This window comes from uncultured Enterovirga sp. (assembly GCF_964242715.1).
In the GTDB taxonomy this organism is placed as follows: Bacteria; Pseudomonadota; Alphaproteobacteria; order Rhizobiales; family Beijerinckiaceae; genus Enterovirga.
Genome location: NZ_CAXTAZ010000040.1, coordinates 1 through 47,173, shown reverse-complemented (window position 1 = coordinate 47,173; position 47,173 = coordinate 1). Strand labels below are relative to the sequence as shown.

Sequence of the window (47,173 nt, the reverse complement as noted above, 5' to 3'; positions counted from 1 at the left end):
ACGGCCCGACGCCCCGGCAGAAGAGCGGCCGGATATAGGCCGGCACGAAGCCCGGAACATCGAAGGCGTCCGCGAGGCCCTCCTCCTTCGCCATCTGCCGGATGTTGTTGCCGTAATCGAGCGTCGGCACCCCGGCGCGGTGGAAGGCGAGCATCGCCCGCACCTGCTCGACCATCGAGGCTCGCGCCGCCGCCGCGACCGCCTTCGGGTCGCGCTCGCGCCGCTCCTCCCATTCGGCGAGGGTCCAACCGGCCGGCAGGTAGCCGTTGACGGGATCGTGGGCGGAGGTCTGGTCGGTGACGACGTCCGGCCTCACGCCGCGCCGGACGAGTTCCGGAAACACCTCTGCCGCATTGCCGAGCAGCCCGACCGAGACCGGACGCCCGTCCCGCCGCGCCGCCTCCATCATGGCCAGCGCCTCGTCGAGGCTCGCCGCCTGCCTGTCGAGATAGCCGGTCGCGAGCCGCATCTCGATCCGGGAGGGCTGGCACTCGATCGCCAAGAGCGAGGCCCCGGCCATGGTGGCCGCGAGCGGCTGCGCCCCGCCCATCCCGCCGAGCCCGCCGGTCAGGATCCAACGGCCCGTGAGCGAGCCGCCGTAATGCTGCCGCCCGACCTCCCCGAACGTCTCGTAGGTGCCCTGAACGATGCCTTGGCTGCCGATATAGATCCAGGACCCGGCCGTCATCTGGCCGTACATCATCAGCCCGCGCCGATCGAGCTCGTGGAACTGCTCCCAGTTCGCCCAATGCGGCACGAGGTTCGAATTCGCGAGCAGCACCCGCGGCGCGTCCGCGTGGGTGCGGAACACGCCGACGGGCTTGCCGGATTGCACGAGCAGCGTCTCGTCCTCGCCGAGCCGCTTGAGGGCCGTCACGATGCGGTCGTAGCTCTCCCAATCCCGCGCCGCCCGCCCGATCCCGCCATAGACGACGAGCTCATGCGGCCGCTCCGCCACCTCCGGATCGAGATTGTTCATCAGCATCCGGAGCGGCGCCTCCGTCGCCCAGGACCGGGCGGAGAGGTCGAGGCCGCGGGGGGCGCGGATCGTGCGCGTGTTGTCGAGGCGAGGGGGCATGGCAGCAAGATGCGTAATCGAACTTAGCACGAGGCGACTGAGACGGTATAATCCACACCTAACCCGCCCGACAGGCGACTTATCTCTAAGCGGGCAGAGCGATGGAGCCGCCATGACAGAACTGCCACGGCCGATTGCGATAGACTCCCTTCTCGGACTTCCTAAGGAGCGAAAGCTAGTTGCAGTAGTTTCCTGCGGTCGGCAGAAATCACAAGCCGCTGATCAGGCTCAATATCTATATACATCCAGCCTTTTTAGAAACAATCTTCTTCTGGCGAGGGAGTTATCCGCAAAACAGTTCATAATGTCCGCGCACCACGGCCTGTTGTTGCCTAATCAAGTGATCGAACCCTACGATGTAGCGCTTTCGAACCTGCCGCTAGAGGCCCGCATCGAATGGGGCGAGCGGGTTGCGGCACAACTAATCCAGAGAACGGAGGGTAGGATCATCGTCTCACTCGCCGGCATGGGTTACAACCGATTCATAGATCCTGCCCTCCATGCCTGCGGTCGAGAATTAATTTCGCCATTTTCCGGACTCGGACTAGGCCGTAGGCAGGCATTCGCCAAGCGATTGACGAGGATCTATAGGCGGTTCGCGGCCGCAAAAACTTGTATGCTGCCCTGCGACAGGCTGACCGCAACGGAAATAGGTTGCCTCTTCGAGCATATCTAAATCAGGTATCCCTACCGGCGCGCGGAGTATACATCTTCATGGATCCCGACGAGCCTAGTCTCGTCGATCCGTCTCAGCCCCGCGTAGTTCGAATTGGAACTCACGCCGTTTCGCTCGGCTCAAAATCATCATTACGAAGCCGGTTAAGGACGCACTTAGGGAAAGCCGACCTTGGCGGCTCCCACCGGTCATCAGTGTTTCGCCTGCACGTCGGTGCAGCTAAGCTCAACTCGCCTGAATTTCTAGGTCAACTTGCATCCTGGGGCTCCGGATCCACCGCCGTCGTTGATGTCCGGGACGCTGAGCGTAAGCATGAGACTGTAGTCTCGACTTATATAAGTCGGCTGTTAGTGTCCGTGGTTGAGGTCAGTGATGACCCATCCTCTACCAGCTTGAGATCGATCATGGAGCGTGCTCTTATCTCGCTGTTCACAGAGAACGGGGATCTCCTGGAGGGCCCTTCGCCGCTCTGGTTAGGGAGCCGGTCAGGGAAGCCCGAGATCAAGTGCTCAGGTCTATGGAACATACAGCATTTTGGAGCTGAGTGGAACGAGAGCGCGTTGCGCATGGTCATTAATAAGCTTGAGCAATCCTCCGCAGCTGGCCGAAAAATTGTAGGTAAGCTATGACAACGCCAAGGTTTCTACATACCGATCTTGATAACTTAGCTAATATTGCTCGACGAGAGCCTCTTTTCTTGAGGCACCTCGGCCACATGCGCCAAAGGCTTGATGATACACACCTTGGGTTTGTTCTAGGAGCCGGCGTATCGGAACAAGCTCATGTGCCAATGTGGGGCGAGCTGATCCAGCGTCTCTACTGCCATTACGGAACCGACGGTCCTCCTGATAGCTATAAGAAGAATACTCAGCCCGCTACTCTCGTAGCGCAATTCATCTTTAACAGGTTCTTTCGTCAGCAGAAGCAGCAGGATCATCTTAAGGGATTCAACAAGCCACACATCGTGCAGATTGCCATTAAGAATGAGTGGTACAAGCATATTCATGAAGCTATTTATCGGGATGTGCAATCCCTACAGGTCGTTCGAGAGGAGCATCCTTACTTAGTTGAGTTAGCTCGGCTGGTTTATAGCTCGGCGTTTTGTCTGACACTGAATTTTGACGACATCTTGGACAGGATTGCTCAAGAGGCACACATTCCTGGATTGGATCGTCAGAAGCCGAACGTAATTTGGAAGCCGCCGATTGCTGATCGGCCAAATGCTTGCGTCATTTATCACGTAAACGGCTTTCTTCCTTAGCGAATGGGCGCCCGCCGAAGTGAGAACATCGTACTAACCGAAGACTCGTTTGCGTCCTTAATGGCTTCACCGAATTTGATTGAGACAGAATACATAATGAGCAGGGTAGTTTCGAATACTATGATGGTTGTAGGAGCTTCATTTAACGATCCATCCCTTAGAAACCTTTTCTATGCTGCAGCAAGGCGAAATCCGTCAGCGTTCCATTATTGTCTACAGCACGATGAAAGCGTCACTGGGGAGAATGTAAGTTCAGACGAGCGGGAGGACAGGCGCTCGCTAAATCGAGATATGTATAACATTATAACATACTTCACCTCCAAGTCTGAGATCGCCTCAATCGTGCGATCACTTGCGCTCGCTCCCGACGATTTTCAACAAAGGGTTCGCCAGGCCGCCGATCAGGCCGGACGTCCAAACGATCACGTCTCAAGATTCTATGTTGTTGGTTCTGTGAGCAGCGGAAAATCCTCCCTTGTTGAGCGGCTAAGGGCGTTCAAGACCTTTGAAGAGTGGCCCGAACCTCCGCTCGAGTTGATGTTTAAGGATCCAAAAACTCTGGGTAACGAGGAAGAAAAGCAGGTCGACGGATGGGTATTGCGTCAGTTGGCTAAGAAAAACGAGTCAATGAGGTCGGCGAGTTACGGAATATACATCATGGACCGCGCTCCTTTGGATTTGTTCGCGTTTTCGAAGCAGCCCAGCGACAACGTTAAAAAGGCCCGGGAATTAAAAGTCCTAATCAAAGAATCCGGCATCGAAAGCGGACAAATTATTTTTCTGAGGGCAGACAAGGAGACGCTCTTTGAGCGACAAGTTCGTCGCGGTCGAGGACCCGAGTGGCTGAAGGCCGCAGCGTACAATGCAGAGGAACTTCAAAAGCAGGCCGATAAACTGCACAAGATTTACAATAATGAGAAGGTTCTAGATACGACGGCGGAAACGATGGAAGATGTTGCGCGCGCGGCCGCGGAAATCATCCTGTTCGGTGAGTTCGAGCCGTCGAATTTGGAGGCTCGGCGGGCCTCGATTGAGACAGGCGAAGTCATCGATGCGTAAGTCTATTTACCTTGCGGCCCCCCTGTTCTCAATGGCAGAGAGAACTTTTAATGGAGAGCTTGCTTTGCGGCTGGAGGAGAACGCAGATGTATTTTTGCCTCAGCGGGACGGCAGGTTGATTATTGACCTTCTCGACGAAGGTTTTGATGTAGAACAGGCTAAAAGGTTAATTTTTGAAAGAGATGTGGATGCCCTGCAGCGATCAGATATCGTTTTGGGGGTATTGGATGGCCGTGTAATAGACGAGGGTGTCGCGGTAGAGCTGGCTTTAGGCTACGCGTTTAAGAAGATCTGCTGGGGACTGAAGACCGATTTCCGCTCTCTTTGTTGGTTTGGCGATAACCCAATGGTCGAGGTTCTTATCGGAAGGCGCTTTGAGACAGTGGATGCCGTCGTGGTTGCCGTTCAGTCTGCCCGCTGGGCGGAAGCCTGAGAGCGCGGCCGAAAGCGCACATCGCGCCTTGACACTTACCCGTACTAGGAATATAACCCGCGCATCCGATCCGCCGAGGGACGCTCTCATGAGGCGTCGTGGAAGTGGGATCGGGTGCGGCGCCTGCGGGCGGGGTTCGCGGCCCCGCACTCGGGACGCCGGGTCCAACTGTCCCCCCGACACTACGGTCGGGTCAACGGAGCGTTGTTAAGTACGTGGACGGGCCTAGCCTTGGGCCACGTGGCGAAGCGCAGAGGACCCGGAGCGAAATCGCTGCCCGGCGGGGTGCCGAGAGGCTCTCCAAAACAATCAAAGATCGAGCGTCCGGCATCCCGCCGCCCCTCGACTGAATTGCGGGAGGCCCGCGCGGCCTTCGGCTGTTTGAACCATCGTTCGGCCCGACCCGGATCCCCGGGCGGGATGACGCGTGGGAGTTGGCCGTGCCCTCGCTGGGAGGGCTATCGCATTTGGGAAAACCGGCCCGGCGCATGCGATAACCCTGACGCGAGGGGGAGGGGAGACGGGGCGCGCAGGTGTCGAAGGTCAGCGTCCCCGAAAAACACGCGCGAAAAGGGGGTTGAAGCCGAGGCGGTAGACGAGTTCGGCCGGGCGTTCGATCTCCCAGATCGCGAGGTCGCACAACTTGCCGGGCTCGAGCGTGCCGACCTGGGCAAGGCGGCCGAGAGCGCGGGCGGCCTCGCGGGTGGTGCCGGCGAGGATCTCGTCGATCGTGAGCCGGAACAGGGTCGCGGCCATGTTCATGGCGAGGAGGGGGGAGGTGAGCGGCGAGGAGCCCGGATTGCAATCGGTCGCGATCGCCATGCGGACGCCGTGGCGGCGGAAGGCCTCGACCGGCGGGGCCCGGGTCTCGCGGAGGGTGTAGAAGGCGCCCGGCAGCAGCAATGCGACGGTGCCGGCCTTCGCCATCGCGGCCGCGCCCAGCTCGCTCGCATATTCGAGATGGTCGGCCGAGAGCGCGCCGAACCGGGCCGCGAGCGCGGCGCCGCCCGTGTCCGAGAGCTGGTCGGCATGGAGCTTGATGGGCACGCCCGCCGCGCGCGCCGCCTCGAAGACCCGGGCCGTCTCCTCGGGCGAAAAGGCGATGCCCTCGCAGAAGGTGTCGACCGCGTCGGCGAGCCCGGCGAGACGCGGGATGGTGGCGCAGACCTCGTCGAGGTAGGCGGCGCGGTCGGTCTCGGGCGGGACGGCGTGGGCGCCGAGATAGCTCGTCGCGACCGCGACCGGCCGCTCCCGGCCGAGGCGGCGCGCGGCGCGCAGCATGCGGGTTTCGGTTGCGGGCTCGAGGCCGTAGCCGGATTTGATCTCGACCGTCGTGACGCCCTCGGCGATGAGGCGGTCGAGCCGGGGGAGGGCGGTCCGGACGAGGTCGTCCTCGCTCGCGGCGCGGGTCGCCCGGACGGTCGACAGGATGCCGCCGCCGGCGCGCGCGATCTCCTCGTAGGAGGCGCCGGCGAGCCGGAGCTCGAATTCCTGCGCCCGGTCGCCGGCATGGACGAGATGGGTGTGCGCATCGACGAGGCCGGGCGTCACCCAGCGGCCGTCGAGGTCGATTCGGGTCTCGGCGTCCCAGCCGGTCGGGAGGTCGCGCTCCGGCCCCGCAAAGGCGATGCGCCCGTCACGGCAGGCGACGGCGCCCCGCTCGACGATACCGAGGCCGGGCAGGCTCTCGGCCAGCGTGGCGAGGCGCGCGCCGCGCCAGACCGTGTCGAAGCGCATGCGGGCCGAGCGCCGCGCGTCAGGTCCCGTGGGGGGTCAGGACATGGATGACGCGGCTCGCGAGCAGGTCCTTCGTCTTGGCGCCGTAGGCCGCCATGTGCGGCGCGGCGGCATGGGCCTTGAGCGCGTCCATGCTCTCCCATTTCTCCACGACGGCGAAGCTGTCAGGCCCGATCTCGGCCTGGACGGGCCCGAACCCCTCCGCATCGATCGTCGGCACGTATTCGACGCAGCCCTGCTCGGCATGAACCGCCGGCATGTTGGCGTGGAAGAGTTCGAGGACCTGGTCCCGCAGACCGGGCTTCGCGGTGATGATGGCGATCACGTGGATCAAGGGCGCTCTCCCGAATGTCGGCTCTTCGGCCTCAGGCCTTCTGTCCGGCCGCGAGCCTCAGTGCCGCATTGATCCGGTCCTGCCAACCCGCACCCTCCGCCTGGAAGAAGTCGAGCACGTCGCGGTCGATCCGGAGCGTCACCTGTTCCTTGGCGCCCGGGATGGCTGCCGCCGCCGCTTTCGCCGGCGACGGTTCCGCGGGCTTGTCGGTCGCGGCCTTGAAGGCGGCCTCCGCCCGCGCCCACGGGTCGGTGCCTCCGCGCCGGTGGCGATCGTTCATCATGGTCGTGCGCTCATCGGAACGGCATCTCCTGCGGAAGCGGGATCAGGTCTCGGGTCGGCCGGCCGACGCAGGCGGGTCGGCTCTCGGCAGGCAGCGCCGGACGATCCGGCCTCGGCCATGCGGCGCCGCGCGCGACGTCTGTCCCTGATCCGACAGGCCTGTCTTCCCTGGCGGACATTGTCAAGCAACCGCTCAGCGACGGAACAGGCCCTCGCAGGCAGCCGCGATCGAGAGGAGCCGCTCGTCCTGCCCGCTGCGCGCCGTGAGCATGAAGCCTGCCGGGCGCGGCGTCCCGGCCATCGGCAGCGTGATGGAGCAGAGGTCGAAGAGATTCCCGACCGCCGTGTTGCGGAGCATCAGCATGTTGGCCGCGTGATACGCATCCTCGTCGGCGAGAAGGGGCGCGATCGCCGGGGCGGTGGTCGCCGTGGCCGGACACGCGAACGCGTCCACGCTCGCGAGCCTCCGGTCCATCGCGGCGATCAACTCGACGCGCCGTTGCATCGTCCGGAGATAGGCCGCGGCCGGGATTTCCGCGCCGCGCAGGATCCGGCTCCGGACGCGCGGGTCGTAATCCCCCGCAGCCGCGTGGAGGAGGGAGACGTGGACCGCCGCGGCTTCGATCGCCGCGATCGAGGCGCCCGGCAGCGCTGCCGACATCGCCTCCAGAAGGTCGTCGATCGCGAGCGCAACGACGTGCGCGCCTGCCCGGGAGAGCGTTTCGAGCGAGCGCTCGAAGGCCTCGGTCACGACCGGTTCCGTGTCGCCGAAGAGAAGCCCGCGCGGGACCCCGATGCGGAGACCGGCGACCTGACACGGTTCGAGCGGCTGCGGCTCCGCACCGGCCATCACGGCATCCGCGGATGCACATTCGGCCACGGTTCGGGCCAGGGGCCCGATGGAATCGAGACTGGGTGAGAGGGGATAGGCGCCGTCGAGCGGCACGCGCCGGGCGGTCGGCTTGAAGCCGACGACCCCGTTCAGCGCGGCCGGGATGCGGACGGAGCCGCCCGTGTCGCTGCCGATCGCGATCTCGCTCGAACCCAGCGCGACGGAAACGCCGGCACCCGAAGAGGATCCGCCCGGGATGAGGGCCGGGTCGACGGCGTTGCCGGGCGTTCCGGTGTGAGGGTTCAGGCCAAGGCCTGAGAAGGCGAATTCCACCATGTTGGTGCGGCCGATGACGACTGCCCCCGCCCGTCGAAGGCGACGCAGCACCGCCGCATCGGTGTCGGCCGGTGGCGAGCCTCGAAGCGCCTGCGAGCCGGCGAGCGTGACCTCGCCTGCGACATCGAACAGGTCCTTGATCGAAACGATCGCGCCGTCGAGCGGACCGAGGCTGATGCCGGCGCGCCGGCGCGCGTCCGCCGCGGCGGCCGCATCGCGGGCCGCCTCCGGGTAGAGCCGCGTGAACACGTGGTCGCGCTGCGTGGCGCGCTCGAATGCCTCCTCCAGCCTCTCGGTGCTCGATCGGGTCATCTGGCGACCTCAGCAGGAGTTCGACGGAGGTGCTTGGAGCCACGCATTGGCCGTGCAACCGACGAGCAGAGACGATCAGGAAGCTTCGGAGGACGGGTCAACGGGACGGTCTGGCTGGGGGACGAGGATTCGAACCTCGACTAGAGGAGTCAGAGTCCACTGTTCTACCGTTAAACTATCCCCCAACGACCCGCCTGCGGGCGGACCAGCGGATTTCGTCCGCGAGACCGCCACATAAGATGGCTCCGTCGGGCGGTCAATCATCGCGCGGCTTCCAGAATCGTCAGGACGGCGCGATTCAGCGCGCCATTCCGGCGTGCAAGATCGTCGATGACGTCGAAATGGTTTCGGCCCGGGACGGAGAGGATGGCGGGTCGAAGGTCGCTCCAGGCGGCCCTCATCGCGGCGGACTGGTCGTGGAAGGCCGCCGTCTCGTCGCCCCCGATCGCGAAAACGGCGCCTCCTCGCGACAGCCAGGGGCGGGTGTCCAGGCTGAGCTGGGCCGCGCTCTCGGCATTCAGACCGATCGCCTCGTTCATGCTGGTCGGGATGAGGGGCGCGAGCGAGAACACGCCCGAGATCGGGACGATGCCTGCGATCGGTTCCGGCGGGAGTCCAAGTTCGGCCCAGTCCGTCGCGAGATGGACCGCGGCCAGGTATCCCCCCGCCGAATGTCCCGTGACCACGATGCGTTCGCGCTCGGGCGGGAGCAGCACCTCCCGATGAAGGTGCGCGAAGGCTCGCCGGGTTGCCTCGACGATGCGAGACAACGGGACGTCCGGGCAGAGCGGGTAATTGAGGATGACGACGGAGAGGCCCTGGCCGAGGAAGGCGTCCGCCACCCAGGACATGTCGTCCTTCGAGAAGGCCCGCCAATACCCGCCGTGGATGAACAGCACGGTTCCACGCGGCTCGCTCGCCCGGAACAGGTCCAGCACCTCGCGCGGGTGGTCGCCGTAGCGGAGATCCGCGATCGGTGGATGACGTGCCCGCGTCCTGGCGGACCGGGCAGGCCATTGGCCGAAGATGTCGGCTGCGTCTGGCACGGCGAGGCGGGGGTTGTAGGCGCGTTCCGCCTTCACAGCGCTCGTCGGAAATCTCGGTCCGGTCATCACATTACCGTTCGCGGGCCATGGGATCGCGCCGCACGGGGCAGCGGATCTTAAGCGTTGCCATTGCGGGACGAAGCTGTGCCCGCAAAGGCACACAGGAACGCCAGTCCAGCTGTTAGGTGAAGTGATCATCCTTCGCGCAAATCGAAACTGATTCTATGACAACACGACGCGCCATTCTCGCTGCCATGGTCGGGGCTCCCGTTGCCGCATGTCAGAACATGCGCTCGGCCGAACTCAACCCGGCAAACCCGAGCGATGCCGATTTTGCGCGCTGGTATATCGGCTCGGTGCGGGACGAGCCCTACGACATGCCGCTCGTCGACCGGTCGCTGATGGATCCGGATCTCGCGCCCAGGATCGTGGCCTATTCGGGCGGACAGCGCGCCGGCAACGTCGTCGTCGATATCGACGAGCGCCGCCTCTACCTCGTCCAGGGCGACGGGACTGCGAAACGCTACGGCGTCGGCGTCGGCAAGCAAGGCTTTTCCTGGCGCGGCACGGCCTTTATCGGCCGCAAGGCGAAGTGGCCGAACTGGTCGCCCACATCCGTGATGGTGAGGATCAATCCGAAGCTGGTCCGATATGCCGCCGGCGGGCTCGAAAATCCGTTGGGTGCCCGCGCCATGTACCTGCACCAGGGCAGCCGCGACACCCTCTTCCGCATCCACGGCACGAACGAGCCGTGGTCCATCGGCAAGCAGGTCTCGTCCGGCTGTATCCGGCTGCTGAACGAGGATGTCGTCGATCTCTACGAGCGGGTTCCCGCGGGTGCGACGGTGTATGTGCGCCGGAGCGGACGCACGAGCGCCTGAGGAGGCGTCGTCGCCGCGCCTGCGCCGGGCGGAGTTTCCGACGAGTGTCTTGCTGTGTGCGTCGCTCCGACATCTCCGGCGGCGGTGCACAGGTAATCGTCGTTGCGGCAGGTGCGCGGCAAACGGAGATATGGCCGGCAGCGACTAAGGTGAGCGTCGGGCGAATGTTGCTGCCGGTCAGGGCGCACTGTCCCGCCTATGCCGACCATTGCCTGCCGAGAGGGTCGAGGGCGATCGAGACGTCCGCCAGCCTCGCATTTCATGAGGACGCGCCACCGATATCGTCTTGAAGGAGCAAGGCTCCTGCCTATATCGGGTTCAGCGCGGTGGCGTCGCGTTCTCGCAACCGTGAGAACGACGCGCGCTTCCAATCTTGAACAATGCCATGGGCCGTGCCGCCTTCCAGGGGCTCGGCGGTCTGCTTGAAGGATGAGGGATCCCGACCATGGGTAAAGTTATTGGTATCGACCTCGGCACCACCAATTCGTGCGTCGCGGTCATGGAAGGCTCGACTCCGAAGGTGATCGAGAATCAGGAGGGGGCCCGCACCACTCCGTCCATCGTTGCTTTCACGGACGACGGCGAGCGGCTCGTCGGCCAGCCGGCCAAGCGCCAGGCGGTCACCAATCCCGAGCGCACCTTCTTCGCCATCAAGCGCCTGATCGGCCGGCCGATCGACGATCCGATGACGCAGAAGGACAAGGGTCTCGTCCCCTACAAGATCGTGAAGGGCGCGAATAACGATGCCTGGGTCGAAGCCGACGGGAAGAGCTATTCCCCGTCGCAGATCTCGGCGTTCACGCTGCAGAAGATGAAGGAGACGGCCGAGGCCTATCTCGGCACCGGCGTGACCCAGGCGGTCATCACTGTCCCGGCCTATTTCAACGACGCCCAGCGCCAGGCTACCAAGGATGCCGGCAAGATCGCTGGGCTCGAGGTGCTGCGCATCATCAACGAACCGACGGCGGCAGCGCTCGCCTACGGGCTCGACAAGAAGAATACCGGCACGATCGCGGTCTACGACCTCGGCGGCGGCACGTTCGACGTCTCGATCCTCGAGATCGGCGACGGCGTGTTCGAGGTGAAGTCGACCAACGGCGACACCTTCCTGGGTGGTGAGGATTTCGACAACCGCGTCGTCGAATACCTGGCCTCCGAATTCAAGCGCGAGCAGGGCATTGACCTGAAGAAGGATAAGCTCGCTCTCCAGCGCCTGAAGGAGGCGGCTGAGAAGGCGAAAATCGAATTGTCCTCGGCGGCCCAGACCGAGATCAACCTGCCCTACATCACGGCGGATGCGAGCGGCCCGAAGCATCTGGCGCTGAAGCTGTCGCGCGCCAAGTTCGAGTCGCTCGTCGACGACTTGATCCAGAAGACGATCGAGCCCTGCCGGAAGGCGATCAAGGATGCGGGCTTGTCGGCGGCCGAGATCGACGAGGTCGTTCTCGTCGGCGGTATGACCCGCATGCCGAAGGTGCAAGAGGTCGTGAAGGCCTTCTTCGGCAAGGAGCCCCACAAGGGCGTGAATCCGGACGAGGTCGTGGCGATCGGCGCCGCTATCCAGGCCGGCGTGCTTCAGGGCGACGTCAAGGACGTCCTGCTGCTCGACGTGACCCCGCTGTCGCTGGGCATCGAGACGCTGGGCGGGGTCTTCACGCGCCTCATCGATCGCAACACGACGATCCCGACCAAGAAATCCCAGGTCTTCTCGACCGCCGAGGACAACCAGAACGCGGTCACGATCCGGGTCTTCCAGGGCGAGCGCGAGATGGCCGCCGACAACAAGATGCTCGGCCAGTTCGACCTGATGGGTATCCCGCCGTCGCCGCGCGGCATGCCGCAGATCGAGGTGACCTTCGACATCGACGCGAACGGCATCGTCAACGTCCAGGCCAAGGATAAGGCGACCGGCAAGGAGCAGGCGATCCGCATCCAGGCTTCGGGCGGTCTGAGCGACGCCGACATCCAGCGCATGGTCAAGGAGGCCGAGGCGAACGCGGCCGACGACAAGAAGCGGCGCGAGTTGGTCGAGGCCCGCAACCAGGGCGAGGCGCTCATCCACGCGACGGAGAAGTCGGTCGCCGAGCATGGCGCCAAGGTCTCCGAGACGGACAAGTCGGCCATCACCTCGGCGATCGAGGCGCTCCGGACGGCGCTTCCGGGCGAGGATGCCGAGGCCGTGAAGAGCCGCACGAACGACCTCATGCAGGCCTCGATGAAGCTTGGTGAGGCGATGTACGCAGCCTCCCAGGCAGAACCCGAGACCGGGGCTGCCGCTAACGAGCCCGGCCAGCCCGGCGCGAAGAAGGACGACGTCGTCGATGCCGACTTCCAGGAGGTCGACGACAAGAAGAAGCGGGCGTAACGGCTTTCGGAACCACTGCGTCGTCGTCCCCGGGCTCGTCCCGGGGATGTTGCGTTCGGGGCCGGCCATTCGAGTCTGCATGGCCGGGACGAACTGGCCACGATGACGATGATTGCGAGGCCGCCGGCGTATGTTGGAACGCAACGACCACAATAGACTCATGGCGGAGAAGCGCGCGCGTCGGTTGCTTTGGGCTCGTGGTCTGGCCGCGCTTCTGAGTTCATTTTTTTGGGCTGCTCCTTCTGCGGTGAACGGGCAGGAGGCCGCCGTCATCTTGCAAGGCGTCGAGCAGGATCGGCGGCGGTTGGCCGAGCGTGCGACGGGAACATGCGACGACGGCCGGGCCATCAAGGAACTCAGCGTATTGCTTGACAGGTTCTTCGAGCTGCGTTGTGCCCCTGGAGGCCAGCTGCTCGTAGCGAAAGCCTCACATTACGTGAGTATCTGCTTCAGGGAGTGTGGTGGGAGCGTGGTATTCTCGTCGGCTGCCGATCGTCCCTTCAAAACGCCCGGCGTCGGTGAGACGCAGCTGGTTTTCGAGAAAGTGCTGTCATCACCGATCAGTTTAGCCGAACGCAATTCATTGAAGATCGCAGGAAGTTCAGAGCCGTTCGTCATGGCACTCGAGAGGATCTTGAGGAAATCGCTTGCGGACGCGCCCTTTCAAACCATCGAGATTTCGATGTCGAATGGCACCACCGCGAAGTGGGTATGGTTCGAGCTGCCGTCCCAGGCCGATTCGATCGTTGCATATCCTCTGGAGAAGTCAGGCGACCTCGTTCCGATAGGCCTGCAAGTCATGCCAATGAGGGACCTTGAGGCGGCGGCTCGCGCAAACCCGCTGAGAGGTGGGTGATGTCGAAGCGCGACTATTACGAGGTGCTCGGCGTCGCCAAGACAGCCACCGACGTCGAGCTCAAGGCCACCTTCCGCAAGCTCGCCATGAAATGGCATCCGGACAAGAATCCCGGAGATGCTAGCGCGGAGGTCCAGTTCAAGGAGATCAACGAGGCCTACCAGGTTCTGTCCGACCCGCAGAAGCGCGGCGCCTATGACCGGTTCGGCCATGCCGCGTTCCAGAACGGCGGCGGTCCTGGCAGCCCCGGATTCGGCAACGAGTTCGGCGACTTCATGTCGGACATCTTCGACACCTTCTTCGGCGATGCGCGCCAGGGTGGCGGGCGCGGGCCGCGAGGTCCGGGCGGCCGCGAGCGCGGCGCCGACATGCGCTACAATCTCGAGATCAGCCTCGAGGAGGCGTATCGCGGCAAGACGGCTTCGATCACGATCCCGACCTCGGTCACCTGCGAGGTCTGTTCGGGGACCGGCGCCAAGGCGGGCTCGAAGCCGAGGACCTGCCCGACCTGCGGAGGCGCCGGCCGGGTTCGGGCGGCCCAGGGCTTCTTCTCGATCGAGCGTGCCTGCCCGAATTGCCACGGGCGAGGCGAGGTCATCGACGATCCCTGCTCGAATTGCGGGGGAGCGGGCCGGGTCACGCGCGAGCGGACCTTGTCGGTCAACGTTCCGGCCGGCGTCGAGGACGGCACGCGAATCCGGATCGCCGGAGAAGGCGAGGCTGGGCTTCGCGGTGGACCGGCCGGCGATCTCTACATCTTCCTGAACCTCAAGGCGCATCCCTTCTTCCAGCGCGACGGCGCCGACCTTTACTGCCAGGTGCCGATCTCGCTCGTCTCGGCCGCACTCGGCGGGGAATTCACGGTGCCGACGCTCGACGGCACCGATGCCCGTGTAAAGGTCCCGGAAGGTACGCAATCGGGCAAGCAGTTCCGGCTTCGCCAGAAGGGGATGTCGGTGCTACGGTCCCGGGATCTTGGCGACCTCTACATCCAGGTTGCTGTGGAGACGCCGCAGAACCTCACCCGGCGGCAGCGCGAGCTTCTGGCCGAGTTCGAAAAAGAATCGTCCGGCGACACGCATCCGGAAAGCAGTGGGTTTTTTGCGCGAGTCCGCGATTTCTTCGACGGGATCAGTGGATCAAGTCGAGCCTGAGGCGTTTATGGTTGCGGCCCGGCTTGGATTGCCGGGTTGGCGGGGGGCAGGGCTTGCTAGAGTTTTCCGAGAGGTCGCGCTCCCGCGAGCGTATCCGCGGCCGTGGCCGTTTCGAGGCCGAGACACGGTTCTTGCGGTCCTGGTTCGAGCGTCCGCTCGTCACGGGTGCGATTGCCCCCTCGGGGCGGCTTCTGGCGCATACAATGGCATCCTATGTCGACCCGCGCCACCCAGGTCCCGTGGTGGAGCTCGGGCCCGGAACAGGGCCGGTTACCGAGGCGCTGCTGCGCCAGGGAATCGAGCAGGAGCGGCTCGTCCTCGTCGAGTACAATCCGGAATTCTGCCAGTTGCTGAAGCGACGCTTTCCGCGCGCCACCATCGTCCAGGGCGATGCCTATGACGCGGGCGAAGTGCTGGCCGATGTGGTCAGGGAGCCCTGCGCCGGCGTCCTGTCTAGCCTGCCGTTGCTGACGAAGCCGCTCGAGCAGCGTCTGTCTCTTCTCGCCGCCGCGCATTCGATGCTGGCGCCATACGCCCCCTTCGTTCAGTTCACTTACGGTGTGAAGCCGCCGATCCCGGCCCGCTCCAGCACCTATACGGCGACCTCGTCCGAGCGGATCTGGCTGAACTTTCCTCCGGCCCGCGTCTGGGTCTATCGGCAGGGCTAGCGAAGTCGGCCGGGGCTAGGCTGGCCGCTAGGAGGGAGTAGCCGAGATGTCCCGGGGTTATTGGATTGCGCGGGTCGATGTCCACGACCCCGAGAGCTACAAGGACTATACCGCCTCGAACGGGATCGCCTTCGCCAAGTATGGCGGGCGTTTCGTGGTGCGGGGCGGCGCCTTCGAGAACCCCGCCGGTTCGAGCCGCGCCCGGAATGTCGTCATCGAGTTTCCGTCCTATCAGGCCGCGCTCGATTGCTGGACCTCGAACGAGTATCAGGCCGCGAAGGCCAAGCAGCGCGGCGGCGCCGAGATGGACGTCATCATCATCGAGGGCTATTCCGGCCCGCAGCCGGAACAGGCTTAGCTGCTCTCAGGCTTCGAGGGACACATGCCTGGGATGCGGCTCGTCATCGTCGGAGCTGCCGGCCGGATGGGCCGCACGCTCGTGCGCACGGTCGTTGAACACCCGGAGACGCGTCTCGCAGCGGCGCTAGAGCGGCCAGGGTCGCCTGTTCTTGGCGAGGATTCAGGAAGGCTCGCCGGTCTCGGTCCCCTCGGCATCCCGGTCGGGGACGATATCGCCGAGGCACTGTCGGAGGCTGACGGCATCCTCGACTTCACCTCTCCGGCCGCAACCCTCGGCTTCGCGCGCCTCGCTGCGGAGCGGGGGCTCGTGCATGTGATCGGCACGACCGGGCTCGACCAAGCTCACCTCGCATCCCTTCGGGAGTTCGGAGCCCGGGCCCGGATCGTCCAGTCGGGAAACATGTCCATGGGGGTCGTTCTGCTGGCCGGTCTGGTCCGCCGAGCCGCCCGGGCGCTGGGTTCCGGTTGGGATATCGAGATCCTCGAAATGCATCACCGGATGAAGGTCGATGCCCCCTCCGGAACGGCGCTTCTCCTCGGCGAAGCGGCGGCTGCCGGCCGGGGCATTTCGCTATCCGACCACGCCGTCCTCTCGCGCGAAGGGAATACGGGGGCCCGCGAGGACGGCGCGATCGGCTTCGCGGCGCTCCGGGGCGGCACGGTCGTCGGGGAACACAGCGTCATCTTTGCGGGAAACGGCGAGCGCATCGAACTCGCGCACCGCGCGGAGGATCGCAGCATTTTCGCGCGCGGTGCCGTTCAGGCCGCAATCTGGGCGGCGGACCGGCCCGCCGGATTCTACGACATGGAAGACGTGCTCGGGCTGAAAGGCAGCTGAGCGGCGCCATGCAGCGGCTGGAGCTCGGACCGGGCCTCATCCATATTCCCGGTTACTTCGATCCTGCCGAGCAGACCGGCCTCAGGGTCGAGCTCGACGCCGTGATGCGCGAGGCGCCACCGTTTCAACCTCGGATGCCCCGCACGGGCGCGCCTTTCTCCATCCGGATGACGAATTGCGGCGAACTCGGCTGGGTCTCGGACGAACGCGGCTACCGGTACCAGCCGGAACATCCCGAAACCGGCCGGCCATGGCCAGAGATGCCCGACCTGCTGCGCCGCGCCTGGCGCGACCTCTCCGGCTACAGGCAGCCGGCCGAGGCCTGTCTCGTCAACCTCTACGGCGAGGGCGCCCGGATGGGTCTGCACCAGGACCGGGACGAGGCCGATTTCGACGCACCCGTCGTGTCGCTTTCACTCGGCGACACGGCGGTGTTCCGGGTCGGAGGGACGCGGCGCGGCGGCCCGACCCGTTCGCTCCGGCTCGCCTCCGGCGACGCCTTCGTCTTCGGCGGCGAGGCCCGCCTTGTTTTCCATGGCATCGATCGGGTGTTGACCGGCAGCTCGACGGTCCTGCCCGGCGGCGGGCGCATCAACTGCACGCTCCGGCGCGTCACGGCTCCGGCCTCAGGCGCCGGGTGGCGTCACGCTTCCGCCGCCTTTCTCGCGCCTCCATGAGGTCACACCAGCCCCCGAGAGACGATGCTCCGTAGATCCCTTGTTATTTTGACCATTCTGGCCGGCGGTCCGGCTCTTGCCGCCGACCCCGTCTTCCCGCCCGGATCGCGGATCGGGCTCGTGCCGCCAGCCGAGATGGTGCCGTCGCGCGGACTGACCGGTTTCAGGAATCCGCGCAGTGGGGCCGCGATCCTGGCGGTCGAGATGCCGGCGGAGGCCTATGCGAACCTGGCCGCCGGCTTCACGGACGAGGCGCTGAAGGCGCAGGGTTTCGCGATCGCGCGTCGTGACACGCCGGAGATCGGCAACGGCAAGGCAATCCTGATCACCGGGGAGCAGACCGATAACGGCCGCTCCGTGCCGAAGAGCGTTCTGCTGGCGGCCCAGCCTAATATGACCGCGCTCGTCATCGGGCAGTTGCCCCAGGGAGCCCCGGCTTCGGACGTGGCCGCGATCGAGGCGGCTCTCAAGACGGTCGCCTTCCGGGCCCCGCTCGGGATCGAGGAGCAACTGGCTGCGCTGCCCTTCAAGATCGGCGACACCTCGGGCTTCCGTGTCGTCCGGGCCATGGCCGGGAACGCCGTCCTGTTGACCGACGGGCCGAACGATACGATCCGGGAGGCCTCGCAGCCGGTCCTGATCGTCGCGCAGTCCTTCGGACCTGCGCCCGGCCCGGAGCAGCGCGAGGCCTTCGCTCGTTCGGCGCTCGTGTCGAACAACTTCGTCAAGGACGCCGTGCTGGAACGGTCGCAATCGTTCAAGCAGGGCGGCTCGGACTGGCACGAGATCGTCGCGAGGGCCAAAGAGCCCGGCTCCGAGGTGCCGGTCATCGTGATGCAGACGATCCGCTTCGAGCCGGACGGCTACATGCGGACGGTCGGCGTCGTGAAGGCAGACCAGCGGGACGCGGTGCTGCCGCGATTTCGCAGGGTCGTGGACAGCCTCGCCGCCCAGTAGCGGCGAGGCCTGATCGGCTCACCCCTCGCTGTCGGCCTTGCCTTGGGCGTCAGAGCTCGGCGCGGGCCGCTGCCCGCCTTTGGCAACGCCGACGAGCGCCGGGCGAAGCACGCGGTCGCCGATCGCGTATCCGGTCTGTATAACTTGGACGACGGTCCCGTTCGGAACCGTCTCGTTCGCGACCTCGAACATGGCCTGGTGCATGTTCGGATCGAAGCGCGAGCCCTCCGGCTCCAGCCGCTTCACGCCATGCCGCGACAAGGTCGTGAGCAGGTCGCGCTCCGTCAGCTCGATTCCCTCGACGAAGGGCTTCACGGCGTCGTCCACGGCCGGGTCGCCCCGCGGAACGCTTTCGAGCGCCCGCCGGATGTTGTCGGCCACCGTCAGCATGTCGCGCGCGAAACCCGTGACGGCATAGGTGCGGGCGTCGACGGCCTCGCGCTCGGCGCGACGGCGAACATTCTCCATATCGGCCAGAGCTCGCATCAGCCGATCCTTCAGGTCGAGCTTCTCGGCCTCGAGCGCTGCGATCGGGTCCGCAACCGGCTCAACGCCCGCTGCCTCGGGATCCGCGCCGTTTCCGGCCGCCATGGCCTCGCCCGTCGCGCCGTTGCCCGGCGTGTCCTGGTTCATCGTCCTACCCGTTGTGATGCGAAGGTGGTGGCCGTGATATCAGCCTCCGGGCGTGCGGAATCAAGCTGATAGCCCGCTCCGCGAGAGGCCCGTCAGCTCTTTCCGTTCTTTCCGTCGAGGACCGCCGTCAGGCAGCGCCGGATCGCCGCTTGGCGCGAGGGATGCGACACCTTCGTGCCGACGAGGTCGGTTACGTAGAACACATCCGCCGCCTTCTCGCCGAAGGTCGCGACATGCGCCGAGGCGATATTGAGGTTGAGGCGGCCAAGCGCCGTCGTCAGGTCGTAGAGGAGCCCCGGCCGGTCCAGGCCGGTCACCTCGATGACGGTCTGGCGGGACGACAGGTCGTTGTCGATCAACACCTCCGAAGGGACCTCGAACGCCTTCGGAAGCTGGCGTGACGGCCTCCGGTCGGCGACGAGATCGGCGATGCGGATCTCGCTCCTGAGGGCGCGCTCGATCGCGCTCGCGACGCGCTCGGCCCTCCGCACCTCGTCCTCGTCGCGGTCGAAGGCCCGCGAAAGGGAGATCGTATCGAGCGCGAGCCCATCGGCCGAGGTGAAGATCTGAGCATCCACGATGTTTCCGCCGGCGGCCGCGCAGGCGCCGGTGATGATGGCGAGAAGTCGGGGATGATCCGGGGAGACGACGGTCAGCTCGGTCACGGCCCGGAATTCGTCGGTCTCGACCTTCGTCGCGACCGTCTTTCCGGAGTGCTCCATCTCGCGGACGAAGCCGGCATGAGCGAGCTGCCGCTCGTGGACCGTCTTCATCCAATAGGCCGGGTAGAAGCGGGCCGCGTAGGCTCCGAACTCGTCATCGGTCCAGCCGGGCAGGGCTTCCCTGAGGCGCTGCTGCACGACGGCGACGCGGTCGGGCCGGAGACGTTCGGAATTGCCGCCCGTCAGCCAGAGCTCGGTCTCGTGATAGAGCGTGCGCAGGAGTTCGCCCTTCCAGCCGGTCCAGACGCCCGGACCCACGGCCTTGATGTCCGCGATGGTGAGCACGAGCAGCAGCTTCAGCCGCTCGATCGTTTGGACGACCTTCGCAAAGTCCTCGATCGTCTTCGGATCGGACAGGTCGCGGCCCTGGGCGGTCGTCGACATCAGGAGGTGGTACCTGACGAGCCAGGCGGCGGTGTCGGTCTCGGCCGCGTCGAGGCCGAGACGCGGGCCGAGCTTGCGGGCGATCGACGCGCCCTGGATCGAGTGGTCGTCCAATCGACCCTTGGCGATGTCGTGGAGGAACATCGCCACATAGAGGGCCCGCCTGTGCCGGATCCCGTGCACGATCCGGTTCGCCAGCGGATGCTCGCTCTCGACCCGCTGCGCGTCGATCTCCGCCAGGACCCCGATCGCCCGGATCAGGTGCTCGTCCACCGTGTAATGGTGGTACATGTTGAACTGCATCATGGAGACGACACGCCCGAAGTCCGGGATGAATCGCCCCAGGATCCCGGTCTCGTTCATCCGTCGCAAAACTACCTCCGGCGCGTTGCGGGAGGTCAGGATGTCCATGAAGAGGCGGTTCGCCTCCGGGTCGGTGCGCAAGGCCGGGCCGATGCGGCCGAGCGATCGCGAGGCGAGGCGGCTCGCATCCGGGTGGACGGGAAGGTTGTGGCGGTCCGCGAGCCAGAAGAGGCGGATGAAGTTCACCGCGTCGCGTTCGAAGACATCGTCGCGCCGCACGGTGATGCGGTCGTTGTCGATCTGGAAGTCGGGCGAATCGATCTTGCCGCGGCGGCGAAACGATCCGAGCACCCGGTCGAGCATCGGCCGATGCTTGGCGTGGCGGCTCTCGAGGCCCGCGCAGACGACGGCGGTGAGGTCGCCGACCTGCTTCGCCACCGAAAAATAGGTCTTCATGAACCGCTCGACGCCGGAGAGGCCGCTTCGTGCCTCGAAGCCGAGCCGCTGCGACACGAGCCTCTGGGTGTCGAAGGTCAGCCGCTCCTCGGCCCGGCCGGTCGCGAAATGCAGGTGGCAGCGAACTCGCCAGAGGAATTCCTCGCACCGGACGAAGAGCTGTGCCTCTTCCGAGGAGAACAGGCCCGCCTTGACGAGGTCCTCCGGAATCTCGGCGCGATAGACATATCTCGCGATCCAGAACAGCGTGTTGAGGTCGCGGAGGCCGCCCTTGCCGTCCTTAACGTTAGGCTCGACCAGGTAGCGCGACGCACCGGCGCGGCTCACGCGCACGTCCCGCTCCTTCAGCTTGGCATCTACGAAGAGGGCCGCGGACCCTCTCACGACATCCTTGTCGAACCGCCTGCGAAGCTCGTCGAAACGCTCCACGTCGCCGACGACAAAGCGCGATTCGAGGAGCGCCGTCCGGATCGTCATGTCGGCGCGGGCCTCGCGCACGCATTCGTCGATCGTCCGGGTGGCGTGGCCGATCTTCAGCTTCAAGTCCCAGAACACGTAGAGGATCGCCTCGACGGCCGCCTCGCTCTTCGGGCAGCGCGCCTTCGGGAGAAGGAAGAGGAGGTCGACATCCGACCCGGGGGCCATCGTGCCCCGGCCGTAGCCTCCCGTCGCCACGATGGTGAGCCGCTCGGCAGGCGCCGCTCCGTCCGCGGTGTCGGAATTTCGGAGGACGGCTTCGTGGGCCGCCTGGACGAGCCCGTCCATCGTGGCGGAGAGGGCTCTCGCGCAGGCGAGGCCGTCGCGGCTGCGGGTCAGGGCCTTCTCGGCCTGCGCCCGGCCTTCGTCCCAGCGGCGCAAAAGCTCCGGAACGAGACGGGCCCGAAGCGACGTGGGATCTGATTCCCGGGCCAGAGTGGCGGCTGACGACATGAGGCTCGGCTGGATGCTGAGCCGCCCCTCTACCACGCAGGGGAGAGCGTGCCCATCGGACCGCGCCGAAGCCGAGATGCCCGCTCTCGGCTCCGCTCTCCGCGCTCCCCTCTCGACCCGTCGTCGAAACCCGGCCAGAAGGCAGCGAGCGACGAGCCATTGCCGCCGTCGAACCAGGAAGATCCGATATGGATGCGAGCGCCCTCCGCACGATGCAGGCCCCGTTCAAGGACCGGTACCGGTCGGAGCCGGAATCCGCGATCGTCACCCTGAAGGCGGAAGGCACGCTCGAGGAGGGCTCCATCGCCTGCAAGGTGGAGACCGGCCGCGCTCTCGCTGTCGCTGGCCTTCATCCGGCGACGGGCGGCTCGGGCCTGGAGCTCTGCTCGGGCGACATGCTGCTCGAGGCACTCGTCGCCTGTGCCGGGGTGACCCTGAAGGCCGTCGCGACTGCGCTCGGGATCACGCTCAGGGAAGGGCGCGTCCGGGCCGAGGGCGACCTCGATTTCCGCGGCACGCTGGGCGTCGACAAGGCCGCGCCGGTCGGCTTCCGGTCGATCCGCCTTGCCTTCGACCTCGACACGGATGCGGCCCAGACCGAGATCGATCAGCTTCTCAAGCTGACGGAACGGTATTGCGTGGTGTTCCAGACGCTGAACACCCGTCCGGACCTCTCTGTCGCAGTGGCCCGCGTCTGAAAGTGTCGGAGGCTCGCTTGCAATCGCCGGCCGCCGTTTCCAGGTAAGCGGCTCGCGGCGATGTCGGGCTTTTGGCTCGGGCGTGACCGGATCACGTGTGCGGAGCTTGGCGGGTGCAGGCCGTAGAGGACGACATCAGCAGTCCGGCATCTACGTCAGGGCCGCGTCGCGCGCTCTTGCTGCTGAACCCAAAGGCCCGGAGCGGCAGCCAGCCGATCGACGCGGCGCTCGGTATTCTGATCCGCGGCGGCCTCGCGGTCGAGGAACTCTCCTGCCGCAGCCCCGAGGAGATGTCCTCGGCGATCCGAAGTCGGGCGTCCGATCTCCAATGCGTCATCGCGGGCGGCGGCGATGGCACTCTCAACGGGATCGCAGCCGCCTTGGCGGAGACCCGGCTGCCTCTCGGCATTCTCCCCCTCGGAACGGCGAACGATCTCGCCCGGACGCTCGGAATCGGCCCGGCCCTGCCCGCCGCGGCCCAAGTCATCGTCGACGGAGCCATACGGGATATCGATCTCGGCGAGGTCAACGGCCACCTGTTCTTCAATGTCGCTTCGATCGGCTTCTCGGCGGAACTCGCGAGCGAGCTGACCGCCGAAGCGAAGCGGCGCTGGGGTACCCTCGGATATGCCCTCGCTGGCGCCAAGCTTCTCGCCCGCACCCGACCCTTCACCGCCTTCATCGAACATGACGGCCGCACGGAGAAGGTGAAGACCGTGCAGATTTCGGTCGGCAACGGCCGCCATTACGGCGGCGGCATGACCGTCGACGAAACCGCCGAGCCGGACGACGGCAAGCTGCATCTCTACTCGCTCGAAGTCGGGCATTGGTCGCGCCTCGTGACCCTCGTGCCTGCGCTGCGACGCGGAACGCACGGAGCCGCCACGGACGTGCGGGCCTTCACGACGCCCGCCGTCACCATCCGGACCAGGCGCTCGCGATCGGTCAACACCGACGGCGAGCTCACCACAGCCACCCCCGCCGTCTTTCGGGTCATTCCGAAAGCCGTGCGGATATTCGCACCACCTCATCCCCGGAACCCAACGACCTGACCATGGACAGCATCATCACCCTCATGGGCCAGCCCGGAGCCTGGGCTGCGCTGGCTACGCTGATCGTGATGGAGGTCGTGCTCGGCATCGACAACCTGATCTTCCTGTCGATCCTCACGAACAAGCTTCCGGAAGCGCAGCGGAAGTCGGCCCGGATGGTCGGATTGACGCTCGCGCTCGTCATGCGGCTCGCGCTCTTGGCGACCATCTCCTACATCGTCGCCCTGACCGCACCGGTCTTCACGGTTCTCGGTAACGGGTTCTCCTGGCGCGACTTGATCCTGATCGCCGGCGGCCTGTTTCTTGTCTGGAAGGCCACCCGTGAGATCCACGAGGCGGTGGACCCTGCCGAAGTCCATGAGAAGGACAGGGTCGTATCGACCTACGCGTCCGCGATCGTCCAGATCATCATCCTCGACCTCGTCTTCTCCGTCGATTCGATCATCACCGCAGTCGGCATGACGGACCATCTGCCGATCATGGTCGTCGCCGTCGTCGTGGCCGTCATCGTGATGGCCGTCGCCGCGGGGCCGCTCGCGACCTTCATCAAGGCCAATCCGACGATCGTCATGCTGGCCCTCGGCTTCCTCTTGATGATCGGGATGACCCTCATCGCGGACGGCTTCGGCTATCACGTGCCGAAGGGCTACATCTACGCGGCCATGACCTTCTCGGCGCTGGTCGAGGGTCTCAACATGCTCTCGCGGCGGGCAAAGTCCAAGGAGCGGAAACGCCTTGCCGGCGACTCAGAGGTCGAGGCGCAGGCCGTTGGCGGGGTCGAACAGGTGCGTTGAGCCGGGGTCGACCGTGAGGCCCAGCATCCCGGCTTCGGGCGCGATGCCGGTCGGAACCTGAACCGCGAGGGCCGCCTCGCCGACGCGGCCGTGGATCAGCTGCGTCGCACCGAGTTCTTCCACGAATTCGACTTCCATCAGGATCTGCTCCGATCCGGGAGCAGCCACTCGCAGATTTTCCGGCCTGATCCCAACCTCCACGGCGCTGCCGGGACATGTCGCGCCGCGCGCCACGTCCCAGGGGAGGGTGCGGCCGCCGATCACGAGTTCTCCGGGCTGTCCGAGGCGTCCGGGCACGAAATTCATCGCAGGCGAACCGAGAAATCCGGCGACGAAACGCGTGCGGGGCCGCCGGTAGAGTTCGATCGGCGTGCCGATCTGCTCCACATGGCCGGCATTCATCACGACGAGAAGGTCGGAGAGGGTCATCGCCTCGATCTGGTCGTGCGTGACATAGATCGAGGTGACGCCAAGCGCGCGCTGCAGCCGCTTGATCTCGACCCGCATCTGGACGCGGAGTTTGGCGTCGAGATTGGAGAGCGGCTCGTCGAACAGGAAGACTTGGGGCTTGCGGACGATGGCGCGCCCCATCGCGACCCGCTGACGCTGGCCGCCCGACAGCGCCCGCGGCCTGCGATCGAGATACGGCTCGATGGCGAGGATTCGGGCTGCCTCGCGAACGCGGGCCTCGATCTCGGCCTTCGGCGTGCCCCGGTTGCGGAGGCCATAGGCCATGTTGTCGTAAACGCTCATATGCGGGTAGAGCGCGTAATTCTGGAAGACCATCGCGATGTCGCGTTCGGCCGGCTCGATGTCGTTCACGACGCGGTCGCCGATCCGGACCGTCCCGTCCGAGATCGTCTCGAGGCCCGCGACCATCCGGAGCAGGGTGGACTTCCCGCATCCGGACGGGCCCACCAGCACGCAGAATTGCCCGTCGGCCACGTCGAAAGACACGCCGCGCACGGCCTCGACGCCGCCCTGATACACTTTGCGGACGCCCGATAGGGTCACGGCTGCCATCGGCTCACTTTTCCGTTTCGACGAGGCCGCGCACGAACAGCTTCTGCATGACGACGACGACGGCAACCGGCGGCAGCATGGCGAGGACGGCCGTCGCCATCACGATCTGCCACTCCGTCAGCGCGTCGGAGGTGACGATCATCTTCTTGATGCCGATGACGATCGTCTGCATGTCGTCGCGCGTCGTGATGAGGAGTGGCCAGAGATACTGGTTCCAGCCGTAGATGAAGAGGATCACGAACAGGGCCGCCATGTTGGTGCGGGCCAGCGGAATGAGCGTGTCCTTGAAGAAGCGGAGGGGACCCGCCCCGTCGATCTTCGAGGCCTCCACAAGCTCGTCCGGCACCGTCATGAAGAACTGCCGGAACAGCAGCGTGGCCGTGGCCGAGGCGACGAGCGGCAGCGTCAGCCCCGCCATCGTGTCGAGCAGGCCGAGATCGGCCACGATCTTGTAGGTCGGATAGATACGGACCTCGACGGGCAGCATGAGCGTGACGAAGATGATCCAGAAGGCGGCCTTGCGGAACGGAAACCGGAAATAGGTGACCGCAAAGGCCGACAGGATCGAGATCGCGATCTTTCCGAGCGCGATGATCATCGCCATCGTCAGGCTGTTCAGGAGCATGCCGCCAACCGGCTGGCGCGTGGTCCCGCTCGCCCCGACGAAGATGGCCCGGCGATAGCTGTCGAGACCCTGCTCTCCGGGAAGGAGCGGCATCTGCCCGTTCGCGATGACGGCGGTTTCGTGGGTGGACCCAATGATCGCGAGATAAACCGGGAAGGCGACGATCGCGACTCCCGTCAGGAGGACGATGTGGGGGATCACGTCCCAGAACAGGCTTCGACGCTCGACCATCAATAGGTGACCTTGCGCTCGATGAAGCGGAACTGGACCGCGGTCAGTCCGATCACGATCGCCATGAGGATGACCGATTGCGCGGCCGAGCCGCCGAGGTCGCCGCCGAGCCGGCCGTCGGAATAAACTTTGTAGACGAGCGTCTCGGTCGCCTTGGCCGGGCCTCCGCCGGTCATGGCGTCGATCGTCCCGAACGTATCGAAGAAGGCGTAGACGATGTTCACGACGACGAGGAAGAAGGTCGTCGGCGACAGAAGCGGCAGGGTGATCGTCCAGAAGCGACGCCAGGCGCGCGCGCCGTCGATCGCAGCCGCCTCGATGATGCTGCGCGGAATGGCTTGTAGACCGGCCAGGAAGAACAGGAAGTTGTAGGAGATCTGCTTCCAGGCGGAGGCCAGGACCACCATCGTCATGGCATGCTGGCCGTTCAGCCGCGGATTCCAGTCGACGCCGAGCGCCCGGATGCCCCGAGCCACCATGCCGAGCGAGGGGTCAAGCATGAAGACCCAGAGCACGCCCGCGACGGCCGGGGCTACCGCGTAGGGCCAGATCAGGAAGGTGCGATACCCGGCTGCCCCGCGGATCTCGCGATCCGCCATGACGGCAAGAAGCAGCGCGAAGGTGAGCGCCAGCAGCGTCACCGAGACCGAGAACACGGCCGTGGTCCCGAGCGAGCGGTAATAGGACGGGTCCGACAGCAGTCTCGCGTAGTTCTCGAACCAGACGAATTCACGCGAGAGGCCGAAAGCGTCCTCGACCAGAAACGAGCCGTAGAGCGCCTGCACCGCCGGCCAGTAGAAGAAGACCAGCGTGATCGCGAGCTGAGGCGCCAGCAGCCCGTAGGGCAGCACGCGATTGCCGAAGACGGCCCGTTTCTCCACGGCTAGGCGCCGCCGGCCCGGATTTCGCCGATCGCGACGACCCGGGGCCCTAGTGCATCGTGACGGAAAATCAGCGTGATCGCTTCTGTACGTGTCGGGTCAGCGGGATGCCCGCCTCTCGCGAGGCGGGCAGGAGGGCGGTGCGAGGGCTAGCGGCTTACCGACCGCTCGAACTGACGCAACATCTGGTTGCCGCGCGTCACGGCCGCATCGAGCGCCTCCTTCGCGCTCTTCTGGCCGGCCAGTGCGCCTTCGATCTCCTCGGCCCAGACATCGCGCAGCTGCACCATGTTGCCGAAGCGGAGACCGCGAGAATTCTCGGTCGGCTCCTTGTTGGTCAGCTCGAGGAGGGGGACCTCGATCGCGGGCGCCTGCTTGTAGAAGCCCGATTCCTTCGTCTTGTCGTAAGCCGCCCGGGTGATCGGGAGGTAGCCCGACTGCTGATGGATGCGCGCTTGCCGGTCGGTGTCCGACAGGAAGGCGAAGAGCTTCGCGACGCCCTTATACTCGGCCGGGCTCTTGCCCCCCATGACCCAGAGCGAGGCGCCGCCGATGATCGAATTCTGCGGCGCACCCTGCACATCGGGATAGTAGGGCATCGGCGCGGCCGCAAAGTCGAACTTCGCGTTGGCCTTGATATTCGCGTAGAAGGCCGAGGACGTCAGCATGATCGGACATTCGCCCGAGGTGAAACGGCCCTCGCCGGAATTGGTCCGGCCGGAATAATCGTAGGTCTTGTCCTTCTGGAGGTCTACGAGGTTCTGGATGTGCCGGACATGCATCGGCGTATTGAACTTCAGCTCCGTGTCGAACCCGTCCAGGCCGTTGGCCTTGGTCGCGAGGGGCACGTTGTGCCAAGCCGAGAGCTGCTCGAGATTGACCCAGGTGACCCAGGCATTGGAGAAGCCGCACGTCGCGTGGCCCGAGGCCTTCAGCTTCTTCGCCGCGTCGAACAGGTCGGGCCACGTCTTCGGCGGCTGATCAGGGTTGAGGCCGGCCTTCTTGAAGGCGTCCTTGTTGTACCACATCACCGTCGACGACGAATTGAACGGCATCGACAGCATCTCGCCTTTGGCCGTCGAGTAATAGCCGGTGATCGCCGGCAGGTAGGTCTTGGGATCGAAAGGCTCTCCGGCATCCGCCATGAGCTGGTAGACGGGCTTCACCGCGCCGCGGGCCGACATCATCGTCGCCGTGCCGACCTCGAAGACCTGGAGCACGTGGGGCGCGCTGCCGGCCCGGAAGGCTGCGATCCCGGCATTCAGCGTATCGGCATAGCCACCCTTGTAGCTCGGGGCGACGCGGTAATCCTTCTGCGAGGCGTTGAACTCGTCGGCGAGCTTCACGATCACGTCGTTATTCGCTCCCGTCATGGCGTGCCACCATTGAAGCTCGGTCTGCGCCATCGCCGGCGTGGCCAGCGCGAGCGCGGCCGCCAGGCACGCGGCCTTGCGAGTCAGGCCTGTCATGCGAACTCTCCCTCTCGAACCGGAACCCTTGCCGGGTTCGTCTCATTGCGTCCCGCGGCACGATGGCTGGATGACAATCAGATGACAAGCGGGTGACAGTCACCCATCGACGACAAGGCTCAAATGACATTCTGCTCGAGAAGCGGCTTGCCAGCCGCAAGCCGTTCATAGCCGAGCGAGAACAGGTCGAGCGTGGTGTATCGGCCGTGGATGATGCGCTCGGCGAGGCCGCGTCCGACCGCCGGCGATTGCTGCAGGCCGTGGCCCGAAAAGCCGTTGCAGAGATACAAATTCTCCACATCGGCCGCCGGGCCGAGGACCGCGTTGTGATCGAACAGGTTCATGTCGTAGGGCCCGGCCCAGGCCCGGCCCGGCCTGATAGTCTGGAAGGCCGGTACGCGCGCAGCCAGGGCCGGCCATACCACCTCCTCGAAGAGGGACCAGTCGACGGCCTGGGTGTCCGGATCCTCGTCGCGCCAGTCCGGGTCGCTCTCCGGCGGAGGTGACCAACCGGCAATGTAGGTCTGGCCGTCGGGGCCGGGCCGCCCCTCCGGCCGCATCCACACGCCCGACATGTCGATCAGGAGCGGCGCTGCCTGGAGGGGCGTGCGGCACGTGAAAGCGAAGACGGAACGGCGCTTGGCCTGAACCGGAAGGGGAATGCCGGCCATCGCGGCGATCCTCGGCCCGTTCGTGCCCGCGCAATTCACCAAGGCTCCGCCGCCGCAGGCGACAAAACCGCCCTCGCGAAGATGAACACCGACCACGCAGCCGCCGGTTACCTCGAGGCCAACCACCTCGTCCTGGCGATATTCGGCGCCGAGATGCCGTGCTTTCCGCCGAAAGGCCTGGAGCAATGCCCAGCCGTCGAACCATCCCTCGCCGCTCGCTCCCCAGCTTCCGAGCGTGACCCCGTCGAGGGCGAGCCACGGAAAGCGCTCGCCCAAGGCCGATCGGTCGAGGAGCCTGATATCGGCGCCCTCGCGACGCTGCGCGACGTGGTTCTCCCGCAGGGCTTCCGCATGAGCTTCTCCGGCCAGATACAGATACCCGGCTTCGCTCAGACCGATCGCGGGTGCCTCTCCGTCGACCGCGAGATGGCGGCCGATGTCGCGGAGGAAGCCGATGCCGTAGAGCGACATGCGGATATTCACGGGCTGCGAATATTGCTGCCGGATCGAGGCGGCCGACAGCGCCGACGCCGCGAGCCGGTAGGTCGCATCCTTCTCGACGACCAGGACGCGGCCGCTGAAATCCGGATCCGACAGCAGATGAAAGGCGACGGACGAACCCGTCGCGCCCCCGCCCACGATGACGACGTCGTAGCTCGTCATGGACGAGCGGGAGGGGCGAGGGCAGTCCGGCCGGCCACATGCTTGTGCACGTGGACCATCAGGGCGATGCCGAAGATCGGCGTCAACAGATTGAAGACCGGGATCAGCATCAGGCCGGCCAGCACCGACCCGGCCGCCATGATCAAGAGGCGGTTCTCCCGCCGGAGCCGCGCCGCATCGCGCACCGGCCGAAAACGGGCCGCTGCCATCTCGAAATACTCGCGGCCGAGCAGGTAGGCGTTCGCGACGAAGAAGGCGCCGATGTTGACGACCGGGATGAAGAACAGCGCCAGCGCGGCGAGGTTCACGACCAGGGCTAGAAGGGCGAAGCGGAGCCCGTAGCCGATCGAGCTTCCGGTCGACATCGCCTGTCCGGGCGGGTCGCCGGGGAAGTCCGTCGCCTCGACGATCACGGCCGCGTCGTCGAGGAAAAAGCCGCCGACCAGGGCCGAGATCGCGGGCAGGAGGTAGAGCAGCGCGACGATCAGGCCGGCTCCGGCCATGAAATATACGAAGCCGTCGACGACCGGGTAGTCGAGGCTGAGCGGGTGCTTCTCCAGCAGGTAGCCGAAGCCCTTGGTGAGGATCGCCCACACGGCGAGGATCAGGATGAGGGTCATCCCGACCGACCGCAACGCGATGCGTCGAAGCCCCGGGGAGAGCACCTGGCGCAGGGCGGCGAAAGCGGACCGAATGATCATCCGGCCTTCCTTTACGGCGAAATCGCCGCCATGGAAGCGCGGCGTCTTGCCCGGACTTGGACGCGCGCGTCGGCGCGGACATTTCTGAGGGAGCGGGCGTTGGCGACGATTGGTGCGATCTTCCGGGCGGTGCGCCGCCCCCTTTCCGGGAAGGTCGACGTCGTCGTCGTCGGCGCAGGCGCGGCAGGGATCGCGGCCGCCCGTCTTTGCCTCGCAAAGGGCCTGAGCCTTGCCGTTCTGGAGGCACGCGACCGCGTCGGCGGACGTGCCGTCACGGCGGAATTCGGAGGCCACGCGATCGATCTCGGCGCGCATTGGCTGCATGCCGGGCGCCTGAACCCGCTGGTCCGGCTGGGCTTTGCCCGGGGCGAGCCGCTGCGCCGTGCGCCTCGGGACGGCCCGGTCCTCGTCAATGGCCAGTTCCGCGGGCGGGCGGAGCGCCGCGCCCACGGCGAGGCCTTCGAGCGAGCGGACCGGGCTTTCGCGGCCGCGTCCCGTGAAGCCGACGACCGAAGCCTCGCCTCCGCCTTTCCCCCGCTCGGGATGTGGGGCCGGCCTGCGGAAGCGACCTTCGCCCTGGTCAGCGGCCGGCCGCTCGAGGAGGTGAGCGTGAAGGACTTCCCGAGCGACGAGTTCGGGGACAATTATTTCCTCCGCGGCGGCTACGGGACCTATCTGGCCCGGCTCGCGGCCGGTCTCCCGGTCGCGCTCGGTTGTCCGGTCAGGACGATCGACTGGTCAGGGCAGGGCGTTTCCGTCGAGACGTCAGCGGGCCGAATCGAGGCCGGCGCGGCGATCGTGACGGCGCCCCTGCCGGTTCTCGCGGGGGGTGGGCTCCGATTCACCCCGGACCTGCCGCACGACCTCGCGGCCGCGATCGCCGGCTTCCTGCCCGGGACCTACGAGCACGTCGTCCTGAACTGGCCGGAAGGCCCGTTCCGGGCGCCCGACAGGCTGGCGAAGCTCGTCGGGCAGCGCGACAGCCACGGCATGCTGACCTGTATCGACAGGGCCCCGTTTCACTATCTCGAAATGGACCACGCCACGGTGGCCTCGCTGGCTGGACGGGACCGGGAAGCGCTCGGGCGCTTGGCTCGCGAGATCCTGGTCGGACATTTCGGCCGCGGGGTCCTGCGCAGTCTCCGGGTCATCGCGGTGACGGATTGGGTCGGGGATCCCTGGTCACGGACCGCATGGGCCGTCGCCCCGCCCGGACATGCGGGCGCTCGCGACGTTCTCACCCGGCCGGTCGGGGATCGGATATGGCTGGCCGGGGAGGCCAATGTGCGGGCGATGTGGGGCACCGTCGGTGGTGCGTGGGATTCGGGCGAGGAAGCCGCCACGGCGGTGGCCGAGCGCCTCCGCCCCGCCGTGTGAGCGATCCCCGAAAGGCCCGTATTTCCAACCTCTCGCAAAGGCCCTACTCGGCGCAGAGCAGAGGCGGAGAGCACATCATGTCGGGTCACGGTCACGGCGCTGTAGAGGGGTCCAACAAGCGGGTCGCCCTGTTGATCTCGGTCCTGGCCCTGTTCCTCGCCATGGCGGAGACGCTGGCCAAGAGCGCGCAGACGAGCGCGCTCGGGGACAACATCGAGGCGTCGAATCTCTGGGCCTTCTTCCAGGCGAAGACCGTGCGGATGACCGTCGTGAGGACGGCGGCCGAGAATGCCGAGCTGCAGCGCGCCGCGGTGCCGGAGGGCTTGGGCGACGAGGTCTATCGCAAGCGCGTCGATTTCTGGACCAAGGCCTCGGCGCGCTGGGATTCCGAGCCCGAGACGGGCGAGGGCCGGAAGGAACTCTCGGCCCGGGCGAAGCAGGCCGAAGCTCGTGCGGCCACGAACCTTGCCAGATACCATCACTTCGAGCTCGGGTCGGCCGCATTCCAGATCGCGATCGTGCTGGCCTCGGCCATGCTGATCACCGGTGTCGCGGCTTTGGCCTGGGCCGGGATCGCGCTCGGCGTCGGGGGTCTCGCGATGACGGCGATCGGGCTCTTCGCGCCCAACGCCGTCCACCTGTTCTGATCGGGCGCGATGCTCACCTTCGCCATCGGCGACATTCACGGCTGCCTCGCGCTCCTCGTCGATCTCCTGCGGCAGATCGAGCGCGCGGCGAGGCATGGCCCGCATCGCATCGTCTGCCTGGGCGATCTGATCGACCGGGGACCCGACAGCGCCGGCGTGGTCCGGATGCTTCGGGACATGCAGGCGCGGGAGCCGGGTCGGCTCGTCTGCCTCAAGGGCAACCATGAGGACCTGATGCTCCGCGCCGCGCGGCGCGACGCCTCGGTCGGGGTCTGGCTCGCGAATGGCGGGCGCGAGACCCTGGAATCCTTCGGGGCCGGGGATATCGGCGACGTCCCGGCCGACATTCTCGCCTGGATCGAGGCCTGCCCGACCTTCCTCGACGACGGGCGGCGCTACTTCGTCCATGCCGGGCTGAACCCGGCTTCCGACCGCGAGCACCAGCGCGACGCCGACCGGCTCTGGATCCGGGAGGTGTTCCTGGAATCCGATCACGATTTCGGACGCTACGTCGTGCATGGCCACACGCCAATCCGCACGGCCCGGCCCGATGCGAGGCGCACGCGCCTGAACATCGACACCGCTGCCGCCTATGGCGGGCGCCTCACCGCCGCGATCTTCACGGACGAGGAGGATCGCGCCGTGGACTTTCTCCAGGCCGGCTAGCCGAACGAATCAGGCCGCGCGAGCCCAGCCCAGGAAGGAAAACGGCTTGTCCCGCTTGCGGCGGCGGCGTTCCGCCAATTCTTCGCGAAGGGTCGCGATCACCCGGGGATTTAGGATGTCGCCGTCGCGCGTGATGATCCAGGCATGGTCCGCATCTCCTTCGCCGGCCGCCTTCAGGGCGTCGTCGAGCGTCGGATACACGCATTCCTCCTCGGACCCATCCTCGGCAGGCCAGAAGAAGAGCTTCGCGGGAGCAGCCCAGTCATACTTCAGCGCCATCGTGCCGTCCCTCACGCAACAGGTAGCGAGGACGGGAGTAAGACCCGGGCAGGGTTATCGTTCGGCTAACGGGATCGGCGAGTCGTGTCCCGAAATGCCCGCCACACAAGCGGTTGCTCGTCGCAGGTCTGGAAGGTGAGGGATGAACCACGCCGCTCTTGCGGAGCTGTGAAATAGTCCGGGGCGAAGCCGAAGGCGTGCCGCTCGGTCCTGGCCGGGGGCGGCGTGGTGAGCGGGTTTCGGGCCTCCAGGCACACGAGCCAGAGGAGACGCCCGGTCCCGTCCCGGATCAGGATCGGGTCCGAGATCGACAGCCCGCGCAATGCCGCAGGCTCGACGAAGAAGCCCTTGGCCCAGGTCGCGATCCGGGCCCCGTAGCCGCGCTCGATCGGCCTCAGGCTGCCGAATCCAACTGCCTCTTGGTCCTGGGCCGATGCCCCGACGGCCGTCGCACCGTAGAGCAGCGAGGCAAGGAGGACAGGCCTTAGCGCGAACATTTCGGATCCATGGTGCCCCTGGCCGGAATCGAACCAGCACTTCCTCGCGGAAACCTGATTTTGAGTCAGGCGCGTCTACCAGTTCCGCCACAGGGGCCCAAGCGGCGCCTAACATCGGGGGTGGAGAGGGTCAATGCGACGCGCCCCGGACGGGGTCGAAAGCTGGCCCGCGTCGCGCGCCCATGCTCAAAGGCCGGCAGGCGGGACGACCACCGCCGGGGATCACGCCTGAGCCATGCTGCGATCGCTTTACAACTGGGTTCTGAACCTCTCGGCCCGGCCCTCGGCTCCCTACGCGCTTGGCGCCGTCTCGTTTGCGGAGAGCTCGTTCTTCCCGATCCCGCCCGACGTGATGCTGGTACCGATGGCGCTCGCCCGGCCGGATCGCGCCTATTTCTACGCAGCCCTCACGACCATCACCTCGGTCCTGGGCGGCCTGCTCGGCTACGCGATCGGTGCGCTGCTCTACGATTCCGTCGGGCAATGGCTCTTTTCGCTCTACGGCCTCGACAAGGGCGCCGAGGCGTTCAGGGCCGCCTATGCGCAATACGGTCACTGGATCATCCTGTTGAAGGGGCTGACCCCGATCCCCTACAAGCTCGTCACCATCACTTCGGGCTTCGCGGGCTACGACCTCGTCTGGTTCACGATCCTGTCGATCGTGACCCGCGGTGCGCGCTTCGGCATCCTTGCCGCGCTCCTCGGCCGGTATGGACCCGCGATCCGCGGGATCCTCGACCGGCATCTCGGCCTGGTGACGGCCGTTCTTGTCGTGATCGTCTTGGGCGGCTTCGCGGCCATCAAGTTGATCTACTGAGGCCGGCTCATGATCGCGCCCGTCTACCGGACGCGCCCGATAGCGCTCGCGATCCTGGCGATCGCGGGAGCGACGATCGGCGGCGCGCTCGTGTCGCAGCAAGTCTTCGGGCTCGCGCCGTGCAAGCTCTGCCTGATCCAGCGCTGGCCGTATTATGCCGGCGTGCCGTTGGCCGCTCTGACGGCGTACCTGCCTCCGGGCGGCCCGCGACGGGTCGGCTTCGCGCTCCTCGCGCTGGTGTTCCTGGTCAGCGCGGGGCTGGGCGCCCACCATGCCGGAGTGGAGTGGGGGTTCTGGCCGGGCCCGATCGATTGCGCCGGTGACGCGGGCGCTGCGCCGCCGCGCGTGGACGACTTTCTCAAGCAGCTCGACGGGGCGCGCGTCGTTAATTGCGCCGACGCCGCGTTTCGGGTGCTCGGCCTCTCGCTCGCGGGTTGGAACGCGCTGATCTCGCTCGCCCTCGCGGCTATAGCCATCCGGGGCGCGACGATCCGGTGATCGCCTACGGCTCGAGCTCGGTGTCCCAATACAGGTAGTCGAGCCAGCTCTCGTGCAGGAAGTTCGGCGGGAACATACGTCCGTTGCGATGCAGGTCGTGCAGGCTCGGCGCGTACGGCATCTGCCGCGGCCACATGTCGACCGAGCGGGGGAGGTGGTCGCCTTTCAGGAGATTGCAGGGCGAGCAGGCCGCGACGACGTTCTCCCAGGTCGTGAGGCCGCCTTTCGAGCGCGGGATCAGGTGGTCGAAGGTGAGGTCCTCGCGTGCGCCGCAATATTGGCAGGTGAAGCGGTCGCGCAGGAAGACGTTGAACCGCGTGAAGGCCGGGTCCCGAGAGGGCTGGACGTAGGTCTTCAGTGAGACCACGGACGGAAGCCGCATCTCGAACGAGGGCGAGCGAACGGTCGTGTCGTATTCCGACACGATGTTCACGCGATCGAGGAACACCGCCTTGATCGCATCCTGCCAGCACCAGATCGACAGCGGGTAGTAGCTGAGCGGTCGATAATCCGCATTGAGGACGAGGGCCGGGCAGGATTCCGCCCGGGGAGGCTGAACATGAACCGTCAAGTCGCCTCCTCCGGCAGGATGAGGGCTACAGGGCTCGCACTGGGCCAGATACTATCGATTCCATGGCGGGCTTGTGAAGCTCGCATGCTGCGGGAGCGTTGTCGCATTCACAGGAGGCCCGGATGCCCGCCATTTTGAAGGGATCGTGCCGATGCGGCTCGGTCCGGTTCTCGGTCGAGAGCCACACGCCTGTCGCCTACCAGCTCTGCTATTGCTCGATCTGCCGGAAGACGGCCGGCGGAGGCGGCTACGCGATCAATCTCGGCGCGGATGCCCGAACCCTGACGATCGAGGGCGCCGAGTCGATCTCCGTGTTCCGGGCCGAGATCGAGGACGACGAGACCGGCGCGTGCCGGACGAGCACCGGCGAGCGCAACTTCTGCCGGGGCTGCGGCTCGGCGCTGTGGCTCTTCGATCCCGAATGGCCCGAACTCGTCCATCCCTTCGCCTCGGCCATCGACAGCGCGCTTCCGGTGCCACCCGAGAGGGTCCACATCATGCTCGCCTCGAAGGCGAGCTGGGTCGTTCCAAATGTCGGAGAGCGGGATGTCGAGTTCGACACTTATCCGGACCAGTCGATCGAGGACTGGCACAGGACGCGCGGTGTGTGGGTGGACTGAGCCGCCCCGAAGGCGGGCGGCCTCGACGGGCAAGCGCTGCCGCCCCTGATCGAACCCGGTCTGAGCGATCTTCTCGGCGAGAGATCTCGAAGCCTAAAAGATCCGTCCGGGCGGCAGCCCGTCAGCGCGTGGGAACGGGGTGCTCGCCGCGGTAATCGTAGAAGCCGCGCTTGGCTTTCCGGCCGAGCCAGCCGGCCTCGACATATTTCACCAGCAGAGGGCAAGGGCGGTATTTCGAATCCGCCAGCCCCTCATGCAGAACCTGCATGACCGAGAGACAGGTATCGAGGCCGATGAAGTCGGCGAGCTGGAGCGGCCCCATCGGATGGTTGGCGCCGAGCCGCATGGCGGTGTCGATCGAATCGACCGAGCCCACGCCCTCGTAGAGGACGTAGATCGCCTCGTTGATCATCGGCAGGAGAATTCGATTGACGATGAAGGCCGGAAAATCCTCGGCCGTGGTCGTGGTCTTCCCGAGCTTGCCGATGAAAGCCTTCGCGGCTTCGAAGGTCGGATCCTCGGTCGCGATGCCGCGGATGAGCTCGACGAGCTGCATCACCGGGACCGGATTCATGAAGTGGATGCCGATGAAGCGCTCGGGCCGGTCGGTCGCGGCCGCGAGACGCGTGATCGAGATCGAGGAGGTGTTGGTCGCCAGGATCGTATGGTGGGGCAGGGACGGGCAGATCGCGACCAGGATCTTGCGCTTGACCTCCTCGTTCTCGGTCGCGGCCTCGATCACGAGGTCGCATTCGGCGAGGGCCTCGTAATCCACCGCCGGCTGGATGCGGCCGAGCGCGATCCGGCGGTCGTCGTCGCCGATCGCGCCCTTGGCAACCTGCCGGGCCAGATTGCCGTTAATGGTCGCGAGGCCCTGGCGGATGCGCTCCTCGGACAGGTCGTTCAGGCGGACCTCGAGGCCGGCCAGCGCGCAGACATGGGCGATGCCATTGCCCATCTGTCCGGCGCCGACGACGCCAACCGTGCGGATGTCAGTGGTCATGATGGCCTGGCTGTCCCGCGGTGCAGATACGGCACGGCCGCGATCAAGGTTTCGGCTTGCCGAGTTCCTGGTCAAGCTCGGGGAGGAGCTTGAACAGGTCGCCGACGAGGCCGTAATCGGCGATCTGAAAGATCGGGGCGTCGTCGTCCTTGTTGATCGCGACGATGACCTTCGAATCCTTCATCCCGGCGAGATGCTGGATCGCGCCCGAGATGCCGACGGCGATGTAGAGGTCCGGCGCCACGACCTTTCCGGTCTGGCCGACCTGCCAGTCGTTCGGGGCGTAGCCCGCATCGACCGCGGCCCGGGAGGCGCCCATGGCCGCGCCGAGCTTGTCCGCGATCGGTTCGATATAGGTCGTGAACGCGTCCTTGGAGCCGAGCGAACGTCCGCCCGAGATGATGATCTTCGCCGCCGTCAGCTCCGGCCGGTCGAGTTTCACGATCTCCTCGCCCTTGAAGGTCGAGATGCCCGGATCCTCCGCAGCCTGCGCCGGCTCGATCGGCGCCTGGCTGCTGCCGTCGGGCGCCGCCTGGAAGACGGAGGTCCGCACCGTCAGGAGCTTCTTGCCGTCCGTCGACTGCACGGTCTGCACGGCGTTGCCGGCATAGATCGGTCGCTCGAACGTGTCGGGGGAGACGATCTTCGTCACGTCGGAAATCTGCATGACGTCGAGCAGGGCTGCGACCCTCGGCAGCACGTTCTTGCCGCTGGTCGTCGCCGGCGCGACGATCGCGTCATAGGGTCCGGCGAGCGAGACGATGAGGGCCGCGAGCGGTTCTGCGAGCAGATGCTCGTAGCGGGCATCCTCGGCCGACAGCACCTTCTCGATCCCGTCGAGCTTCGCGGCGGCTTGCGCAGCCGGAGCCGAACCCGTGACGAGGACGTGGACCGGTGCGCCCAGCGCCTTGGCAGCCGTCAGCGCCTTGCGGGTCCCGTCGGAGATGGCGGCACCGTCATGGTCGGCGAGAAGAAGGGTTGTCATGCAGGGACCTTAGGCTGGCCTTCGGGGCTTCCGCTCAGATGACGCCGGCTTCGTTCTTCAGCCGATCGACGAGCTCGACGACGGAGCCGAGCTTGGCGCCGGCCTTCCGGCCGCCCGGCTCGACGGTCTTGAGGACCGTCAGGCGAGGCGTTGTGTCGACTCCGAGATCGGCCGCGCTCATCTCGGCGATCGGCTTCTTCTTGGCCTTCATGATGTTCGGGAGCGACGCGTAGCGGGGCTCGTTCAGACGCAGATCCGTCGTGACGACGGCCGGCAGGCGAAGCGACACCGTCTGGAGCCCGCCATCGACCTCGCGCGTGACCTCCGCGGAACCGTCGGCCAGTTCGAGTTTCGAGGCGAAGGTGCCCTGGGGCCAGCCGAGAAGCGCCGCCAGCATCTGCCCGGTCTGGTTCGCGTCGTCGTCGATCGCCTGCTTGCCGAGAATGACGAGGTCGGGGCTTTCCTGCGCCACGATCGCCTTCAGGATCTTGGCCACGGCGAGCGGCTCGACCTGACCCTCGACCTTCACCAGGATGCCGCGGTCGGCACCCATGGCGAGCGCGGTCCGGATGGTCTCCTGCGCCTGCTGCGGGCCGATCGAGACGGCGACGATCTCCGTGACCTTGCCCTTCTCCTTCAGACGGATCGCCTCTTCGACCGCGATCTCGTCGAAGGGGTTCATAGACATCTTCACGTTGGCGAGTTCGACACCGGAGCCGTCAGGCCTGACCCGGATCTTCACATTGTAGTCGATGACCCGTTTCACGGGCACGAGGACCTTCATCGAACTCCGTCCCTGAATCACCTGGAGGGCCGCAAGCGCGCGGCCGTTCGTTGGGGCTCGACGCCCTCAAAGCATGCAGGCGCGGGACGGTAAAGACGCATCCGGGTTTTTGCAACGATGCGCCCGGCGCAAGACTAGCGACGACGAAGTCCTAACGGTTCTGGCCTGGCACCCACAGGACGTCGGCAACGCCGTTCCCGTTCGCGTGTCGCGAGGCGACGAACAGGTGGTCGGAGAGGCGATTCAGGTACTTGATCGAGTCCGGCGAGACGCGCTCGTCCGGCTTCTCGGCGAGGGCCACAACGAGCCGCTCCGCGCGGCGGCAGACCGTCCGGGCGAGATGGAGATAGGCGGCCGCCGGCGTGCCGCCGGGCAGGATGAAGGAGGTCAGGGGCGCGAGAGCCTCGTTCATCGCGTCGATCTCGCGCTCGAGCCGGTCCACCTGAGAGGGCAGGATGCGCAAAGCCTCGCGTTTCGGGACTTCGCTCGGCGGCGTCGCGAGGTCGGCGCCGAGGTCGAACAGGTCGTTCTGGATGCGGCCCAGCATGGCATCCATGTCGCCCTCCCGGCCGGTATGGAGCCGGACGAGCCCGATAGCCGCGTTGGTCTCGTCGACGGTGCCGTAGGCGTCGATCCGAAGGTCGTGCTTCGGTCGCCGCTGACCATCGGCCAGCTGCGTCCGGCCGCCGTCGCCGGCCCGGGTATAGATGCGGTTGAGCGCGACCATTTTTCCTCCGGACAGAACCCGAGGGCTCCGGCCTCACGAATGCGACGTCTTGGCCCAGATCACCAGCATGATCACGACGATGGCGACGAACTGCAGCATCACCCGCGCCCGCATCAACTGCTGCGACCGTTGCGGGCTTCCGCCCCGCATCATGTTGACGAGGCCAAGTAGCAACACGATCGCCACGACCGCGATCGCGAGCGTGACCAGGACATTCGAAAGCGACATCGGTGGTCCAGGTGAAGAGCGCTAGTTCCGGCGCAGGAGGCGCTCGAAATAGTCGAGTTCCTCGCGCGGCCGGGTCGGGTCGCCGAGCTTGCGGCGCAGCTCCTCGAGGATGCGCCGGGCGCGTTCGACCGCCGATTCGCTCGCGCTCGGAATGCGGACACGGCCGTCCGAGAAGTCGCGCGATCGCGTCGGCCGGCCGAGCGGGTCGTCGCTGCGCGGATCGTTCGAGGCGCGGCCTTGCGGGTTGCCGGGCCCGCCCGGCTCGCCGCCCTGATCGTCGCCGTCATTCTGGCCCATCATCCGCTGCATCTGCTGGGCCATGCCCTGCATGCCGCGCTGAAGTCCTTCGAGCGCTCGTCCCTGGCTGTCCACGGCCTCGCCTTCGCGACCGCCCCGGCCGAGCTGGCCTTCGGCATCCCGCATCGCGCCTTCCGCGTCGCCGAATCCCTGCTCGCCCTGCATGCCCATGCCGCGCATGCGCCGCTGCATCTGTTCGAGGCGCTCCCGCAAGGCCTGCTGCCGGCGTCCGAGCCCCTGGCCGCCCTGCTGGCCCTGGCCGCCCTCTCCGGATTCGGCCTGCTCCTGACCTTCCCCGCCCTGGCCTTGCTGTCCCTGCTGCCCCTGCTCACCGCGCTGGCCTCTCTGGCCCCGCTGCCCCTGCTGGCCCTGTCCGGGACGCCGGCCCTGCTGGCTCCGCTGCTGTTGGCCTTCGCGATAGGTTTCGTCGCGGAGCTGCTGCTGTTCGCGGACCATTTCGTCGAGCTCCTCCATCTGCCGGCCCATCTCGCGCGACATGGGATCGCTCATCCGGCTGTTGGGCCGGGCCATGCGGAGGTTTTCGAGGACGTTCTTCAACTGGTCGAGCAGGCGCTGCGCCTCGGCCATGTCGCCGCGCTTCATCGCGTCCTGCATCTCCTGGATCATGCGATTCAGGTCGTTCTGAGTGATGGTGCGCTCGGGCCCGTTCGGCTGCCGCTCGGCGCTTTGCCCGTCGCGCTTCATCTGCTCGGCGAATTCGCGCAGGAACCGGTCCATGGCGCGGCGAAGTTCGTCGGTGAGCTGCGCGATCTCCTTCTCGCCCGCGCCTCGCTCCATGGCCTCGCGCAGGCGCTCCTGAGCGGCCCGAAGCTCGCGCTCGGCATCCGAAAGATCGCCCTCCTCGATCTGCAGGGCCATGGCCCAGAGCCATTCGGCGACGCCCGACAGGTCTTCGTCGCTCCTGGCCGTCCGGTAACGATCCGCGGCTGCCCGGAGCCCGAGGAAAATTCCCCATTCGGGCGTGAATTGCTCGGGCGCGATCAGCAGGGCGTCGAGCGCGGTCTGGACGGGTCGGCGATTGTCCGGGTCGAGGATGATGTTGCGGCGTTGCTCGACCAGCGCCTTGGCGAGGGGCTTGGTGAAGGGTCGTTGCGGCAGGGTGAAGTCGAAGGCCGCGCTCGTGCCCTCCTGGTCGGCCTCGTCGCGAGCGGCCAGCATCACCCGCACGCGAGCACCGGCCCAGGGATGCTCCGTCAGGTCGGCCGTGGTCTTCGCCTCCTCGCCGGCGCGGTGGTCGCCCGGAAGCTGAAGCGCGACGGTCGGCGGCGCGACGAGCGAACGCCGGCCCTGGGTGGAATCCCGCCGTTCGATCCGCACCGTGGCGGAAGTCAGGCCGTAATCGTCCTTCGCCTTGTAGGCGACGGTGAAGGTGCCCCGGGCATTCGTCTCGGGTGCACCTGAGAGCACGATCTCCGGGACACGGTCGGGGATGGCTTCGATGACGAGCCGCATCCCATTCGAGAGACCCGCCCGGGCGACGATGCCGCTCGAAATCACGAGTTCGGTCGATCCGGTCAGCTTGTAGCGCTGCTCGCGGAGATCCGGGATTGAGCCTCCCGGCGCCGGCCCTGCGGTGGTCGTGTTGGCGGCCGGCGTTGCGACCGGCGACAGCCCGGGTCCGGGCGTCAGGGTGGCTTCGCCCCGGCCCGCCATCCGGACGACCAGCGTCGACCCGACCGGCGCCCGCAGCCGCTGCTCGCCCGCGGCGAGGTCGATCATCAGCGGCGGCAGGCGGGTGTAGAGCGGCGGATCGATCCAGCCATCGATCCGGAAGGCGGCGACGGGAGCGCTCACCCCGCGCCAGTCGAAGGCCGCGCCGATTCGGGAGCCGATTTCGGGTCCGGCCACGAAAGCCGCGGCGGCAGCGGCGACGATGCCTATGGCCCGAACGGCGAAACGATCCCGTCCGGCCATGCCGGGCCGGGGCGCCGCGACCGTGAGCGAGCGGATCGAGGCTTCCGCCCGCCGGAGATGAAGCGCCCACAGGGCCCGCGCACCGGGGTCGCCGGCGCCGAGCGCCATCGTATCTTCGAGCGTGCGGGCAGGCCTGTGACCCGCAGCCGAATCCCGGTCGACGCGGTCGAGCGCCTGGTTGCGGCGCGGTATCCGGACACGGAGCGCGGGAAGGAGCGAGAGGATGAGTGCGACCGCGAAAAGCGCGACGCCGATCATGCGGCCGAGGGCGGGCAGATCGAGCCAGAGGCCGAGCCAGGACCCGACCAGGAACAAGAGTACGATGCCGAGCGGACCCCACAACGCGGGCCAGACCTGCTCCCAAACCAGGGTCGCACGCGCGCGGCGGACGAGGTCGGAAAGCCTGCGCCGCAGCTCGCCTTCGCGGCCGGCCGGTCCGCCCGGAGCGGGTGCGGCGGCCATCAGGAGATCGACGCCGGGTGACGGGAGCGGATCAGCATCATGCGTGGACGATACCATGTCCGGCGGACCCCGCCAGTGCAGCCGTTTGGCGCGGGCTCGGCTCTAGGCCAGCCAGGGCGGCAGGCGGTCCTGCCCGATCAGGTCGTCCAGGCTCGGGCGCGGGCGCACCACCGCGTGCGTGTCGCCCCGGACCAGCACCTCCGGAACCAGCGGGCGGCTGTTATAGGTCCCCGCCTGCACGGCGCCGTAGGCGCCGGCCGTCATAACGGCCAGGAGGTCGCCGGGTCGCGCCTCGGGCAGGTCGCGGCCGAGGGCAAGGTAATCGCCCGTCTCGCAGACCGGGCCGACCACGTCGGCGACCATGCGGCCCACGCCGGGCGGCGGTTCGACGACATGCACGATGTCGTGATGAGCATCGTACAGCGTCGGCCTGATCAGGTCGTTCATGGCCGCGTCCACGATCAGGAAGGTCCGGTCCGCGCCCTCCTTCACGTAGATCACCCGGGTGACGAGAGTCCCGGCATTGCCGCAGATCATGCGGCCGATCTCGAAGACGAGCTTGAGCCCAAGGTCACGCGTCCGGGCCGTGACGATCTCGGCGTAAGCCTTCGGGTCGGGCGGTGCCGGATCGCCGAGCCGGTACGGGATGCCGAGGCCGCCGCCGAGGTCGATATGGGTAAGCGCGTGGCCTGAGCGCATGAGGTCGCGCGCGAGTTCGGCCAGGAGCTCGGTCGCGTTGGCAAAGGGTTCGAGATCGGTGATCTGGCTGCCGATATGCATGTCGACGCCGGTGATGCGCAGCCCCGGCAGCCGGGCTGCGGCCGCGTAGGCGTCGCGGGCCCGCGTGATCGGGATGCCGAACTTGTTCTCGGCCTTTCCGGTCGAGATCTTGGCGTGGGTCTTGGCGTCCACGTCCGGATTGACCCGGATCGAGATCGGCGCCGTCCGTCCGCGGGACACCGCGACGGCAGAGAGCGCCTCCATCTCGGGCTCGCTCTCGACGTTGAAGCAGAGAATGCCGGCATCAAGGGCTGCCGCCATCTCGGCCGGCTGCTTGCCGACGCCCGAGAAGACGATCCGGTCCGGCGGCGTTCCGGCCGCGATCGCACGGCGGAGTTCCCCCTCCGAGACGATGTCCATCCCGGCTCCGAGCCGGGCCAGGCTCGCCAGCACGGCCTGGTTGGAATTCGCCTTCACGGCAAAGCAGACGAGCGCGTCCTGGCCGGCAAAGGCGTCAGAGAAGACCCGATAGTGCCGCTCGAGGGTCGCGGTCGAATAGCAATAGAAGGGTGTGCCGACGTCCTCGGACAGATACTGCAGGTTCACGCCTTCGGCGTGGAGGATTCCGTCGCGATACTGGAAATGGTGCACGCGCGGCCGACGTCAGAGAAGCGGGTCGAGGATGAAGGGCTCCTTCGGAACCTGGTAGGCGCGGCTTCGTCGGCGCGACGCCGTCGGCACGGGCTGCGGCGAAACACCCGCATTGGGGTCTTCCTCCTCCGTGTCGTCTTCCACGGTCAGCTGCGTCGCCGATCCCGGCGAGGTCACGAGGCGGCCCGAATTCGGGCGGGCGTCGTTTCCGGCCGGACCCGTGGCGGCCGCCTGCCGCCTCGGCGCGCCGGCCGGGGCGGCAGGATCGACGGGCGCTTCGGGCTGGCCGCGCCGACCGCAGGCACCGAGGCCGAGCGCCATCACGCAGGCGATCAAGACGACGAGAGAGGATCCGCGCGGGGCGGATCCGGGGCGAAGGGTCATCCGGCGGCTCCGAGATTTCGCGAAGCTAAAGCACAAGGCTCGGGCGCAGGCGAGGGCCGCGCCGGGAGGCTCAGCCGACAGCCGGCGCCCTGAGCCGTAAAAGCCACTGCTCGGCCTCGCGGCGGACGTTGTCGGGTGCGGTGCCGCCATGGCTCGTGCGGCTCCGGACCGAAGCCTCGACGCCCAGAACGGCGAAGACGTCCTCGGTGATGCGTGGCTCCACGGCCTGCATGTCGCAGAGCGCGAGTTCGTCGAGGCCGATCTCGCGCGACGCCGCCTCGCCGACGAGCCGTCCCGTCACGTGATGCGCGTCGCGAAACGGCAAGCCCAGCACGCGCACGAGCCAGTCGGCGAGGTCGGTGGCGGTGGCGTAGCCCGCTCCGGCCCAATGCCGCATCACGTCGGGATCGGGCTGCATGTCGCGGACCATGCCGGCCGTCGCGGCGATGCAGAGCGAGAGGGTCTGGAGGGCGTCGAAGGCTCCTTCCTTGTCCTCCTGCATGTCCTTGCCATAGGCAAGCGGCAGGCCCTTGAGGACGACCAGCAGGCCCTGGAGCGCGCCGAGCACCCGGCCGGTCTTGCCCCGCACGAGTTCGGCCGCGTCCGGGTTGCGCTTCTGCGGCATGATCGAAGAGCCGGTGGTGTAGGCGTCGGAGAGCCGCACGAAGGCGAATTGCGGGGTCGTCCAGAGGACGATCTCCTCCGCGAAACGCGACAGGTGCACGGCCGCGATCGAGGCCGCCGCGAGCGCTTCCAGCACGAAATCCCGGTCCGACACCGAATCGAGCGAGTTCGCGGTCGGCCGGTCGAAACCGAGCGAGGCCGCCGTCCGGTGGCGGTCGATCGGGAACGACGTTCCGGCAAGGGCGGCCGCGCCGAGCGGCGATTCGTTAAGCCTTCGGCGGGCATCGGCGAAGCGGCCGCGGTCGCGCGCGATCATCTCGACATAGGCGAGGAGATGGTGGCCGAAGGTCACCGGCTGGGCCGATTGCAGATGGGTGAAGCCCGGCATCACGGCATCGGAGAAGCTGGCCGCCTTCTCGGCCAGCGCGAGCTGCAGGTCGGCGAGCTGCGCGTCGAGCCCGTCGATGGCGTCCCGCACCCACAGCTTCATGTCGGTCGCGACCTGGTCGTTGCGCGACCGCGCCGTATGCAGCCGGCCGGCGCCCGGCCCGATCAGGTCCTTGAGGCGGCTCTCGACATTCATGTGGATGTCTTCGAGGGCGCGCGAGAAGGGCAGCTCGCCCCGCTCGATCTCGCCCGCGATCGTCTCCAGGCCCTCGCGGATCGCCGTGCCGTCCGCCTCGGACAGGATCCCGGCCGCGACCAGCATCTCGGCATGCGCCAGAGAGCCGCGGATATCCTGGCTGGCGAGGCGCTTGTCGAAATCGATCGAGGCGTTGATCTCCTGCATGATCTCGGCCGGACCGCTCGCGAACCGTCCTCCCCACATTCGGTTGCTCATGGCCCTGGCCCGTCTTTCATGATCCGCACGCCTCTCCGGCGCATTCTCGCAGGAACGCTCGCCCTCGCGGCCGTCGCGCTCGGGCTATACGGGACGCTCAGATACGCGGGCAACCGCCCGAACCCGGCCTGCGCGGCCTCGGCGGCCGCGCTGCCGCGTCTCGCGTCCGCGGCGCGCGGGAAGGTGGCGGCCTTTCAGGTTGCTTCTCGCGCGGAGCCCGCACCCGCCCTCGGCTTCGCCGGCCCTGATGGCCGCCGCGCGACCCTCGCGGATTTCCGCGGCGGCACCGTGCTGCTGAATCTCTGGGCGACCTGGTGCGAGCCCTGCAAGAGAGAGATGCCCGCGCTCGATCGCCTGCAATCCGAACTCGGCGGACCTGCCTTCAAGGTCGTGGCGGTGAATATCGACACCCGCAATCTCGAACGCCCGGCGGCGTGGTTGCGGGACGCCGGCATCACGGCGCTCGCCTTCTATTCGGATCGGGAGGCCAAGATCTTCCAGGACCTTCGCAATGCCGGCGAGACCGAGGGTCTGCCGACCACGCTCCTGATCGGTCCGGACGGCTGCCGCCTCGGTCGTCTCGCCGGGTGGGCGGAATGGGCGAGTCCGGACGGGCTCGCCCTCGTTCGCGCCGCACTCCCCTGATCGGCTCGCCGTAGGACGGGTGCCCGCAGGCGAATGCCGTCTGCGCTCTCGCAGGCGGGATCGGAATGGCTGCCGTCGCGTTGAGCCGCACAAAGCGCCGCGATCGGCGACGGAGGCCATAATGAACAACGAGACGCGAGAGACGAGCCGGGTCGAGGTCGAAAAAACGACGAAGTCAACGGGCGTGGGATCGACGGCGAGTCCGGGAGACAAGAAGCTCGTGGAGAACTCGAAGGAAAATCTCGACGAGAAGCTCGACAACGCCGTCGACGAAACGTTTCCCGGGAGCGATCCGGTCTCGGTGAAAATCACGAAGTGACCGGCAAAGTCCGAGATTCTGAGGCCTAGCCCGAGGAATTCGACATGGCGTGGCCGGGACAAGCCCGGCCATCACACCCGGAAAACGGCTATTGTGTCTCGAGCAGCCGGCGCGCGATGATGTGAGCCTGGATTTCGGCCGCACCCTCGAAGATCGATAGGACGCGGGCGTCGCAGAGAAGCCGGCTCACGGGATATTCCAGCGCGAAGCCGTTACCG

At 66.5% G+C, this 47,173-nt stretch carries 51 protein-coding genes, 2 tRNA genes and 1 pseudogene; 25 read left to right on the top strand and 29 right to left on the bottom strand.

The annotated features are described in order from the left end of the window. The coding region (hutU, locus tag ACFE87_RS18000; protein WP_375461028.1) for a urocanate hydratase at window positions 1-1,078 on the bottom strand (1,078 nt) is incomplete at its 3' end. Between the two features lie 112 nt (window positions 1,079-1,190). Between hutU and ACFE87_RS17995 the strand changes: the two genes are divergently transcribed. The 5 genes and pseudogenes from ACFE87_RS17995 (at window position 1,191) to ACFE87_RS17975 (ending at window position 4,507) form a co-directional block, all read left to right on the top strand. Further along, the gene (locus ACFE87_RS17995) at window positions 1,191-1,754 is read left to right on the top strand and encodes a DUF6884 domain-containing protein (protein WP_375461027.1); all 564 of its coding nucleotides are present in this window, start codon (window positions 1,191-1,193) and stop codon (window positions 1,752-1,754) included. 697 nt (window positions 1,755-2,451) lie between these two features. Beyond that, window positions 2,452-3,015, top strand: a complete 564-nt coding sequence (locus ACFE87_RS17990; RefSeq protein ID WP_375461026.1) for a hypothetical protein — start codon at window positions 2,452-2,454, stop codon at window positions 3,013-3,015. Window positions 3,016-3,018: 3 nt separating this feature from the next. After that, window positions 3,019-3,255, top strand: a pseudogene (locus tag ACFE87_RS17985) (SIR2 family protein); the annotation flags it as partial. Between the two features lie 102 nt (window positions 3,256-3,357). Further along, window positions 3,358-4,074, top strand: coding sequence for a hypothetical protein (locus tag ACFE87_RS17980; protein ID WP_375461033.1), 717 nt, complete (start codon window positions 3,358-3,360; stop codon window positions 4,072-4,074). After that, window positions 4,067-4,507 carry a nucleoside 2-deoxyribosyltransferase gene (locus tag ACFE87_RS17975; protein WP_375461025.1) on the top strand — a complete coding sequence of 147 codons (441 nt, stop codon included), beginning with the start codon at window positions 4,067-4,069 and terminating at the stop codon, window positions 4,505-4,507. Before ACFE87_RS17980 ends, ACFE87_RS17975 begins: the two co-directional genes overlap by 8 nt. 543 nt (window positions 4,508-5,050) lie before the next feature. Here the strand turns inward: ACFE87_RS17975 and hutI are convergent. The 6 genes from hutI to ACFE87_RS17945 form a co-directional block, all read right to left on the bottom strand. After that, window positions 5,051-6,244, bottom strand: coding sequence for an imidazolonepropionase (hutI, locus tag ACFE87_RS17970; RefSeq protein ID WP_375461024.1), 1,194 nt, complete (start codon window positions 6,242-6,244; stop codon window positions 5,051-5,053). A 19-nt stretch (window positions 6,245-6,263) separates the two neighbouring features. Further along, the gene (locus ACFE87_RS17965; RefSeq protein ID WP_375461032.1) at window positions 6,264-6,569 is read right to left on the bottom strand and encodes a putative quinol monooxygenase; all 306 of its coding nucleotides are present in this window, start codon (window positions 6,567-6,569) and stop codon (window positions 6,264-6,266) included. Between the two features lie 40 nt (window positions 6,570-6,609). After that, window positions 6,610-6,858 (bottom strand): BrnA antitoxin family protein, encoded by a 249-nt coding sequence (locus ACFE87_RS17960; RefSeq protein WP_375461031.1) that lies wholly within the window; start codon window positions 6,856-6,858, stop codon window positions 6,610-6,612. Window positions 6,859-7,053: 195 nt separating this feature from the next. Next, complete coding sequence (locus tag ACFE87_RS17955) at window positions 7,054-8,340, bottom strand: amidase (RefSeq protein WP_375461023.1); 1,287 nt, start codon at window positions 8,338-8,340, stop codon at window positions 7,054-7,056. Window positions 8,341-8,451: 111 nt separating this feature from the next. Further along, a tRNA-Gln gene (locus tag ACFE87_RS17950) sits at window positions 8,452-8,525 on the bottom strand. A 75-nt stretch (window positions 8,526-8,600) separates the two neighbouring features. Next, a complete protein-coding gene (locus tag ACFE87_RS17945) occupies window positions 8,601-9,452 on the bottom strand; it encodes an alpha/beta hydrolase (protein ID WP_375461022.1) in 852 nt (283 codons plus the stop codon). A 158-nt stretch (window positions 9,453-9,610) separates the two neighbouring features. On the opposite strand from ACFE87_RS17945, the gene ACFE87_RS17940 reads away from it, so the two are divergent. The 9 genes from ACFE87_RS17940 to ACFE87_RS17900 all read left to right on the top strand — a co-directional run bounded on the left by ACFE87_RS17940 (window position 9,611) and on the right by ACFE87_RS17900 (window position 18,142). Then, a complete protein-coding gene (locus tag ACFE87_RS17940) occupies window positions 9,611-10,267 on the top strand; it encodes a L,D-transpeptidase (RefSeq protein ID WP_375461021.1) in 657 nt (218 codons plus the stop codon). A gap of 445 nt (window positions 10,268-10,712) precedes the next feature. After that, complete coding sequence (gene dnaK / locus ACFE87_RS17935; RefSeq protein WP_375461020.1) at window positions 10,713-12,632, top strand: molecular chaperone DnaK; 1,920 nt, start codon at window positions 10,713-10,715, stop codon at window positions 12,630-12,632. Between the two features lie 160 nt (window positions 12,633-12,792). Continuing rightward, on the top strand, window positions 12,793-13,488 hold the full coding sequence (locus tag ACFE87_RS17930) for a hypothetical protein (protein WP_375461019.1): 696 nt from the start codon (window positions 12,793-12,795) through the stop codon (window positions 13,486-13,488). Then, entirely contained in the window at window positions 13,488-14,642 is a 1,155-nt protein-coding gene (gene dnaJ / locus ACFE87_RS17925; RefSeq protein ID WP_375461018.1) for a molecular chaperone DnaJ, read from the top strand. The genes ACFE87_RS17930 and dnaJ overlap by 1 nt, the downstream gene beginning before the upstream one ends. A gap of 53 nt (window positions 14,643-14,695) precedes the next feature. Next, entirely contained in the window at window positions 14,696-15,310 is a 615-nt protein-coding gene (locus ACFE87_RS17920; RefSeq protein WP_375461017.1) for a class I SAM-dependent methyltransferase, read from the top strand. A gap of 46 nt (window positions 15,311-15,356) precedes the next feature. Continuing rightward, window positions 15,357-15,668 carry a DUF1330 domain-containing protein gene (locus ACFE87_RS17915; RefSeq protein ID WP_375461016.1) on the top strand — a complete coding sequence of 104 codons (312 nt, stop codon included), beginning with the start codon at window positions 15,357-15,359 and terminating at the stop codon, window positions 15,666-15,668. A 33-nt stretch (window positions 15,669-15,701) separates the two neighbouring features. Then, window positions 15,702-16,508 (top strand): 4-hydroxy-tetrahydrodipicolinate reductase, encoded by an 807-nt coding sequence (dapB, locus tag ACFE87_RS17910; RefSeq protein WP_375461030.1) that lies wholly within the window; start codon window positions 15,702-15,704, stop codon window positions 16,506-16,508. Window positions 16,509-16,516: 8 nt separating this feature from the next. Next, window positions 16,517-17,185, top strand: coding sequence for an alpha-ketoglutarate-dependent dioxygenase AlkB (locus ACFE87_RS17905; protein ID WP_375461015.1), 669 nt, complete (start codon window positions 16,517-16,519; stop codon window positions 17,183-17,185). Window positions 17,186-17,209: 24 nt separating this feature from the next. After that, window positions 17,210-18,142, top strand: coding sequence for a hypothetical protein (locus ACFE87_RS17900; RefSeq protein WP_375461014.1), 933 nt, complete (start codon window positions 17,210-17,212; stop codon window positions 18,140-18,142). An 18-nt stretch (window positions 18,143-18,160) separates the two neighbouring features. Here ACFE87_RS17900 and grpE read toward each other — a convergent pair whose 3' ends face one another. Further along, window positions 18,161-18,775, bottom strand: coding sequence for a nucleotide exchange factor GrpE (gene grpE, locus ACFE87_RS17895; RefSeq protein ID WP_375461013.1), 615 nt, complete (start codon window positions 18,773-18,775; stop codon window positions 18,161-18,163). A gap of 92 nt (window positions 18,776-18,867) precedes the next feature. Continuing rightward, entirely contained in the window at window positions 18,868-21,570 is a 2,703-nt protein-coding gene (locus ACFE87_RS17890; RefSeq protein ID WP_375461012.1) for a [protein-PII] uridylyltransferase, read from the bottom strand. A 188-nt stretch (window positions 21,571-21,758) separates the two neighbouring features. Here ACFE87_RS17890 and ACFE87_RS17885 point away from each other — a divergent pair, with 188 nt between their 5' ends. The 3 genes from ACFE87_RS17885 to ACFE87_RS17875 all read left to right on the top strand — a co-directional run bounded on the left by ACFE87_RS17885 (window position 21,759) and on the right by ACFE87_RS17875 (window position 24,114). Continuing rightward, window positions 21,759-22,268 carry an OsmC family protein gene (locus tag ACFE87_RS17885; protein ID WP_375461011.1) on the top strand — a complete coding sequence of 170 codons (510 nt, stop codon included), beginning with the start codon at window positions 21,759-21,761 and terminating at the stop codon, window positions 22,266-22,268. A gap of 113 nt (window positions 22,269-22,381) precedes the next feature. Further along, complete coding sequence (locus ACFE87_RS17880) at window positions 22,382-23,320, top strand: lipid kinase (protein ID WP_375461010.1); 939 nt, start codon at window positions 22,382-22,384, stop codon at window positions 23,318-23,320. A 2-nt stretch (window positions 23,321-23,322) separates the two neighbouring features. Continuing rightward, complete coding sequence (locus tag ACFE87_RS17875) at window positions 23,323-24,114, top strand: TerC family protein (protein ID WP_375461009.1); 792 nt, start codon at window positions 23,323-23,325, stop codon at window positions 24,112-24,114. On the opposite strand, the gene ACFE87_RS17870 is transcribed toward ACFE87_RS17875, so the two are convergent. From ACFE87_RS17870 to ACFE87_RS17845, 6 genes are all read right to left on the bottom strand, one after another. Further along, window positions 24,067-25,137 carry a sn-glycerol-3-phosphate import ATP-binding protein UgpC gene (locus tag ACFE87_RS17870; protein ID WP_375461008.1) on the bottom strand — a complete coding sequence of 357 codons (1,071 nt, stop codon included), beginning with the start codon at window positions 25,135-25,137 and terminating at the stop codon, window positions 24,067-24,069. The two genes, ACFE87_RS17875 and ACFE87_RS17870, sit on opposite strands and share 48 nt — an antisense overlap. 4 nt (window positions 25,138-25,141) lie before the next feature. Beyond that, entirely contained in the window at window positions 25,142-25,993 is an 852-nt protein-coding gene (ugpE, locus tag ACFE87_RS17865) for a sn-glycerol-3-phosphate ABC transporter permease UgpE (protein WP_375461007.1), read from the bottom strand. Further along, window positions 25,993-26,874, bottom strand: coding sequence for a sn-glycerol-3-phosphate ABC transporter permease UgpA (gene ugpA / locus ACFE87_RS17860; protein ID WP_375461006.1), 882 nt, complete (start codon window positions 26,872-26,874; stop codon window positions 25,993-25,995). Before ugpA ends, ugpE begins: the two co-directional genes overlap by 1 nt. Window positions 26,875-27,023: 149 nt before the next feature. Next, window positions 27,024-28,343 carry a sn-glycerol-3-phosphate ABC transporter substrate-binding protein UgpB gene (gene ugpB / locus ACFE87_RS17855; RefSeq protein ID WP_375461005.1) on the bottom strand — a complete coding sequence of 440 codons (1,320 nt, stop codon included), beginning with the start codon at window positions 28,341-28,343 and terminating at the stop codon, window positions 27,024-27,026. A gap of 119 nt (window positions 28,344-28,462) precedes the next feature. Continuing rightward, window positions 28,463-29,677 (bottom strand): NAD(P)/FAD-dependent oxidoreductase, encoded by a 1,215-nt coding sequence (locus ACFE87_RS17850; RefSeq protein WP_375461004.1) that lies wholly within the window; start codon window positions 29,675-29,677, stop codon window positions 28,463-28,465. Beyond that, on the bottom strand, window positions 29,674-30,378 hold the full coding sequence (locus tag ACFE87_RS17845; protein ID WP_375461003.1) for a sulfate transporter family protein: 705 nt from the start codon (window positions 30,376-30,378) through the stop codon (window positions 29,674-29,676). Before ACFE87_RS17845 ends, ACFE87_RS17850 begins: the two co-directional genes overlap by 4 nt. Before the next feature lie 99 nt (window positions 30,379-30,477). Between ACFE87_RS17845 and ACFE87_RS17840 the strand changes: the two genes are divergently transcribed. From ACFE87_RS17840 to ACFE87_RS17830, 3 genes are all read left to right on the top strand, one after another. After that, the gene (locus tag ACFE87_RS17840) at window positions 30,478-31,755 is read left to right on the top strand and encodes a flavin monoamine oxidase family protein (RefSeq protein WP_375461002.1); all 1,278 of its coding nucleotides are present in this window, start codon (window positions 30,478-30,480) and stop codon (window positions 31,753-31,755) included. 77 nt (window positions 31,756-31,832) lie between these two features. Continuing rightward, window positions 31,833-32,402, top strand: coding sequence for a DUF4337 domain-containing protein (locus tag ACFE87_RS17835; RefSeq protein ID WP_375461001.1), 570 nt, complete (start codon window positions 31,833-31,835; stop codon window positions 32,400-32,402). 9 nt (window positions 32,403-32,411) lie between these two features. Then, window positions 32,412-33,068: a metallophosphoesterase family protein gene (locus ACFE87_RS17830; protein WP_375461000.1), complete on the top strand. Its 657-nt coding sequence runs from the start codon at window positions 32,412-32,414 to the stop codon at window positions 33,066-33,068. 9 nt (window positions 33,069-33,077) lie between these two features. On the opposite strand, the gene ACFE87_RS17825 is transcribed toward ACFE87_RS17830, so the two are convergent. The 3 genes from ACFE87_RS17825 to ACFE87_RS17815 all read right to left on the bottom strand — a co-directional run bounded on the left by ACFE87_RS17825 (window position 33,078) and on the right by ACFE87_RS17815 (window position 33,941). Next, window positions 33,078-33,347 carry a hypothetical protein gene (locus ACFE87_RS17825; protein WP_375460999.1) on the bottom strand — a complete coding sequence of 90 codons (270 nt, stop codon included), beginning with the start codon at window positions 33,345-33,347 and terminating at the stop codon, window positions 33,078-33,080. Window positions 33,348-33,412: 65 nt separating this feature from the next. Beyond that, complete coding sequence (locus tag ACFE87_RS17820) at window positions 33,413-33,844, bottom strand: hypothetical protein (protein WP_375460998.1); 432 nt, start codon at window positions 33,842-33,844, stop codon at window positions 33,413-33,415. Between the two features lie 10 nt (window positions 33,845-33,854). Next, window positions 33,855-33,941: transfer RNA gene (locus ACFE87_RS17815), tRNA-Leu, on the bottom strand. A 138-nt stretch (window positions 33,942-34,079) separates the two neighbouring features. Between ACFE87_RS17815 and ACFE87_RS17810 the strand changes: the two genes are divergently transcribed. Then, window positions 34,080-34,661, top strand: a complete 582-nt coding sequence (locus ACFE87_RS17810; RefSeq protein WP_375460997.1) for a YqaA family protein — start codon at window positions 34,080-34,082, stop codon at window positions 34,659-34,661. A gap of 9 nt (window positions 34,662-34,670) precedes the next feature. Then, complete coding sequence (locus ACFE87_RS17805) at window positions 34,671-35,159, top strand: disulfide bond formation protein B (RefSeq protein ID WP_375460996.1); 489 nt, start codon at window positions 34,671-34,673, stop codon at window positions 35,157-35,159. A 4-nt stretch (window positions 35,160-35,163) separates the two neighbouring features. Here the strand turns inward: ACFE87_RS17805 and ACFE87_RS17800 are convergent, their stop codons facing one another. Then, on the bottom strand, window positions 35,164-35,730 hold the full coding sequence (locus tag ACFE87_RS17800) for an HNH endonuclease (RefSeq protein WP_375460995.1): 567 nt from the start codon (window positions 35,728-35,730) through the stop codon (window positions 35,164-35,166). 122 nt (window positions 35,731-35,852) lie between these two features. On the opposite strand from ACFE87_RS17800, the gene ACFE87_RS17795 reads away from it, so the two are divergent. After that, entirely contained in the window at window positions 35,853-36,350 is a 498-nt protein-coding gene (locus tag ACFE87_RS17795; protein ID WP_375460994.1) for a GFA family protein, read from the top strand. A gap of 121 nt (window positions 36,351-36,471) precedes the next feature. Here ACFE87_RS17795 and ACFE87_RS17790 read toward each other — a convergent pair whose 3' ends face one another. The 9 genes from ACFE87_RS17790 to argH all read right to left on the bottom strand — a co-directional run bounded on the left by ACFE87_RS17790 (window position 36,472) and on the right by argH (window position 45,991). Then, the gene (locus ACFE87_RS17790) at window positions 36,472-37,353 is read right to left on the bottom strand and encodes a 3-hydroxybutyryl-CoA dehydrogenase (RefSeq protein WP_375460993.1); all 882 of its coding nucleotides are present in this window, start codon (window positions 37,351-37,353) and stop codon (window positions 36,472-36,474) included. A 43-nt stretch (window positions 37,354-37,396) separates the two neighbouring features. Next, window positions 37,397-38,338, bottom strand: coding sequence for an electron transfer flavoprotein subunit alpha/FixB family protein (locus tag ACFE87_RS17785; RefSeq protein WP_375460992.1), 942 nt, complete (start codon window positions 38,336-38,338; stop codon window positions 37,397-37,399). Window positions 38,339-38,372: 34 nt separating this feature from the next. Further along, window positions 38,373-39,122 (bottom strand): electron transfer flavoprotein subunit beta/FixA family protein, encoded by a 750-nt coding sequence (locus ACFE87_RS17780; protein ID WP_375460991.1) that lies wholly within the window; start codon window positions 39,120-39,122, stop codon window positions 38,373-38,375. Between the two features lie 151 nt (window positions 39,123-39,273). Beyond that, window positions 39,274-39,849: a cob(I)yrinic acid a,c-diamide adenosyltransferase gene (locus ACFE87_RS17775; protein WP_375460990.1), complete on the bottom strand. Its 576-nt coding sequence runs from the start codon at window positions 39,847-39,849 to the stop codon at window positions 39,274-39,276. Window positions 39,850-39,882: 33 nt separating this feature from the next. Beyond that, window positions 39,883-40,077, bottom strand: a complete 195-nt coding sequence (locus tag ACFE87_RS17770) for a twin transmembrane helix small protein (protein ID WP_375460989.1) — start codon at window positions 40,075-40,077, stop codon at window positions 39,883-39,885. Between the two features lie 21 nt (window positions 40,078-40,098). Further along, on the bottom strand, window positions 40,099-42,771 hold the full coding sequence (locus ACFE87_RS17765) for a TIGR02302 family protein (protein WP_375460988.1): 2,673 nt from the start codon (window positions 42,769-42,771) through the stop codon (window positions 40,099-40,101). 102 nt (window positions 42,772-42,873) lie between these two features. After that, window positions 42,874-44,142 carry a diaminopimelate decarboxylase gene (lysA, locus tag ACFE87_RS17760; protein ID WP_375460987.1) on the bottom strand — a complete coding sequence of 423 codons (1,269 nt, stop codon included), beginning with the start codon at window positions 44,140-44,142 and terminating at the stop codon, window positions 42,874-42,876. A gap of 12 nt (window positions 44,143-44,154) precedes the next feature. Continuing rightward, window positions 44,155-44,526, bottom strand: coding sequence for a hypothetical protein (locus tag ACFE87_RS17755; RefSeq protein ID WP_375460986.1), 372 nt, complete (start codon window positions 44,524-44,526; stop codon window positions 44,155-44,157). A gap of 70 nt (window positions 44,527-44,596) precedes the next feature. Further along, complete coding sequence (gene argH, locus ACFE87_RS17750; RefSeq protein ID WP_375460985.1) at window positions 44,597-45,991, bottom strand: argininosuccinate lyase; 1,395 nt, start codon at window positions 45,989-45,991, stop codon at window positions 44,597-44,599. Window positions 45,992-46,009: 18 nt separating this feature from the next. Here argH and ACFE87_RS17745 point away from each other — a divergent pair, with 18 nt between their 5' ends. Both ACFE87_RS17745 and ACFE87_RS17740 read left to right on the top strand, forming a co-directional pair. Then, the gene (locus ACFE87_RS17745) at window positions 46,010-46,636 is read left to right on the top strand and encodes a TlpA family protein disulfide reductase (RefSeq protein WP_375460984.1); all 627 of its coding nucleotides are present in this window, start codon (window positions 46,010-46,012) and stop codon (window positions 46,634-46,636) included. Between the two features lie 121 nt (window positions 46,637-46,757). After that, window positions 46,758-46,955, top strand: coding sequence for a hypothetical protein (locus ACFE87_RS17740; protein WP_375460983.1), 198 nt, complete (start codon window positions 46,758-46,760; stop codon window positions 46,953-46,955). Window positions 46,956-47,043: 88 nt separating this feature from the next. On the opposite strand, the gene ACFE87_RS17735 is transcribed toward ACFE87_RS17740, so the two are convergent. Then, window positions 47,044-47,173, bottom strand: a 130-nt coding sequence (locus ACFE87_RS17735; protein WP_375461029.1) for an acyl-CoA dehydrogenase family protein, incomplete at its 5' end; no start/stop codon positions are given.

Coding starts and splice junctions, on each gene's coding strand:
- ACFE87_RS17995 (WP_375461027.1), top strand. CDS start 1,191: ATGACAGAACTGCCACGGCCGATTGCGATAGACTCCCTTCTCGGACTT.
- ACFE87_RS17975 (WP_375461025.1), top strand. CDS start 4,067: ATGCGTAAGTCTATTTACCTTGCGGCCCCCCTGTTCTCAATGGCAGAG.
- hutI (WP_375461024.1), bottom strand. CDS start 6,244: ATGCGCTTCGACACGGTCTGGCGCGGCGCGCGCCTCGCCACGCTGGCC.
- ACFE87_RS17960 (WP_375461031.1), bottom strand. CDS start 6,858: ATGAACGATCGCCACCGGCGCGGAGGCACCGACCCGTGGGCGCGGGCG.
- ACFE87_RS17955 (WP_375461023.1), bottom strand. CDS start 8,340: ATGACCCGATCGAGCACCGAGAGGCTGGAGGAGGCATTCGAGCGCGCC.
- ACFE87_RS17945 (WP_375461022.1), bottom strand. CDS start 9,452: ATGACCGGACCGAGATTTCCGACGAGCGCTGTGAAGGCGGAACGCGCC.
- ACFE87_RS17940 (WP_375461021.1), top strand. CDS start 9,611: ATGACAACACGACGCGCCATTCTCGCTGCCATGGTCGGGGCTCCCGTT.
- dnaK (WP_375461020.1), top strand. CDS start 10,713: ATGGGTAAAGTTATTGGTATCGACCTCGGCACCACCAATTCGTGCGTC.
- ACFE87_RS17930 (WP_375461019.1), top strand. CDS start 12,793: ATGGCGGAGAAGCGCGCGCGTCGGTTGCTTTGGGCTCGTGGTCTGGCC.
- dnaJ (WP_375461018.1), top strand. CDS start 13,488: ATGTCGAAGCGCGACTATTACGAGGTGCTCGGCGTCGCCAAGACAGCC.
- ACFE87_RS17915 (WP_375461016.1), top strand. CDS start 15,357: ATGTCCCGGGGTTATTGGATTGCGCGGGTCGATGTCCACGACCCCGAG.
- dapB (WP_375461030.1), top strand. CDS start 15,702: ATGCGGCTCGTCATCGTCGGAGCTGCCGGCCGGATGGGCCGCACGCTC.
- ACFE87_RS17905 (WP_375461015.1), top strand. CDS start 16,517: ATGCAGCGGCTGGAGCTCGGACCGGGCCTCATCCATATTCCCGGTTAC.
- ACFE87_RS17900 (WP_375461014.1), top strand. CDS start 17,210: ATGCTCCGTAGATCCCTTGTTATTTTGACCATTCTGGCCGGCGGTCCG.
- grpE (WP_375461013.1), bottom strand. CDS start 18,775: ATGAACCAGGACACGCCGGGCAACGGCGCGACGGGCGAGGCCATGGCG.
- ACFE87_RS17890 (WP_375461012.1), bottom strand. CDS start 21,570: ATGTCGTCAGCCGCCACTCTGGCCCGGGAATCAGATCCCACGTCGCTT.
- ACFE87_RS17885 (WP_375461011.1), top strand. CDS start 21,759: ATGGATGCGAGCGCCCTCCGCACGATGCAGGCCCCGTTCAAGGACCGG.
- ACFE87_RS17875 (WP_375461009.1), top strand. CDS start 23,323: ATGGACAGCATCATCACCCTCATGGGCCAGCCCGGAGCCTGGGCTGCG.
- ACFE87_RS17870 (WP_375461008.1), bottom strand. CDS start 25,137: ATGGCAGCCGTGACCCTATCGGGCGTCCGCAAAGTGTATCAGGGCGGC.
- ugpE (WP_375461007.1), bottom strand. CDS start 25,993: ATGGTCGAGCGTCGAAGCCTGTTCTGGGACGTGATCCCCCACATCGTC.
- ugpB (WP_375461005.1), bottom strand. CDS start 28,343: ATGACAGGCCTGACTCGCAAGGCCGCGTGCCTGGCGGCCGCGCTCGCG.
- ACFE87_RS17850 (WP_375461004.1), bottom strand. CDS start 29,677: ATGACGAGCTACGACGTCGTCATCGTGGGCGGGGGCGCGACGGGTTCG.
- ACFE87_RS17845 (WP_375461003.1), bottom strand. CDS start 30,378: ATGATCATTCGGTCCGCTTTCGCCGCCCTGCGCCAGGTGCTCTCCCCG.
- ACFE87_RS17835 (WP_375461001.1), top strand. CDS start 31,833: ATGTCGGGTCACGGTCACGGCGCTGTAGAGGGGTCCAACAAGCGGGTC.
- ACFE87_RS17830 (WP_375461000.1), top strand. CDS start 32,412: ATGCTCACCTTCGCCATCGGCGACATTCACGGCTGCCTCGCGCTCCTC.
- ACFE87_RS17825 (WP_375460999.1), bottom strand. CDS start 33,347: ATGGCGCTGAAGTATGACTGGGCTGCTCCCGCGAAGCTCTTCTTCTGG.
- ACFE87_RS17820 (WP_375460998.1), bottom strand. CDS start 33,844: ATGTTCGCGCTAAGGCCTGTCCTCCTTGCCTCGCTGCTCTACGGTGCG.
- ACFE87_RS17810 (WP_375460997.1), top strand. CDS start 34,080: ATGCTGCGATCGCTTTACAACTGGGTTCTGAACCTCTCGGCCCGGCCC.
- ACFE87_RS17805 (WP_375460996.1), top strand. CDS start 34,671: ATGATCGCGCCCGTCTACCGGACGCGCCCGATAGCGCTCGCGATCCTG.
- ACFE87_RS17795 (WP_375460994.1), top strand. CDS start 35,853: ATGCCCGCCATTTTGAAGGGATCGTGCCGATGCGGCTCGGTCCGGTTC.
- ACFE87_RS17790 (WP_375460993.1), bottom strand. CDS start 37,353: ATGACCACTGACATCCGCACGGTTGGCGTCGTCGGCGCCGGACAGATG.
- ACFE87_RS17785 (WP_375460992.1), bottom strand. CDS start 38,338: ATGACAACCCTTCTTCTCGCCGACCATGACGGTGCCGCCATCTCCGAC.
- ACFE87_RS17780 (WP_375460991.1), bottom strand. CDS start 39,122: ATGAAGGTCCTCGTGCCCGTGAAACGGGTCATCGACTACAATGTGAAG.
- ACFE87_RS17775 (WP_375460990.1), bottom strand. CDS start 39,849: ATGGTCGCGCTCAACCGCATCTATACCCGGGCCGGCGACGGCGGCCGG.
- ACFE87_RS17770 (WP_375460989.1), bottom strand. CDS start 40,077: ATGTCGCTTTCGAATGTCCTGGTCACGCTCGCGATCGCGGTCGTGGCG.
- ACFE87_RS17765 (WP_375460988.1), bottom strand. CDS start 42,771: ATGGCCGCCGCACCCGCTCCGGGCGGACCGGCCGGCCGCGAAGGCGAG.
- ACFE87_RS17755 (WP_375460986.1), bottom strand. CDS start 44,526: ATGACCCTTCGCCCCGGATCCGCCCCGCGCGGATCCTCTCTCGTCGTC.
- argH (WP_375460985.1), bottom strand. CDS start 45,991: ATGAGCAACCGAATGTGGGGAGGACGGTTCGCGAGCGGTCCGGCCGAG.
- ACFE87_RS17745 (WP_375460984.1), top strand. CDS start 46,010: ATGATCCGCACGCCTCTCCGGCGCATTCTCGCAGGAACGCTCGCCCTC.
- ACFE87_RS17740 (WP_375460983.1), top strand. CDS start 46,758: ATGAACAACGAGACGCGAGAGACGAGCCGGGTCGAGGTCGAAAAAACG.